At 68.0% G+C, this 56257-nt stretch carries 49 protein-coding genes and 2 pseudogenes (1 of these 51 cut by a window edge); 28 read left to right on the top strand and 23 right to left on the bottom strand.

The genetic code is table 11. The features are described 5' to 3' along the window. The 4 genes from NO889_RS15270 to NO889_RS15255 form a co-directional block, all read right to left on the bottom strand. Nucleotides 1-109: the start of a low molecular weight phosphatase family protein gene (locus NO889_RS15270; RefSeq protein ID WP_256413090.1), read on the bottom strand. 323 nt of this gene lie to the left of the window's left edge; 109 of the gene's 432 nt are visible here — the first part of the coding sequence; it begins with the start codon at nt 107-109; its stop codon lies beyond the left edge, outside the window. 183 nt (nt 110-292) lie between these two features. Then, nucleotides 293-1198, bottom strand: coding sequence for a phosphoribosyltransferase HisG-related protein (locus NO889_RS15265; protein ID WP_256413089.1), 906 nt, complete (start codon nt 1196-1198; stop codon nt 293-295). 48 nt (nt 1199-1246) lie between these two features. Next, nucleotides 1247-2971: a hypothetical protein gene (locus NO889_RS15260; protein ID WP_256413088.1), complete on the bottom strand. Its 1725-nt coding sequence runs from the start codon at nt 2969-2971 to the stop codon at nt 1247-1249. A gap of 91 nt (nt 2972-3062) precedes the next feature. After that, a complete protein-coding gene (locus NO889_RS15255; protein ID WP_256413087.1) occupies nt 3063-3896 on the bottom strand; it encodes an MBL fold metallo-hydrolase in 834 nt (277 codons plus the stop codon). A 455-nt stretch (nt 3897-4351) separates the two neighbouring features. On the opposite strand from NO889_RS15255, the gene NO889_RS15250 reads away from it, so the two are divergent. Beyond that, nucleotides 4352-4660 (top strand): helix-turn-helix domain-containing protein, encoded by a 309-nt coding sequence (locus NO889_RS15250; RefSeq protein ID WP_256413086.1) that lies wholly within the window; start codon nt 4352-4354, stop codon nt 4658-4660. An 88-nt stretch (nt 4661-4748) separates the two neighbouring features. On the opposite strand, the gene NO889_RS15245 is transcribed toward NO889_RS15250, so the two are convergent. Continuing rightward, on the bottom strand, nt 4749-5603 hold the full coding sequence (locus NO889_RS15245) for a universal stress protein (RefSeq protein ID WP_256413085.1): 855 nt from the start codon (nt 5601-5603) through the stop codon (nt 4749-4751). Nucleotides 5604-5800: 197 nt separating this feature from the next. On the opposite strand from NO889_RS15245, the gene NO889_RS15240 reads away from it, so the two are divergent. Beyond that, nucleotides 5801-6184, top strand: coding sequence for a hypothetical protein (locus NO889_RS15240; RefSeq protein WP_256413084.1), 384 nt, complete (start codon nt 5801-5803; stop codon nt 6182-6184). Between the two features lie 56 nt (nt 6185-6240). Here the strand turns inward: NO889_RS15240 and NO889_RS15235 are convergent. After that, a pseudogene (locus tag NO889_RS15235) lies at nt 6241-6624 on the bottom strand (RNA-guided endonuclease InsQ/TnpB family protein); the annotation flags it as partial. A gap of 125 nt (nt 6625-6749) precedes the next feature. On the opposite strand from NO889_RS15235, the gene NO889_RS15230 reads away from it, so the two are divergent. Further along, nucleotides 6750-9419 (top strand): HAD-IC family P-type ATPase, encoded by a 2670-nt coding sequence (locus NO889_RS15230; RefSeq protein WP_256413083.1) that lies wholly within the window; start codon nt 6750-6752, stop codon nt 9417-9419. Nucleotides 9420-9514: 95 nt separating this feature from the next. Here NO889_RS15230 and NO889_RS15225 read toward each other — a convergent pair whose 3' ends face one another. Continuing rightward, the gene (locus NO889_RS15225; protein ID WP_256413106.1) at nt 9515-10147 is read right to left on the bottom strand and encodes an IS6 family transposase; all 633 of its coding nucleotides are present in this window, start codon (nt 10145-10147) and stop codon (nt 9515-9517) included. A 254-nt stretch (nt 10148-10401) separates the two neighbouring features. Then, nucleotides 10402-11226 (bottom strand): IS5 family transposase, encoded by an 825-nt coding sequence (locus NO889_RS15220; protein ID WP_256413082.1) that lies wholly within the window; start codon nt 11224-11226, stop codon nt 10402-10404. Between NO889_RS15220 and NO889_RS15215 the strand changes: the two genes are divergently transcribed. The 5 genes from NO889_RS15215 (at nt 11225) to moaC (ending at nt 15538) form a co-directional block, all read left to right on the top strand. Beyond that, nucleotides 11225-11620, top strand: coding sequence for a hypothetical protein (locus NO889_RS15215; protein WP_256413081.1), 396 nt, complete (start codon nt 11225-11227; stop codon nt 11618-11620). The genes NO889_RS15220 and NO889_RS15215 overlap by 2 nt on opposite strands. A 76-nt stretch (nt 11621-11696) precedes the next feature. Continuing rightward, nucleotides 11697-12353, top strand: coding sequence for a helix-turn-helix domain-containing protein (locus tag NO889_RS15210; protein ID WP_256413080.1), 657 nt, complete (start codon nt 11697-11699; stop codon nt 12351-12353). Nucleotides 12354-12525: 172 nt separating this feature from the next. Further along, nucleotides 12526-13419 (top strand): alpha/beta fold hydrolase, encoded by an 894-nt coding sequence (locus tag NO889_RS15205; RefSeq protein ID WP_256413079.1) that lies wholly within the window; start codon nt 12526-12528, stop codon nt 13417-13419. 72 nt (nt 13420-13491) lie between these two features. Then, nucleotides 13492-15006, top strand: a complete 1515-nt coding sequence (locus NO889_RS15200) for an NAD(P)H-hydrate dehydratase (RefSeq protein WP_256413078.1) — start codon at nt 13492-13494, stop codon at nt 15004-15006. Beyond that, entirely contained in the window at nt 14999-15538 is a 540-nt protein-coding gene (gene moaC, locus NO889_RS15195; RefSeq protein ID WP_256413077.1) for a cyclic pyranopterin monophosphate synthase MoaC, read from the top strand. The genes NO889_RS15200 and moaC overlap by 8 nt, the downstream gene beginning before the upstream one ends. 7 nt (nt 15539-15545) lie before the next feature. On the opposite strand, the gene NO889_RS15190 is transcribed toward moaC, so the two are convergent. The 3 genes from NO889_RS15190 to NO889_RS15180 form a co-directional block, all read right to left on the bottom strand. Beyond that, nucleotides 15546-17258 carry a formate--tetrahydrofolate ligase gene (locus tag NO889_RS15190; RefSeq protein ID WP_256413076.1) on the bottom strand — a complete coding sequence of 571 codons (1713 nt, stop codon included), beginning with the start codon at nt 17256-17258 and terminating at the stop codon, nt 15546-15548. An 87-nt stretch (nt 17259-17345) separates the two neighbouring features. Continuing rightward, nucleotides 17346-19496 (bottom strand): formate dehydrogenase subunit alpha, encoded by a 2151-nt coding sequence (fdhF, locus tag NO889_RS15185; RefSeq protein WP_256413075.1) that lies wholly within the window; start codon nt 19494-19496, stop codon nt 17346-17348. A 634-nt stretch (nt 19497-20130) separates the two neighbouring features. Then, a complete protein-coding gene (locus tag NO889_RS15180) occupies nt 20131-21111 on the bottom strand; it encodes a formyltetrahydrofolate deformylase (RefSeq protein ID WP_256413074.1) in 981 nt (326 codons plus the stop codon). A gap of 180 nt (nt 21112-21291) precedes the next feature. Between NO889_RS15180 and purS the strand changes: the two genes are divergently transcribed. From purS to NO889_RS15165, 3 genes are all read left to right on the top strand, one after another. Beyond that, on the top strand, nt 21292-21543 hold the full coding sequence (purS, locus tag NO889_RS15175) for a phosphoribosylformylglycinamidine synthase subunit PurS (protein WP_066416421.1): 252 nt from the start codon (nt 21292-21294) through the stop codon (nt 21541-21543). After that, a complete protein-coding gene (purQ, locus tag NO889_RS15170; RefSeq protein WP_256413073.1) occupies nt 21540-22217 on the top strand; it encodes a phosphoribosylformylglycinamidine synthase I in 678 nt (225 codons plus the stop codon). Before purS ends, purQ begins: the two co-directional genes overlap by 4 nt. 70 nt (nt 22218-22287) lie before the next feature. Continuing rightward, complete coding sequence (locus tag NO889_RS15165) at nt 22288-22680, top strand: VOC family protein (protein ID WP_256413072.1); 393 nt, start codon at nt 22288-22290, stop codon at nt 22678-22680. A 31-nt stretch (nt 22681-22711) separates the two neighbouring features. Here the strand turns inward: NO889_RS15165 and NO889_RS15160 are convergent, their stop codons facing one another. After that, nucleotides 22712-22990, bottom strand: coding sequence for an acylphosphatase (locus NO889_RS15160; protein WP_256413071.1), 279 nt, complete (start codon nt 22988-22990; stop codon nt 22712-22714). Between the two features lie 84 nt (nt 22991-23074). Between NO889_RS15160 and NO889_RS15155 the strand changes: the two genes are divergently transcribed. Then, the gene (locus NO889_RS15155; RefSeq protein WP_256413070.1) at nt 23075-23425 is read left to right on the top strand and encodes a DUF4870 domain-containing protein; all 351 of its coding nucleotides are present in this window, start codon (nt 23075-23077) and stop codon (nt 23423-23425) included. Nucleotides 23426-23691: 266 nt separating this feature from the next. Here NO889_RS15155 and NO889_RS15150 read toward each other — a convergent pair whose 3' ends face one another. After that, complete coding sequence (locus NO889_RS15150; protein WP_256413069.1) at nt 23692-25209, bottom strand: aldehyde dehydrogenase family protein; 1518 nt, start codon at nt 25207-25209, stop codon at nt 23692-23694. Between the two features lie 86 nt (nt 25210-25295). Between NO889_RS15150 and NO889_RS15145 the strand changes: the two genes are divergently transcribed. The 3 genes from NO889_RS15145 (at nt 25296) to NO889_RS15135 (ending at nt 28832) form a co-directional block, all read left to right on the top strand. Continuing rightward, nucleotides 25296-26033, top strand: a complete 738-nt coding sequence (locus tag NO889_RS15145; protein WP_256413068.1) for a helix-turn-helix domain-containing protein — start codon at nt 25296-25298, stop codon at nt 26031-26033. 94 nt (nt 26034-26127) lie between these two features. After that, on the top strand, nt 26128-27636 hold the full coding sequence (locus tag NO889_RS15140) for a phosphohexomutase domain-containing protein (RefSeq protein WP_256413067.1): 1509 nt from the start codon (nt 26128-26130) through the stop codon (nt 27634-27636). A gap of 104 nt (nt 27637-27740) precedes the next feature. Further along, a complete protein-coding gene (locus NO889_RS15135) occupies nt 27741-28832 on the top strand; it encodes a BMP family lipoprotein (protein WP_256413066.1) in 1092 nt (363 codons plus the stop codon). A 49-nt stretch (nt 28833-28881) separates the two neighbouring features. On the opposite strand, the gene NO889_RS15130 is transcribed toward NO889_RS15135, so the two are convergent. Beyond that, complete coding sequence (locus NO889_RS15130) at nt 28882-30048, bottom strand: MFS transporter (RefSeq protein WP_256413065.1); 1167 nt, start codon at nt 30046-30048, stop codon at nt 28882-28884. Nucleotides 30049-30176: 128 nt separating this feature from the next. Here NO889_RS15130 and NO889_RS15125 point away from each other — a divergent pair, with 128 nt between their 5' ends. From NO889_RS15125 to NO889_RS15110, 4 genes are all read left to right on the top strand, one after another. Beyond that, nucleotides 30177-31811, top strand: coding sequence for an ABC transporter ATP-binding protein (locus NO889_RS15125; protein ID WP_256413064.1), 1635 nt, complete (start codon nt 30177-30179; stop codon nt 31809-31811). Beyond that, nucleotides 31808-33151 (top strand): ABC transporter permease, encoded by a 1344-nt coding sequence (locus NO889_RS15120; RefSeq protein WP_256413063.1) that lies wholly within the window; start codon nt 31808-31810, stop codon nt 33149-33151. The genes NO889_RS15125 and NO889_RS15120 overlap by 4 nt, the downstream gene beginning before the upstream one ends. Continuing rightward, nucleotides 33144-34196 (top strand): ABC transporter permease, encoded by a 1053-nt coding sequence (locus tag NO889_RS15115; protein ID WP_256413062.1) that lies wholly within the window; start codon nt 33144-33146, stop codon nt 34194-34196. The genes NO889_RS15120 and NO889_RS15115 overlap by 8 nt, the downstream gene beginning before the upstream one ends. Nucleotides 34197-34310: 114 nt before the next feature. Beyond that, nucleotides 34311-35681 (top strand): geranylgeranyl reductase family protein, encoded by a 1371-nt coding sequence (locus NO889_RS15110; protein ID WP_256413061.1) that lies wholly within the window; start codon nt 34311-34313, stop codon nt 35679-35681. Nucleotides 35682-35684: 3 nt separating this feature from the next. On the opposite strand, the gene NO889_RS15105 is transcribed toward NO889_RS15110, so the two are convergent. The 3 genes from NO889_RS15105 to NO889_RS15095 form a co-directional block, all read right to left on the bottom strand. Next, the gene (locus tag NO889_RS15105) at nt 35685-35963 is read right to left on the bottom strand and encodes a winged helix-turn-helix domain-containing protein (RefSeq protein ID WP_256413060.1); all 279 of its coding nucleotides are present in this window, start codon (nt 35961-35963) and stop codon (nt 35685-35687) included. Nucleotides 35964-36044: 81 nt separating this feature from the next. Next, nucleotides 36045-37325 (bottom strand): amidohydrolase, encoded by a 1281-nt coding sequence (locus NO889_RS15100; protein ID WP_256413059.1) that lies wholly within the window; start codon nt 37323-37325, stop codon nt 36045-36047. A 521-nt stretch (nt 37326-37846) separates the two neighbouring features. Continuing rightward, entirely contained in the window at nt 37847-38230 is a 384-nt protein-coding gene (locus NO889_RS15095; protein ID WP_256413058.1) for a TlpA family protein disulfide reductase, read from the bottom strand. A gap of 153 nt (nt 38231-38383) precedes the next feature. Here NO889_RS15095 and NO889_RS15090 point away from each other — a divergent pair, with 153 nt between their 5' ends. Next, a complete protein-coding gene (locus NO889_RS15090) occupies nt 38384-40672 on the top strand; it encodes a nitric-oxide reductase large subunit (RefSeq protein WP_256413057.1) in 2289 nt (762 codons plus the stop codon). A 91-nt stretch (nt 40673-40763) separates the two neighbouring features. Beyond that, a complete protein-coding gene (locus tag NO889_RS15085; RefSeq protein WP_256413056.1) occupies nt 40764-41678 on the top strand; it encodes a PLP-dependent cysteine synthase family protein in 915 nt (304 codons plus the stop codon). 40 nt (nt 41679-41718) lie between these two features. Here the strand turns inward: NO889_RS15085 and NO889_RS15080 are convergent, their stop codons facing one another. Continuing rightward, entirely contained in the window at nt 41719-42426 is a 708-nt protein-coding gene (locus tag NO889_RS15080; protein WP_256413055.1) for a hypothetical protein, read from the bottom strand. A gap of 105 nt (nt 42427-42531) precedes the next feature. On the opposite strand from NO889_RS15080, the gene NO889_RS15075 reads away from it, so the two are divergent. The 3 genes from NO889_RS15075 to NO889_RS15065 all read left to right on the top strand — a co-directional run bounded on the left by NO889_RS15075 (nt 42532) and on the right by NO889_RS15065 (nt 45652). After that, nucleotides 42532-43698 (top strand): DUF3179 domain-containing protein, encoded by a 1167-nt coding sequence (locus NO889_RS15075; RefSeq protein WP_256413054.1) that lies wholly within the window; start codon nt 42532-42534, stop codon nt 43696-43698. Then, nucleotides 43688-44338 carry a hypothetical protein gene (locus NO889_RS15070; RefSeq protein WP_256413053.1) on the top strand — a complete coding sequence of 217 codons (651 nt, stop codon included), beginning with the start codon at nt 43688-43690 and terminating at the stop codon, nt 44336-44338. The genes NO889_RS15075 and NO889_RS15070 overlap by 11 nt, the downstream gene beginning before the upstream one ends. Nucleotides 44339-44479: 141 nt before the next feature. After that, nucleotides 44480-45652 (top strand): MFS transporter, encoded by a 1173-nt coding sequence (locus NO889_RS15065; protein ID WP_256413105.1) that lies wholly within the window; start codon nt 44480-44482, stop codon nt 45650-45652. Between the two features lie 25 nt (nt 45653-45677). On the opposite strand, the gene NO889_RS15060 is transcribed toward NO889_RS15065, so the two are convergent. Further along, nucleotides 45678-46673 carry an acetamidase/formamidase family protein gene (locus NO889_RS15060; protein WP_256413052.1) on the bottom strand — a complete coding sequence of 332 codons (996 nt, stop codon included), beginning with the start codon at nt 46671-46673 and terminating at the stop codon, nt 45678-45680. A 141-nt stretch (nt 46674-46814) separates the two neighbouring features. On the opposite strand from NO889_RS15060, the gene NO889_RS15055 reads away from it, so the two are divergent. Beyond that, nucleotides 46815-47588: a PHP domain-containing protein gene (locus tag NO889_RS15055; protein WP_256413051.1), complete on the top strand. Its 774-nt coding sequence runs from the start codon at nt 46815-46817 to the stop codon at nt 47586-47588. Nucleotides 47589-47652: 64 nt separating this feature from the next. On the opposite strand, the gene NO889_RS15050 is transcribed toward NO889_RS15055, so the two are convergent. Continuing rightward, on the bottom strand, nt 47653-48891 hold the full coding sequence (locus NO889_RS15050) for a mandelate racemase/muconate lactonizing enzyme family protein (RefSeq protein WP_256413050.1): 1239 nt from the start codon (nt 48889-48891) through the stop codon (nt 47653-47655). Between the two features lie 179 nt (nt 48892-49070). Here NO889_RS15050 and NO889_RS15045 point away from each other — a divergent pair, with 179 nt between their 5' ends. Then, the gene (locus tag NO889_RS15045; protein WP_256413049.1) at nt 49071-49526 is read left to right on the top strand and encodes a TRAM domain-containing protein; all 456 of its coding nucleotides are present in this window, start codon (nt 49071-49073) and stop codon (nt 49524-49526) included. Between the two features lie 28 nt (nt 49527-49554). Here NO889_RS15045 and NO889_RS15040 read toward each other — a convergent pair whose 3' ends face one another. The 3 genes from NO889_RS15040 to NO889_RS15030 form a co-directional block, all read right to left on the bottom strand. Continuing rightward, nucleotides 49555-50637 carry a geranylgeranyl reductase family protein gene (locus NO889_RS15040; protein WP_256413048.1) on the bottom strand — a complete coding sequence of 361 codons (1083 nt, stop codon included), beginning with the start codon at nt 50635-50637 and terminating at the stop codon, nt 49555-49557. 25 nt (nt 50638-50662) lie between these two features. Further along, nucleotides 50663-52018, bottom strand: coding sequence for an HAD family hydrolase (locus tag NO889_RS15035; RefSeq protein ID WP_256413047.1), 1356 nt, complete (start codon nt 52016-52018; stop codon nt 50663-50665). 82 nt (nt 52019-52100) lie between these two features. Further along, nucleotides 52101-54323 carry a thioredoxin domain-containing protein gene (locus tag NO889_RS15030; protein ID WP_256413046.1) on the bottom strand — a complete coding sequence of 741 codons (2223 nt, stop codon included), beginning with the start codon at nt 54321-54323 and terminating at the stop codon, nt 52101-52103. A gap of 154 nt (nt 54324-54477) precedes the next feature. On the opposite strand from NO889_RS15030, the gene purD reads away from it, so the two are divergent. Together purD and NO889_RS15020 are read left to right on the top strand one after the other, a co-directional pair. Beyond that, the gene (gene purD / locus NO889_RS15025; RefSeq protein WP_256413045.1) at nt 54478-55761 is read left to right on the top strand and encodes a phosphoribosylamine--glycine ligase; all 1284 of its coding nucleotides are present in this window, start codon (nt 54478-54480) and stop codon (nt 55759-55761) included. A 315-nt stretch (nt 55762-56076) separates the two neighbouring features. Further along, a pseudogene (locus tag NO889_RS15020) lies at nt 56077-56257 on the top strand (phosphoadenosine phosphosulfate reductase family protein); the annotation flags it as partial.

Below are 56257 nucleotides of genomic sequence, written 5' to 3'. Positions count from 1 at the left end.
CTAACCCTCGGCGAGTACGTTCTCGCTCAGCGAACGCAGCCGACATCTGACTCCGTCCCGCGTTCTGTACACACACGAATCCGAACGTCGTCGGTACCGCTGTACTCATGGATCATCTCCTCCGTTATACCGTGTTAAGCGCTCCTATGAGGATTACGTCTCCCTCTATATCACTCAGTACCCATCCCGTCGAACGGTGACTATTACCGATCGCCGACAGCTAAGCTGCTCGCAACTTTCACGAGTGCCGGCTCGTGGACGGTCGATCCCGTATCGACCGCCTGAGAGCGGATCAGACCGCGAGTTTCGATTCGGCACTCAGTCCGTCGAACAACGCGAGCGCGCGTTTCAAATGCGGGTGATCCTCGGCGGTGTTACGCATCACGACCGTCTCGCTCGGGAAGAGGTGCTCGCCGAGCACGAGCCCGTGATCCCGCGCCGTCGATCCGGTGACGGTGAGGTACACGCCCATTCCCGCGTCCGCGATGGCCGCCTCCTCGGACGTTTCCGGGTCCGGATAGACGAACTCGACGTCCTCCAGCGTGTCCGTCCCCAACACGGCGGTGACGAGCCGCTCGTACCGCGGGGAGATACACAACGGTCCCTCGTACTCCGCGAGGAACTGCCTGTCCAACTCACGTCCCGGCGCCAGCACCTCGGGCCGACCCATCAGCGTGTGATACACGGTGTCACCGAGCCCGCTCACCACGCGGACGTCCGTGTCGACCGGATCGATCCGGTCGTTGACGTCCGCGAGGCCGGCGAGCCCGGTCGGCCGGATCCCGACCACCTCCTCCAACACGAGGTCCGCCGAGTCGAATCCGAGCGCGAACTCGTGGGTTCGAAGCGCCCGGAACGGCTCCTCGCGCCCCACGAGTTTGAGTTCGACGCCGTCGATCGTCACGGTCGCGGCGTCGAAGACGATCCGTCGCGGCTTCCCCTCCCGGTCGTCACGGAGCAGCGTGAACTCCGGGTTTCCCGGCTCCTCGGGGTCGGAGTACTCCGCGAGCCGCTGGTACGGGCCGTCGTCGGCCTCGATGGAGCCTTTCGTCACCGACTTCTCGTAGCGGAGCGTGTTGCTCACTTGGTCGGCGAGCGCGTCGAGTTCGTCGGTGCGTCCGGCGTCGGCGATCCGCTCGAGGACGGCCTCCAGCGGACGGCCCTTGCGGGGGACGGCCACCGGGAGCGGGTGTGTCATTGTCCGTGATGGGGCACCGCGGCTGAAACGGGTTGCGCTTTCGACCGACTACGGTCCGAACGCCTCGTTGAGTCGCTTCCGGAAGGCCTCGAGCTCCTCGAGGTGGTCGTGTATCGTCTCCAACTCGGCCTCGACGTCCTCGAAGTCGTCCCCGAGCCGCCCCTCGATGTCGGTCAACCGGGAATCGACCTCCGCGAGGTCATCCCACAGGTCGTCGAACTCCTCGTCGAACCGGCCGATCCGCTCTTCCACGTCGTCGATCCGCCCGTCCGTCCGTTCGACTCCCGCTGCGGCGTCGTCGACCTCCTCGTAGAGGGTCTCGACGTCGTCGTCGACGTCGTCGAGCGCGTCGTCGAGCCCGGCGAGGTCGGCCTCGAGCGCGGTCACGTCCCCGGCGATGCCCTCCACGGTCTCCTCGAGCCCGTGGGTCGTCGCCTGAACGGCCGAAACGGTGTCGTCGAGATCCTCGACCGTCGTCTCGACCTCGTCGATATCCCCGCGAACGGTCGTGACGTCGGTTTCGACGTCCTCGACGATCTCCGCGAGGTCGCCAGTCTTCGACTCGACCGTCTCGACGGACGTTTCCACCTCGTCGACCGTCGTCTCGACCGTCCGGACGTCGTCGACCAGCTCGCCGTGTGCCCGTTCGCCCGCCGTGATCCGGGTGTCGACGTCGTCCACCGTGGCTTCGAGGTCCTCGACGCGAGCGTCGAGGCCGTCGAGGATCTCCCTCGCGGTCCCTTCCTCGTCGATGAACTCGGCGAGCGCGTCGGCGTATGCCTCGATGTCGGCGACGCTCGATTGAAGCCTGTTGATCCGGACGTCGACGCTCCTGGGGACGCCCAGGTCGAGCTCCGACCGCAGGACCTCCATGTCGTCCTCGTCGACCGCTCCCGCCCGGATCTCCTCCGCGAGCGCGGCCGCGACCCCTGCCTCGGAGGACGCCGAGACCGCGTCGACGTCGGGTCCCGCGTCCGGATCGATGTCGGCTCCCGAACCCGAACCGTCGGATCCCGTGTCGACTTCGGGCGTGACGCCGTCGTCTTCGTGGTCCTCGTCAGTCTCTCGATCTTCGGCCGATTTCGTCTTCGATGCGTCCTCGCGGCGAGTGACCGCTGCGGTCGTCTCGGCGGCGACGGTCCGTGGTTCCCGACCCGTCTCGATGCCGTCCGCCGCGTCGTCCTGGGTTGATTCCGGGCCGTCTTCGGCGGACGCCACGTCGTCTGCTGCGTCCGTTTCGACCGCCGGATCGCCGAGAAGTGGATCCTCGTCCGCCTCGGCGTCTTCCCCGCTCGTCGGGTGGCTCTCGGCGGGCGCGTCCTCCATTCCCGGCAGCGTCGCGCGGTCCCCGGAAAGCACCTCCCGGACCGCGTCGGTCTCGCCGGTTCCGAGGACGTCACCGATCTCCTCGTCGACGGGGACGTGCTCGATGACGGGGGTTCGGAGGAACCCCTCCAGATCGGGATCGTCGTCGCGGATCCCGAACACCGTCTCGACGGACTCGCCGGGCTCTAAGACCCGCTCGAACTCCACCCGGTGGTCCTTGTAGGCCGTCCAGTTCTCGCTCTCGTAGTCGGGATGGAACCCGACCCGGTCCATCGGGAACTCCTCGGGAATTCGGTCGACGACCCGCACCCGGACCGCGTCCTCGCGGCGGGAGGAGAGATCGAAGGTCACTGCGGGTACCGGAAACGCGTCGTCGGTGAAGGACTTCTCGACGCGAACGCCGTCCTCCTCGACGGTCGTCGTCGCTTCAGCCGTCCGTTCGTTCATACGCTACCCTCCGCAAGCCAGGGCTTAAATTCCACGGGCGACCTCTCAGGCGTGATAACTGATCCCGGCCCGTGGCGGCGACGACGCCCGCCTACAGCTCCATCCGGTCACCGATCTCGACGATCTCCAGCCGCTTCGGGTACTCGAAACTGCGGGCGTGCTCGTGAAGCGCCGTCGGGTCCGCGGTGAGTCCTTTCCACATGTCCCAGTGGGTGGGGACGAGCCGGTCGATCTCCAGCGCGCTCGCGGCCTCGATCACTTCGTTCTCGTCACTGTACCACTTGGTTCGAACCGGTTCGCCGGTCTCCTTGTCGGGGATCGCTCCGATCGATCCGAACGCCAGGATCCCGAGGTCGATGTCGTACTCCTCGGCGAGCGCCGGGAACGTCGACGAGGGTTTGCTGTCGCCGGCGTGGAACACCGTCCCCGTCGGGTGGTCGATCACGTAGCCGACCGGGTGGGTTGCGTCCGCGTCGTACGTTTCGACGACGTGGACGGTGAACTCGCCGATCCGGAACTCGTCGCCCTCGTGTACCTCGGTGAACTGGTCGTCGTCGACGTCCCACTCGTCGGTCCAAGCCTCTTCTTCGCGGGCGACAGACAGCGAGTCGTCCGGGGCGAGGAACTCACACTCCGTGTTCGCGAGGATCGGGGCCTGTGAGGGACCGTGGACGTGGTCGGTGTGCTCGTGGGTGGCGAACACCGCGTCCGCGGTCTCGACGTCCGTGGGGTCGAACGGCACCGGGATCATCCGGACGGTCCGCGGCGGGTCGCCGGTGCCCACGTACGGGTCGATCCAGAGAACCGTGCCGTCACGACCCTTGATCGCGAAGCCGTTACAGCCGAGGTACCACAGCGATACGGTCTCCGGGTCGGCCTCCGCGACCGCGCGCGGCAGCCAGTCGCTCCAGTCGGAACTCGTCATGTGTGGACCTCCGTCGGCGTCCTCCTAACCGTTCCGGAGTCGGCGGCGACCGTCGGGGGGAGAACCCGTGTTCGAGCCCGATCGAGTAAATCATATATCGCAATATAGAATTCGTCCGTCCCGTCTTCCAGAGATTCGCAGTTTTGATTTCTCCAGATCACCACTTCGCTTACGAATCAACACTCGACACGCCCGACGCGGAGGTGTCGGCGAACGGCTGCTCGCTGACCACGAGGGACAGATCCGGAACCGCCCCCGAACAGCCGAAGTTGGTATTTGCTCACAAGGCAATACCGGGGTACACCGGGGGAATACGAATGACGGACAATCACCCCGCGACGTAAATCAACGCGTCCGCGAGGAGTGGAAAGAGGAGGCACTCCCGAGGAGCGCGTTCGCTCCGTGGTGAAAAGGGCCTACGAACCGCACTCGGTCGGAACCGTCGCAGAGAGGCCATGACCACCGAGAGAACCGCCCGCAAGCGACTCGGAGTTCTCGTCGATGCGGGATTCGTCGAGCGAATCACTCCATCGGAAGGGCGAGAAGCGGGCTACAGGCGCACTCCTCGCTCGATCGTTCTCGAACGTGTCGAACAACTCCTAGATTCGACCGACGCCGAGACGCTGGCGACGCGTGTCGCCGAGATGAGCGAAGTCGTACGGAGAAGCAAAGAGAACGCCGGTGAACAGTGCTGGCCCCAGAACCAATCCAACCTGCTGTCAGGTGCCGTGAGTAGAGGCGCGACTGTGAGTGATCATTGCTGAGGCTACGCTCGTTTAGCAGGGGATGAAGGGCGACACGGATCGTGAGGGACCGAGTGACGGTCCATCGGCCTCGGCGTTCCGTGTATCATCAGACGTCTTCGTCCTTCGGGATGCTGCGCGTCAAAATCACCGAACTGGCAGCTGCCCGTCCGACGCCTTCGGCGACCGACCCGACGAGCTTTCGCTTGAGGAACGGATCGCGCGTGGTCCCGAGAATGGTAAGATCGTGGTTTGTCGTTTCGTCCGTAATCGCGCCCGCAACATGTTCATTCTGGATGGTCGATGTCTCGACGCTAACGTCTTTTTCAGCGAGGAAAGACTCGTAGTCCTGAAGAAGCGTTGAGGTGTCAGCCTGCGTTGAATCATCTACTTCGAGATGCGTAACGTGAAACAGACGAACGGACGCGTTGTGCTGTGCCGCGATCGTCCCGGCGAGCTTGACGGCCAACTCACAGTGTGGGCCATCTGCGATTGGAACTAAGATAGAATCAATAGCCCTCGAACGTGTGCGGATGCGTTTGACGAAGACGCTACAGGATGCTTCACCGAGAATGCGGTCGAGGAAACTCCCCAGGATGATGTCACGCCGTCGAGGTCGTCCCCGCCATCCGACGATCATAGCGTCAGCGTCGTGTACATCGACTGCCCCCACGATTCCGGTGGCAACATCCCGCGCATACCGCATTCGTGATTCGACTGGGATGTCAGCGTCTGTGGCTTGTTCGACCGCCTCATTGAGGAGTCGTACCTCTTCACCATCGTCGTCGATGAGACTGTCACCCGAGGAGAGTGGAATCTGAGGGGGAACCTCGACCACGTGTAAGAGGACGATTCGCATCGACTGACCGCGAGCGATATCGATAGCGGTGTCGAGTAATCGTTCTACGGTTTCAGGGTTCGCTACGGGCACCAGGAGCGTCTCATTCTGTTGCGTGATGTCCATTGTTATCTTCCAGCATGGGAGACGCATTAATCCCCCATCTCTGGTCTGTTTGTGCGTCAACTATCCAGTGGAGGGACTTTCGTTCTGTGTCCCATGTAACGATGACAGTTCATGGACACAGGGGATGATCTGTCTGTGTACTGTATAGAGGCGGGGAGAGCCACAGGATTATGTCGTCCGATCACCTAAGAAGAAGAATGGCAGATACGAAAAACGACCGAGAAAAGCAAGCCTCTAGCGAAGAACAACGCCAGCGAGAGATTACCGAAGCGCCTGTCCGTGCCGAAGAAGTTGAACCATCTGACGATACAGAAGACGTGCCCGATGAGACTCGACGCGAAGATAGCGGCAGCCCCGACTCGTCTCGCCGGTGCCACCGTCGCGGTTGCGACAAACCAGCGACGTTCAAAGTTCTCGAACGGTATCAGGAGGAGACAGGTCACGGCGCAGTCGAAGCAACGGCCGTTTTATGTCAAGAGCATACTGACGACGAGAGCCCGACGAATCTGGATCTCGCCTACGAAGACTACGTGTTTCGGGTCACGCCGCTCCCGTCAATGAGTGAGACTGACACAGCTTGACCAACCAGAAGTGGCGGAGCGTCTGTACCCAAGGCTATCAGTATTCGTGAACTACCCTACTCGCTCACGGCTGACGCCGTTCGCTCCTTGAGGGTAGGGCTTCCTGCTTCGACGACGCGCTTTGTAGGCACCGAATCGGTGTCCGCAGGGAGCGCAGTCTCCACAGGCGTTGATTCGGAGTACCCCACTCCTACATCTTGTAGACCGCGAGAACGGATGTTCCACGCCGCGTTCGCGTCCCTGTCCGCCTCAAATCCGCAGGCAGGACAGGAGTGTTCACGGACCCACAACGGCTTGTCGGTCGAAACGCCGCACGACGCGCACTCCTTGGTCGTCCCTCTCGGGTCCACCGTGACGAAGTGCGTCCCCTCGCGCTCACACTTGTATTCGAGCAACGAGAAGAACGTCCGCCATCCCGAAGACGCCGTGTTGCGGCTGTTTAACCCACCTACCCACGGGTTATACAACGATTCAAGCTCGAAGTAGTTCCGTGACGGGAAATCAGGGATCTCACTGAGCCATGGTGCCAGATAGGAGCGGGAGTCAGCCACCGTGGTCACGGTCGGTGAGCGACGTTCTTGGGCAACGCGGGGTATCCAAAGACGAGGGACTGACGGAAGAGGAAGTCGAGCGCAGACGAGAGCGGTTCGGTCCCAACGAGCTGCACGAAGTCGAACAACGACGTTGGCTAGAGGTTCTCATAAGCCAATTTACGGGTGTCATCGTCCTCCTGCTCGCAGTCGCGGCCGTGGCGGCGTTCGTGATGGGGGATGTTATCGAAGGTACCGCGGTTCTCGCTGTTCTGGTCATAAACGGCGCTATCGGCTTCGTCACCGAGATGCGAGCCATCCGCTCGATGGAGAGCCTGCAGGAAATGACGGAAATCGAAACCAGGGTCCGTCGAGCCGGTGACGATCAAGAAATTCCGGCAGAAGATCTGGTTCCGGGAGATATTGTCATTCTCGATGCTGGGGATATTGTCCCGGCCGATCTGCGGGTAATAGATCCGTCCAGACTCCAAGTTGATGAGTCGGCTCTCACTGGCGAATCGGTCCCCGTCGGCAAGACGAGCGACCCTCTTGATGAGGACGTTCCCCTTGCCGAGCGGGAGAACATGCTCTACAAGGGGACGTACCTGACCCGCGGGACCGCGGAAGCAGTCGTTGTCGCCACGGGACCGGACACGGAACTGGGACAGATATCAGCATCGCTCCAAGAGACAGGTGAGAAGAAGACGCCACTCCAGGAGAAGCTAGACGATCTGGGACAGAAACTCGTTCCATTACTCCTCGTGGTGGCGGCTATCGTCCTCGTGTCCGGATGGCTCAGGGGACAGGATCTCTTCCTGATGGTCGAAACGGCCATCGCGCTGGCGGTTGCGACAGTGCCGGAAGGGCTCCCCATTGTCGCTACGCTCGTGTTGGCGAGGGGGATGTGGCGGATGGCCGACCGCAACGCACTCATCAGCAACCTCGCCTCCGTCGAGACGCTCGGCTCCACAACAGTCATCTGTACTGACAAAACGGGGACGTTGACGGAGAACAAGATGACTGTGGCCGCCTACGAGCTGGCGAATGGCTCGGTGGAGGTCACGGGGACTGGACTCGACACCGACGGGACGTTTCAGCACGGCGGTCAAGAGCGAGACGAGCCGCAGGACCCCGCCATGCAAGAGGCACTCAAAGTGGGTGTCCTCTGTAACAACGCCTCCGTGACCGAGGAAGACGGCGAGGTGAACGTGACGGGCGACCCGATGGAAGTCGCCCTCCTGATAGCCGGAATGAAGGGAGGACTCGACCGGGATGACCTTCTCGAATCGCTGCCGGAAACCTGGGAGGTGTCGTTTGATCCGGCCGTCAAGATGATGGCAACGTACCACGACTCCGACGGACGGTACACGGTAGCCGTAAAGGGAGCCCCGGAAGAGGTCATCGACTCGTCTTCTCGGGTAGTGACGGGAGAGGACTCCCGGGAGCTATCGGCGACCGAGAAGGACGAGTGGATCGAACAGAGCGAACGAATGGCCGAGGACGGGTTGCGCGTTCTCGGACTCGCCCGGAAAAACGTGGATCGGACAGCGGGATCGCCGTACGAGGATCTGTCTCTGATCGGGCTCGTTGGGTTGATCGATCCGCCGCGCGAAGAAGTCAGACCGACTATCCAGCGGTGTCAGGACGCGGGGATGCGAGTTGTCATGGTGACCGGTGATCACGCGGGAACAGCCAAAAATATCGCCCGGAGCGTTGGGCTGGTAGACTCGGACGACACCGAGGTCATCGAGGGCCGCGAACTCGACGACGTCGAAAACCTCACCCAGGCGGAGCGGGACCGGTTCGTGAACGCCTCCGTCTTCGCGCGAGTCAATCCCGCCAACAAACTCGATTTGATCGACGTTCACCAGGCAGCAGGCTCTATCGTTGCAATGACTGGCGACGGTGTCAACGACGCGCCGGCACTCAAACGGGCCGACATCGGCGTAGCGATGGGTCAGCGTGGGACGCAAGTTGCTCGGGAAGCGTCGGACATGATTCTGCAGGACGACAACTTCGAGAGCATCTATCACGCCGTCAGAGAGGGACGGATCATTTTCAGCAACATTAGGAAGTTCGTCCTGTATCTCATGTCGTGTAACGTCAGCGAACTGCTCGTCATTCTGATCGCCGCGCTCCTCGGCTTCCCACTCCCGTTGCTCCCCCTACAGATTCTCTTCCTCAACGTCGTGACCGACATCTTTCCAGCGTTCGCGCTCGGTGCCTGCGGTGGAAGCAGTGACATCATGGACCGTCCACCTCGGGATCCCGAGGAACCGATAATGACGCGAACCAACTGGACCGAACTGGGGCTGTTCGGAGTACTGATTTCAGCCGCGGTCATCGGTGCATTCGCGATCGGTGGTGGGATGTACCCCGGCGGTATGGACACCGATGAGGCCGTCACGATCTCGTTCCTCACGCTAGCCTTCGCCCAGCTTTGGCACGTGTTTAACGTCCGGGACGTAACGTCCGGTCTCGTCAGAAACGAAGTCACGGAGAACCTGTACGTGTGGGGTGCGCTGGGACTGTCATCAGTGATCCTCGTCGGCGCAGTCTACCTGCCCGGCATCTCCCTGGCGTTGAGCACTACCCCTATCGGTTTCGAGGGGTGGCTGCTGGTGTTCGGGATGAGTCTCCTCCCCCTCGTGCTCGGGCAGATAGAGCGCGAATTCCGACGGCGCTTCGGGACGTCCGACTCGTGACGACGCACGGAAACGGGATTCTCGATTTTAATTCGGGTTCGACCGAGCCAGGTCCCGAAAGTGAGAGCGTCGATCAAAACGGGCGTCGTGTTAACTTAAGCATGATTCCACCAGACGGTGTGGGCTTGTAACCACGTTTCCGCGGTCGGTGGATCGACGTGGCTGAAACGGTTTGAAAACGAAGAGGTTCGCCGTTGTACTTCTCTAAAAACGTGTTCGACAGAATTTCTGAAGCCGTGTCGTTCGACGCGGTAGCTGTAGTTTTCGCGGCAGAGTCCACCGATCAGATCGTCTGCGTCATCGACGAGAAACAGTGCGTCTTCGACGTCGTGTTTCTCAGCTAGTTCAGTGAGAAATTCTCGTGCGATCGGGATCGTATACGTCGAAAACAGCCGCGAATGAAGGATTCTGTTCGTCTGTGGATCGACAGCAGCGTACAGCCAGTACTGCTCGTCGTTGATCCGGATCGCTTTCTGATCGACCGCAACGCGATCCGGACTCTCACCGTCAGCTGGCTGTAGATCGGCTTTCTGTACCCAGTTGTGAACGGCAACACGACTTCGTTGGACACCCAATTCCCCAAGATGAATAACTGTATTCGAAAGTGATAATTCAGCGAGGTGGTGACGAATACCTTTTCCAATGATCTCGTGGAGTGTCCGCTCTCGCTCCACAAACTCCAAGTCGATCCACTCGGTAGGCCCGGTGAGGCGGACGGTTTTCGGCAGAGGCACTGAATCCTCGTCCCGCCTCGTTCTTAGCTTAACACGGCACCGTCGCGACCACGTGAGGCTATTACGACTTCATCGATCCCATGAGTCTCTATGTACCGTGGGATCTCGTGAATCGGCCGGCCGTAGGCGAGATCCGTCGTAACCGTTCCACCATATTCGACGCCTCCTTCCGCGATTTCGTCCGGCAAGCGCTGCCCTTTTTGGAAGACCTGTTTTATCTGCTGTGTTGAATAGATGCTGAGTCACGGTCACAGCGGTTCACATAGCGATTCTATGTTTGTGATGGCGAACATCAAGACGATCTCACGGAACTGCCGGTACCAGCCGAGCGCTCGCACGGCATCGCCGAGCGAGCGCTTCGTAGCCGAATACGATGTTTCGGCCATCCACCGCTGAGAGTAGCCCTTTGCCCGGTTGAGTGCGTTGTTCGCGGCTGCGTTCGCTGACGAACCGCGGTAATGAACGAGGTAATCGATGTCATGTGCGGCGATCTCGTACTCGGTGTGCCAGTCTTGGAAGCCGTTGTCGGCGGCGACGGACTGCAGGTCGTCCGCGTTTCGGCGGACGACCTGCGGTCCCGTCTTCGTATCGTGCTTCCACCGAGCTGCGATGTGAACGTCAAGAACAGCCAGCGATTCCACATCAGTCAATTTCGTCACTTTCAGCGTCTGTATCGTCCGTCCTGCCCGCTGCCGAAAGTACGAGGACGCGCGTCGCCGATCGAAGAACGTGCTGTCGAGCGCAGCGTGGCCAGACTGTGGGTGCTGCTGCGCGGAAACGCGCAGCAGCGCCCGCCATACCCACATTTTCAGCCGATCGAACGATTTGTAGATCGTGCTGTAGTCTGGGAGATCGTCTTGATCTAAGCCGAGGACGTTACGAATCTCAGCCATGTACTTCAGCCGATTCGGCGTTTCACGATAGCTGTGGCCGTCTTCGAGCCGAAAACAGTGTAGCACAACGTGTTTCCAGCGGGCAAACCCGCCGCTGGCGGGTTCGCCCGCGTGCTTTCCCAACGCTTGTTTGACTAGGCGACGACACTGCTCAACGAAGTCGAGGAGATCGACTTCCATGGACAGAATCGATTTCCTCGGCTTCGTCCTTCTACCCCGTGATAGTAGTCGATTAGGCCGCTATTCAACACAGCAGAAGAACCCGCTTCGTAACGTCGTCGTAGCCGATCACGACCGCGTGATCGCGGTACGTCCGGAGTTCGATGTCGCGCTTGTCAGGACTCTCGAACCGCACGAAGTAGGGCTCGACGCGCAACCAGATCTGGGAGTTATAGTTGATGACGTACGTGGAAAGCCCCATCGTGACGATAGCCATCAGGCTGAGAAATCCGAGGATGTCCGGACTGACGAATCCCCGCGAGACGGCAATCGCTCCGACGACGTGCTGGTCGTCGTCGGGTCGGAAGACGCGTATGGAGCCTTGGAAGAACTGATTACCGCCGGAGGGCCGTAGGCACGCTGCCTCACCACCCGTGGGATATAAAAGGGCCGTCCATGAGAGTTTAGTCCGACACGCGTTACGTCGTCGTATGCGGTATCTCACGATGTCGATCGAGCCGAGCGGGGGCGGTGCGTTCCATCCGCTCGGAGGGAAGCTGACGGACGATCCCGCCATCGAACGGCGGGCCATTCACTACGTCGAGCTTCTCGCCGACGAGACCGTGCTGTTGTTCGCGGAGGCGAGCGGCAGTCAGGAGCGGTACAGGCGGATCATGGAGGAGTCGCCCCACGTCATCAGTTACCTCATCGCCGGCACGGACCGCTGGATGGCGGTGAGCCAGTTCGAGCCGACCGAGCCGGTTCGTCGAGCGCTCGAACTCCAACGGGACTCGTTTCTCGTAGTCGACACGCCGATCCGGTTCACCTCCGAGGACCGGCTGAAGGTGACGTATCTGGGGACCCACGAGACGTTCAAAAGCCTGTACGCGCGCGTCGAGGAGGCGGAGTACGTCTCGGTCGAGATCCTCGAAACCGGAGAGTACGAGGCCGACGGCTCGTCGTTCACCAGACTGATCACGTCGCGCCAGGAGGAGGTGCTCGAGACGGCGGTCGATCTCGGCTACTACAGCGAACCCCGGCGGGCGTCGCTGGAAGACGTCAGCGAGGTCGTCGGGATCACTCCGGGAACGGTCGGCGAGCACCTCCGCAAGGTCGAGGAGCGCGTGTTCGGTGAGATGGTTCGGTGAGTCGGCCGCCGTCCGCGACGTGGGGTACCGTCGTGCGGCCGGTTCACGAATATAAAAGCCACCCCACGGATGTGGCAGTCGTCGTATGCGGCTCCGTCGTCTACGATCGCCCGTCCGGGAGACCGGTTCACGTTCGTGACACGAACGCGGTCGTCACCGGAGGTACCCACCGATGTCATCCACCGAGACGCCCATCGACACCGACGCATCGCTGCTGACCGACCCCGACGTCGAGTCCGCCTACCGCGACGTGAACGGCGTCAGGGTACACGTCGTGACCGCCGGCGACCCCGACGCCCCGCTGGTCGTCCTGTTACACGGTCACCCCGACTTCTGGTACGGGTGGCGCGATCAGATCGGCCCGCTCGTCGAGGCGGGGTTTCGCGTGCTCGTCCCGGACCAGCGGGGGTGTAATCTGAGCGAGGCACCCGAGGGGATCGACGCCTATCGGCTCTCCGAGCTCACGGTCGACGTCCGTGGACTGATCCGTAGCGAGGGTCGAGAGTCGGCTCACGTCGTCGGGCACGACTTCGGCGGGTTCGTCGCCTGGAACGTGGCGCTCCGTCGCCCCTCCGTCGTCGATCGGCTCGGGATACTCAACGTCCCTCACCCGACGGTGTATCGAGAGACCTTGCGATCCAGCCTCCGACAGATCCTCCGGAGCTGGTACGTGTGGTTCTATCAGCTGCCGGCGCTCCCCGAGTGGGCGTTGGGGCGGAACGACATGGCCAACATGGTCGAGTCGCTCGAGGTGACATCGAACCCCGGCACGTTCGACGAGGAGACGATCGAACGCTACCGCGCCGCCTGGCGGCATACGGGCGTCGAGCCCAGAGTCAACTGGTACCGGGGATTCCGTCGGTCCGAGCCTCCGTCGGCGGACGTCGTCGCCCCGCCGACGCTGATCTGCTGGGGAGAAGACGACATCGCGCTCCTCCCCTCGATGGCCGAGGAAAGCCTCGGGTACTGTGATGACGCCCGTCTCCGAACGTTCCCCGACGCCTCACACTGGGTCCACCACGAGCGCGAAGCGGTGACGGACGCGCTCGTCCGCCATCTCTCGTAGCCGCCGACCCGGATCGGCGTCCGGCGGGGCGACGGCCACCACGGTTATACCTCTCACCCGCGGATCGCCGATATGATCTCGAGCGAACGGATGGCGGCCGTCGACGCGAACGCGGCCGCCCTCGGCGTCCCGCGGAAACAGCTGATGGAGTCGTCCGGCAACGCGGTCGCCCGCGAGGTCCGAGCCGCGAGCGCCCCCGGCGACGCGGTCGCGCTCGTGTGCGGCCGCGGAAACAACGGCGGGGACGCGTTCGTCGCGGCCCGCTTCCTCGCCGACCGCGACGTGACGGTCCACCTGCTCGGGCGACCGGAGTCGATCGGGACCGCGATCGCCCGCGAGAACTGGGAGGCGCTCCGCGCGGCCGAGATCCCGACCGAAACCGTCGTCGACTCCGCCGACCTCGATCTCGGGTCGCCGGACGTCGTCGTGGACGCGATGCTCGGTACCGGAGTCTCCGGCACGCTCCGCGAACCGGCCCGGACCGCGGCAGAGACGATCAACGCGCTGGGGGACGGGAACGGCAGCGACGAGAGCGACGGAGATCGCGGAGACGGCGCGACCGTGATCGCCGTCGACGTGCCCTCGGGCGTCGACGCCGACACGGGGGATCCGACCGGCGGGGACGGGGCGGTCGCCGTCGAGGCGGACCGCGTCGTGACCTTCCACGACGCGAAGCCGGGACTCGACCGGCTCGACGCGGGCGTGATCGTCGCGGACATCGGGATCCCGGCGGCCGCGGAGCGGTACACCGGGCCGGGCGACCTCCTCGCGTTCGGGCGCGACCCGGACTCGCACAAGGGGGAGAACGGGGAGGTGCTCGTCGTCGGCGGCGGGCCGTACACCGGCGCGCCGGCGCTGTCGGCGCGGGCCGCGCTCAGGGCCGGCGCCGACCTCGTCAGGGTGGCCTGTCCGGCGAGCGTCGCCGACGAGATCCAGGGCTACTCCGCGGACCTCATCGTCCGCGGGCTTCCCGGCGACGCGCTCTCGCCCGACCACCTCCCGCGGATCGCCGACCTCGCCGCCGGGCAGGACGTCGTCGTGATCGGGCCGGGGACGGGGGACGACGCGCAGACGCTCGAGCTGGTTCGCCGGTTCCTCGCCGACTTCTCCGGCCGGGCGGTCGTCGACGCCGACGCGCTCCAGGTCGTGCCCGAGGTCGACACGGACGCCGAGCTGACCTGTACGCCACACCAGGGGGAACTCCGCGGGATGGGCGGCGAGACCGCCGCGGACCCGACCGAGCGGGCGGACCTCGTCCGGGCGTTCGCCGCCGAGATCGGCCACACGCTCCTCGTGAAGGGTCGGTACGACGTGATCGCGAGCGACGACGGGGAGAGGGTCCGACAGAACCGCACCGGCAATCCGGGGATGACGGTCGGCGGGACCGGCGACGTGCTCGCGGGGACGGTCGGCGCGCTCGCGGCGCAAAAAGCCCCGACCATGGGTCGAACGGACCCGTTCCAGGCGGCGGCCGCGGCCGCGTACGTGAACGGGCTCGCGGGCGACGCGGCCGCGGAGGCGAACGGACACGGCCTCGTGGCGACGGACTTAATCGACCGGCTCCCGGACGCGCTGTACGATGAGTGAGGAGACGGGCCCGGACGACCCGGTCGATCCGACCCCGGAGCTGGAGTCGACCCCGGACGACGAGTTGACCCACACGACCGCCGACGGCGACGTCCAGATGGTCGACGTGGGCGACAAGCCCGACACGGCCCGGCGCGCGGTCGCCCGCGGGGAGATCCGGCTCGCGCCCGCCACGATAGAGGCGGTCCGCGCCGACGGGATCGCCAAGGGTGACGTGCTCGCGACCGCGCGGATCGGCGCGATCCAGGCCGTCAAACACACCTGGGAGACGATCCCGATGTGTCACCAGATCCCGATCACGAACGTCGACACCGAGTTCGCGGTCGACGACGATCGGATCGAGGCGACCGTCGCCGTGGAGACGACCGGTAAGACGGGCTGCGAGATGGAGGCGCTCGAGGGCGTCACGACCGGGCTCAACGTCGTCTGGGATATGGTGAAGGCTGCGGAGAAGGACGCCGACGGCGGGTACCCGGACACGCGGATCGCGGAGGTGGAGGTCGTCTCGAAGGAGAAACGCGAGATCGGCTAACCGGCCGTCAGAACAGCCCGGTGATGTCGCCGTCGGCGTCGACGTCGATCTTCTCGGCGGCCGGCTCGGCGGGCAGTCCCGGCATCGTCATCACGTCGGCGGTCTTGGCCACGAGGAACCCGGCTCCCGCCGAGGGCGTCACCTCCCTGACGGTGAGCGTCCACCCCTCGGGGACGCCCGTCAGCGAGGGGTCGTCGGCGAAGGAGTACGGCGTCTTGGAGAGACACACCGGGAGGTCGCCGTACCCCCACTCCTCGAGGCGGTCGACGTCGTCGTCCGCGCCGTCGACGTACTCCACCCCGTCCGCGCCGTACACCTCGCGGGCGACCGTCTCGATCTTCTCCCGGACCGGCTCGTCGACGTCGTACAGCGGCGCGAACTCGCCGGTTCCGGCCAGTTCCCGGACTCGTTCGGCGAGGTCGACCGCCCCGTCGCCGCCGTCGCGGTACGCCGTCGACCGGGCGACCGCGATCCCCTCCGCCGCGAGCGCCTCCTCGAGCGCCGCGAGCTCCGCCTCCGCGTCGTCGGGAAAGACGTTGATCCCGACGACCGCCGGGATCCCGAACGACTCGACGATCTCGACGTGGCGTCGGACGTTGTCGACGCCGGCGCGCACCGCGTCCGGATCCGGCTCCGCGAGCGCGTCGAAGTCGGTCGGCCACATCTCCAAGCCGTGGCGTTTGGCCCCGCGGACCGTCGCGACGACGACCGCGACGTCCGGGACGATCCCCTCGCGGGCGACGATGTGCGCGAACTTCTCCGCGCCGAGGTCGGCGCCGAAACCGGCCTCCGTGACGAGGAACTCCGAGAGGGACGCACCGACGCGGTCGGCCACGAGCGTGTTGGTGCCGTGCGCGATGTTCGCGAACGGGCCGCCGTGGACGAGCGCCGGGACGCCCTCGACGGTCTGGACGAGGTTCGGGCGGAACGCGTCGCGGAGCAGTGCCGCGACCGCCCCCGTGACACCCAGATCCGACGGGGTCACGGGCTCGCCGTCGGCGTCCGCCGCGAGGACGATCCGACCGATCCGCGCTTTGAGGTCCTCGAGGTCGCTCGCGAGCCCCAGCACGGCCGTCAGCTCCGAGGCCGCGGTGATGACGAACTCGTCCTCGCGCGGGACGCCGCGCGTGGGGCCGCCGAGGCCGACCACCGTCTCGCGGAGCGCGCGGTCGTTGACGTCGAGCGCCCGCGGCCAGTCGATCCGCCGCACGTCGATATCGAGGTCGTTCCCCTGGTGGAGGTGGTTGTCGAGCGCCGCCGCGATCAGGTCGTGGGCGGCCGTCAGCGCGTGGATGTCGCCGGTGAAGTGGAGGTTGATCTCCTCCATCGGCAACACCTGCGAGTAGCCGCCGCCGGCCGCGCCGCCCTTGATCCCGAAGACCGGCCCCAGCGAGGGCTCGCGGACCGCGACCGTCGTCGACTCGCCGAGCGCCGCGAGCGCCTGCCCGAGGCCGACGGTGGTCACCGTCTTCCCCTCGCCCTTCGGCGTCGGCGTCATTCCCGTCACGAGGACGGTCGTTCCGTCGATCCCGTCCGCGGTCGCCGACCGAACCGCGTCCAGGGTGAGCTTCCCGACGCCCGTCCCGCGCGGTTCGATGTCGTCGGGCGTCAGGCCGAGGTCGGCGGCGACCGCCTCGATGGGCCGCGTGTCGGTCGCGCGCGCGACGGCGAGGTCGGATTCGGGCGGTCCGTCGTCGGTGTCGGCGTCGGTGGTGGCCATACTGGGCCTTCTCGGGGACGGGTCAAGAGCGTTGGAGGTCGTTCCGATCGCGTGAGAGCGCGGTCTCGGAGAAAAGTCGGGAGGGACTCAATCGTCGGCGGGCTCGGGGTCGTCGCCGGTCGGCTCGCCACCGTCGGAGACGGTCACCGCGATGTCCGCGGCGGCGGCCTTGTACTCGGGGATCTTCGCGCGGTCGTCTAACACGTCGTTCGTGAGCCGGTTCGCGGAGGCGGCCGCGAAGTGCGGCGTCGTCCAGACGACGCCCTCCTTGATGTCCTCGGTCACCTGCGCTTTCACCTCGATCTCGCCGCGCCGCGAGCGGAGCGTCACCGTGTCGCCGTCCTCGATGTCGTAGCGTTCGGCGTCCTTCGGGTGGACGTCGACGAAGTTCTCCGGGTGCTGTCGCGAGAGCGTGGGCGAGCGCCGGCTCATCGTCCCCGTGTTGTAGTGCTCCTCGAGCCGGGCGGTCGTGAGGATGAGCGGGTACTCCTCGTCGGGCACCTCGGCCGGCGGCTGGTGGCGGACCCCCTCGATCTGCCCGAGGCCGCTCTCGGTGTCGAAGGAGTCCTCGTAGAGGAACTGGTCGCCCTCGTCGCCCTCCTCGTAGCAGGGCCAGTGGAGCCCCTCCTCGCCGAGGCCGTCGTAGGTCATCCCGTGATAGATCGGACACACCTCCCGCAGCTCCTCGAAGACGGCCTCCACGTCGTCGAAGCGGAACTCCTCCTCGCTGAAGAGGCGGCTGCCGACCTCCATCAGGACGTCGAGGTCGTGTTTCGTGTTCTCGTGGACCTTCTCGACGCCGCGCATCCGCTGGACGCGCCGGTCGGTGTTGGTGACCGTGCCGCCGCGTTCGGCCCACGTCGTCGCCGGGAGGACCACGTCGGCGAACTGCGCGGTCTCGGTCATGAAGATGTCCTGTGCCACCATGAACTCGAGCGATTTCAGCCGCTCCTCGACCACGTTGCCGTCGGGCTCGCTCATCACGGGGTTCTCGCCCATCACGTAGAGTCCGTGGACCGACTTCCCTGCCTCGTGGGAGATCTCGACGTTGGTGAGGCCGGGCTCGTCGGGTACCTCGAACCCCCACACCGCCTCGACCGACTCGCGGGCCTCGTCGTCGTCGACGAGCTGGTAGCCGGGCAACACGTTCGGCATCGCGCCCACGTCGCTCGTCCCCTGGACGTTGTTCTGGCCGCGAAGCGGGTTGACGCCGGTGCCGGGCTTGCCGAGGTTGCCCGTGATCAGCGCGAGGTTGATCTCGTTTTGAACGTTGTCGACGCCGCAGGTGTGCTGGCTCATCCCCATCCCGGTGAAGATGGCGGCGTTGTTCGCCATCGCGTACTTCTCGGCGGCGAGTTCGATGTCCTCGAGCGGGACGCCCGCCTCCTCGGCTGCGGCCTCCTTGTCGAAGTCGGCGAGCGTCTCCTTCAGGTGATCGAAGCCCTCGGTCCGCTCCTCGATGAAGTCCTCGTCGATCCATCCCGCGTCGGACTCCGCCTCGTGTCGCTCGAGGATCGTCTTGAGCACGACGTTGAGCAGGGGGATGTCGGCACCCGGATTCAACTGGAGGTGCATGTGTCGGTCGGTCTCCTCGATGTCGAACGACCGCGTGGTCTTGTTGGCGTGGGGGTCGACCTGGATGACGGTCGCCCCCTCCAGGACCGCCTGCCGGAAGTACTGGCTGTTGGCGATCGGGTGCTGCTCGCCGGGGTTCGCGCCCTGGATCCAGAACACGTCGGCGGCCTCCTCCAGGTCCTCCATGCTGTTCGTCATCGCGCCCGCGCCGAGGCTGGTCCGGAGCGCCCAGACGGTCGAGGCGTGACACATCCGGGTACAGTTGTCGACGTTGTTGGTGCCGTACCGGCGCGCGAGCTTCTGGAGGAGGTAGTTCTCCTCGTTCATCGTCTTCGAGGAGCCGTAAAAGCCCATGCCGTCGGGGCCGTGCTCCTCGCGGATCCGCTCCATCTCCGAGACGATCCGGTCGTACGCCTCCTCCCAGGTCGCCTCGCGGAACTCGCCGTCCTCCTTGATCAGCGGCTCCGTGAGCCGGTCCTCGTGGTCGATGACCTGCGTCGCCGCGCCCCCCTTGATACAGATACGGCCCTCGTTGACCGGAGCGTCGCCCCACGGCCTGAAGTTCACGTCGCCGAGGTCTTCGCCTTGCTGGATCTGGATCCCACAGCCCACGCCGCAGTACGGGCAGATCGTCTTGACCGCGTCGTCACCGTTACTGGACATGCCGATCACCCGCTCGATGCGTGTTCATATATCACGATCTATGCCGCGAGTTCTATGAGTGTGTCGGTGGCACTCATGGTCCAAGAGCGCATCCGAATCCGCTTCGGTCAATATAGGCGAAGGAGTAATCGATTGCGGTGGCGCGCCTCCGAGCGGCCGGAGGCCGCGAGGAGCCCGCGAGGGACGCCGCGAGCGCTGAAAGCGCGAGCGGCGAGGCTGGGGAGGCGTGAGGTGCGGGTGCGTTCCCGCGAGTGGAACGAGCGGGAGCATGGAAGTCGCAGCCCGCGCAGCGAACGAAGTGAGCGCAGGACCGTCTTCCGGTGGTGCGGTCGGGTGGGACTCAACGGGGCAGTCGCGATTCCCGCGAGCGTGAGCGAGCGGGAAGTCGAGAGACGAGGCCTCTCGGAAGGGCGACGGCGGCCGACACAAGGACCGCAACGAAGGAGCGCGAGCGACTGAGCGAGGCCCCCAAGTCCTCGCGACTGGGGCTTTGGAGACGTTCAGCGCCAACAGCAACGACGAATCTCGATTCACGGAGTTCGTACCACTAGCACTCGATATAGAACGGCCGATTCGGACGTATTCTATCCGATAAATAGGGTCCCAACGGAGCCGTCGCGGTCGGTCCAGGGGCTCAATCGGATCCGGGCGTCGGCGCGTCGGGCCGCGTCAGCGGCTCGCCGTCGACCGGCTTGTCCGGATTCGCCTCGCTCGCGGCCGCGGGGAGCCCGAGATCGGGATCCGCGTCCGCACCCTCGCGCACGTGGACGGTGCCGCGGTGGACCGCGATCGCGTCCGCCAGATGGAGCCGGACCGCCTCCAGTAACACCTCGGCCTCGAGGGGTTGTCCACGCCGTTTGATCTCCTCGACGGTCGCGCCGTCGGGCACGTCGAAGGCCCGCTGGGCGATGACCGGCCCCTGGTCGAGGTCCGTCGTCACGTAGTGGGACGTCACCCCCGCGATCCGGACGCCGGCGTCCTTCGCCTGCCGGTACGCCTCCGCGCCGGGGAAGGCGGGGAGGAGCGATGGGTGGACGTTGACGATCCGACCCTCGTAGCGGAAGACCACCTCCGGCGAGAGGATGCGCATGTAGCGCGCCAGCGCGATCAGGTCCGCGTCGTACTCGGCCAAGAGATCGAGCAGCCGCCCCTCGTCGGTGTTGCCGCTCCCGTCGCCGACGTCGTAGAAGGGCTTGTCGTAGCGCTCGGCGAGCGAGCGCAGGTCGCCCCGGTTGCCGATCACGACCGGGATCTCGGCCTCGCCGTCCGCCGCGAGTTCGTCGTTCGCCTCCGCCTCCAACATCGCCTCGGGGACGTGCGTCTCCTTCGTGACGAGCAGCGCGACCCGCCGGGCGTCCCGGTCGCTCGGGAACCGCACCTGGATGTCGACGTCGAGGTCGCGGCCGAGCTCGGCGAGCGCACGCCGGAGCTCGCCGCGGGAGGTGGTCATCTCCGCGGTGTCGACCCGCGTCGTCATCCGGAAGACGCCGTCGCGGACCGCCTGGTCGAGCCCCTCGATGTTGATTCCCCGCTCGAACAGCAGGGACGTGACCCGCGCGATGAGTCCCGTCTCGTCTCCTCCGACGACCGTGATCTCGGTCAGTTCGCGGGTCATGCGCCGATCACCTCCGCCGGTTCGAACGGTGGCATACACCCTCACCAGACCCCGGAGGGGTTTGCCCCTTTCGTTCCGTTCCGACCGCTATCCCCGACGATCGACCGAAATAGATCCACACTCGTGTATAGACGAGGCGTTCCAAAACGGTTTTTACACACGACCCCGCACCGTCGAACGATGACCGAATTCACCGCGACCGTGACGGTCCGGCTGAAACGGGGGGTGCTCGACCCGGAGGCCGAGACGACGAAGCGGGCGCTCGAACGCCTCGGATTCGAGCTCTCCGCGCTCCGTTCCGCGGACCGGTTCGAGCTCGATCTCGAGGCCGAGGACGCCGCATCGGCGGAGGCGCGAGCCGACGAGATGGCCGAGCGGCTGCTCGCGAACCCCACGATCCACGACTACGACGTCGCGGTCGCGGAGCGATGACGGTCTCCGTCGTCCAGTTCGGCGGGTCCAACTGCGACCGCGACGCGGTCCGCGCGCTCCGGCACCTGGGGATCGACGCCGAGCGCGTCTGGCACGAGGACGGCCTCCCCGCGGACCCCGACGGGATCGTCCTCCCCGGCGGCTTCTCCTACGGCGACTACCTCCGGGCGGGCGCGATGGCCGCCCGCGCGCCGGTCATGGCGGAGGTCCGCGAGGCGGCCGAGGCCGGCGTCCCCGTCCTCGGCGTCTGTAACGGCGCGCAGATCGGCTCGGAGTCCGGGCTCACGCCCGGCGCGTTCACGACCAACGCCTCCGCGCGCTTCCAGTGTGAACCCGTGCGTCTCCGCGTCGAGCGCGCCGACACCCCCTGGACCGTCGCCTACGACGAGGGCGACGTGATCGAAGTCCCCATCGCCCACGGCGAGGGCCGCTTCGAGATCGAGGCGGACGCCCACGACGAGCTCGTCGACGACGACCGCGTGCTCTTCCGGTACTGCGATACTGACGGAAACGTCACCGACGAGGCGAACCCGAACGGCTCGACCGACAACGTCGCCGGCGTCCTCGGCGAGCGCGAGACGGTCGCGGTGTTGATGCCCCACCCCGAGCGCGCGACGCTGCCCGACGTGGCGACGAGCACCGACGGCGCGGGCGTGCTCCGCGCGTTCGCGTGAGCCGCGGTCGATCCCGGACGCTGGGGTCGACGCCCCACGGTTTTTGCGAGTCCGGGTCGAACTCGTCCCCGTGAAGGCACGCCACATCGACCACGTCAACCTCCGGATACCCGAGGACGGCGTCGAGGCGGCTCGGGAGTTCTACGGCGACCGGCTCGGCTTCGGCATCGAGGACGCGCTCTTCGAGGCGGACGAGAAGCCCTTCCTCGACGTGCGGCTCTCGGCGACCGGGGTGATACACCTCTGGCCGACCGCGGAGTTCGAGCCGCCGGCGGCGACGAACTACGACCACGTCTGCGTCGTCGTCGAGGAGTCGCTCGCGGCGATCGAAGCGGAACTCGACACGGCCGGGATCGAGATCGAGCGGACGCTGGGGTCGCCGCTCGGCGCGACCGGGGAGGCCGCGGCCGCCTACGTTCGCGACCCGTTCGGCTACCGGATCGAACTCAAAGAGCGCGTGTGAGGACCGGACCGGTCAGCGGCGGCACGCTCGGTCAGCGCCGGATCTCGAACCCGTCGAGCCCCTCCGGCTCCTCGTAGGTCGCGTCGACGTCGTCGACGTCGGCCGCCGGGCTTCCCGTCTGACACCACTCGACCATCCCCTCGACGGCGGCTGCCGGTCCCTCGAAGACGGCCTCGACGCGCCCGTCGTCGAGGTTCCGAACCCAGCCGTCGACGTCGCGCTCGCGGGCGGCGTCTCGGGTCGTCGCCCGGTAGAAGACGCCCTGGACGTTCCCGGTGACGTACACGTGTGCTCGCGTTCGCGAGGACATCTCGGTGCCGGGTTCGGCCCCGCGGCGGGTAAAAACGACGGTATCGACGCAATACTTATGAGTCTCGTATATGATCGACGACATATGTCGGTCGAAACTGACGACGACGAGCCGAAGACGGTCGAGGGCGACACGACGCTGGCGGCGCTAGCGCACGCGTCGGCGCTCGTCGCCTCGGTCCTCGGACCGATCCTGTTCTTAGTGCTCGCGGACGACGACGACGAGTTGGTGCGGGAGAACGCGAAGAACTCGCTGAACTTCCAGATCGTGATGTTCGTCGCATTCGTGGTCTCCGGGATCCTGACGGTCGTGCTCATCGGTCTCCTGTTGATCCCGATCTTCGCGATCATCGATCTGGTGTTGGTGCTCATCGCGACGGTCAGAGCCAACAACGGCGAGGTGTACGAGTACCCGTACACGCCGAACATCGTCTAGGATCGCAGTCGGGATCGCCGAGGATCGACGCGCGGAACGCCGGAACGAGTCCGCGGCGAGCTTCTGGGAGCGAGAACCGAAAACGAGTTCCGGCGTTCCGTTGAAACGTTTTCAGATGTGTTCTCGTCTGAAACGACCGGTCGCTGAAGAGTGTTTCTCGACCGGAACCGAGACGACAAACACCGGATTCAGAGGGCCGGAACGGGGCCGGTTTCCAGGGGTTCCGACGCCGTCCACGCTCTCCGGCGACTCCGCGTTTCGGCCGCTCAGTCGTCGGTCTTGATGTCCGCCGAGAGGCCCTGTGCCATCTCGATCTCCTTGGAGTTGTTCAGCGTCCAGGCGGTGCGGTCGGTGACGGCCTCGATGGCCTCGCGGGCGGAGGGATAGCCGTTGCCGGACTTCTTCACGCCGCCGAAGGGGAGCTGGACCTCCGCGCCGATACACGGCAGGTTCCCGTACGCCAAGCCGATCTCGGCGCGGTCGCGGTAGTAGTTGATCTGGCGGTAGTCCTCGGAGATGATCGCGCCGGCGAGCCCGTAGTCGGTGTCGTTCTGGATCTCGACGGCCTCCTCGATGTCGCCGTCGTACTCCATGAGCGCGACGTGGGGCCCGAAGACCTCCTCGTGGGTACACGTCAGGTCGGCGTGGGCGTCGGCCTCGTAGACGAACGGACCGACCCAGTAGCCGTCCTCGTGGCCGTCCGGGATCTCCTCGTCGTCGAGCTCGGTCCGGTCGACGAGCACGTTCACCCCCTCCTCGCGGGCCTGCTCGTTGTTCCGGGTGACCTTCTCGCGGTGTTCCTCCTCGATGAGGGGCCCCATGAACGTGTTCTCGTCGAGCGGGTCGCCGACGGAGACGCTCTCCGCGATCTCGACGAAGCGCTCCTTGAACTCGTCGTACACGTCCGAGTGGACGATCAGGCGTTCGGAGGAGACGCAGCGCTGGCCGGTGGTCTTAAAGGAAGACATGACCGCCGAGTGGACCGCGATGTCGAGGTCCGCCTCCTCGGTGATCACGATGGCGTTCTTGCCGCCCATCTCGCAGGCCGCGCGCTTGCCGGCGACGCCGCCGAGCTTGTCCTGGATCAGGTGGCCGACCTCGGCCGAGCCCGTGAAGATAACGGTGTCGACGTCGTCGTTCTCGACGATCGCGTTGCCGGCGTCGCCGTACCCCTGGACCATGTTGAAGACGCCGTCGGGGATGCCCGCGTCCTCGAACATCTCCGCGATGATCTGCGCACACCACGGGGTCTGCTCGGCGGGCTTGAACACGACCGTGTTCCCCTCGACCAGCGCGATGGCCATGTGCCAGTACGGGATGGCGACCGGGAAGTTCCACGGCGTGATGCAGCCGGTGACGCCGCGGGGCTTCCGTCGCATGTAGGCGTCCTTCGCGGGGATCTCCGAGGGAACGATGTCGCCTTTCGGGTGCCGCGCGTCGCCGGCGGCCCACTCGACCATGTGGGCGGCCTCGACCACGTCGGCTTTCCCCTCGCTTATCTCCTTGCCGCACTCCTTGGTGACGACCTCGCCGAGCTCGTCGGTCCGGTCGCGGAGCTCGTGGTAGACGTCCCAGAGGTACTCCGCCCGGTCGATCCGGGAGAGCTCGCGCCACTCCTCGAACGCCTCGTCGGCGGCCGCGACCGCTCGGTCGACGTCGCCCGGCGTTCCCTTCCGGAACTCCCCGAGCGTCTCGCCGGTCGCGGGGTTCTCGCTCTCGAACGTCTCCGTTCCCTCGCCGTCGACCCACTCGCCGTCGATGTAGTGCTTGTAGGCGTCTGCCATGAACGGTGCTTGCGTCCCCGGACGCCAAATTCCCCACCCTACCATGGTCGGGAGGTTCTTTACCGCGGGGTGCTCTAGGAGGGACCATGTCTGCGCTCGAGGCGAACGACACCGACGGGTGGTCGGGCACCCGACTGACGCTCGATCTGTGGCACCCGAACTGCTGGGCGATCGAGGCGACGGGCCGAACCGACGGCGGCGTGCTGGCTCACGCCATCTACAACTCGCCGAAGGCGGACGGCGAGACGCCGAACACGGTGAAGGGGCTCTTCACCGCGTTCGCGGACACCAACGAGGAGGCGGAGGCGCTGCTCGACGCGATCCGCGCCTCCGACCGCGCGGGGGACCTCCACGAACTCCAGGAGCGCTTCGGGCGCGCTCGGGACGCCCCTGGCAACGTCGTTCGCGAGTTCTTCCTGGAGTACGACCCGACCGACATGATGTGTCCGACCTTACTCGAGAACGGGTTCGTCCACAGCGCCCCGGTCCGGATCGAGGACGGACGCGAGGAGTGGCAGGTGTGTTTCGTCGGCGAACACTCGGGGATCCGGGAGTCGCTCGATGCGGTCCGCGAGGCGACCGGGGCCGAGGTGAACATCGAGTCGATGTCGTCGACGGGGGCCGGCCAGAAGACCGCCCGCGAGCACCGTCTCGACACGCTCACGACGACGCAGCGGGAGGTGTACGAACACGCCCGCGAGCAGGGGTACTACGAGTGGCCCCGCGGGACGTCCACGCGCGAGCTCGCCGACGACCTGGAGGTCTCGAAGACGACGATGCTCGAACACCTCCGGAAGGCCGAATCGAAGCTCCTCGACCCGTAGCACCTCCACCGACCCGCTCCGCCGATCCGGGCCGCGAGCCGATCCGACGCTTCGGACCGACGGGTACTAACGACCGGCGGGCGATCGGGGCGACATGGAACTGTTCGGAACCGCGGGGGTTCGCGGCCGCGTCGAAGAGCGGGTGACGCCGGAGCTCGCGCTCGCGGTCGGTCGCGCGGTGGCGGCGGAGGCGCGGGAACTGGAGGCCGCAACGGACGACGAGGGGGTCCCGGAGGTCGTCCTCGCCCGCGACGGACGGGTGAGCGGCCCGGCGATCGCGGCCGCGGCGGAGGCCGGGCTCGCCTCCGGCGGCGCGAGGGTCTCGCGGGCGGGGCGGCTCCCGACGCCGGCGCTGGCACACGCCTCTCGGGGGCGCTACGGCGTCATGCTCACCGCCTCGCACAACCCGCCGTCGGACAACGGGATCAAGCTCTTCCGCGACGGCGTCGAGTTCGACCGCGACCTGGAGCGAGCGATCGAGGCGCGCGTCGCGGCCGAGGAGCCGCCGGCGACGTGGGACGCGTGGACGGAACCCGACCGGATCGACACCCTCCACGACTACCTCCGCGACGTCCGCGAGTACGCCGCGACGTTCGAGGGCGGCGACGCCGGGACCGACGACCCCCTGGACGGCCTCCGGATCGCGGTCGACTGCGGAAACGGGATGGCCGCCCCCGCGACGCCGACGGTCCTCCGCGAACTCGGCGCGACGGCGGTCACGCTCAACGGGAACGTCGACGGTCACTTCCCCGGCCGCGGAAGCAAACCCACGCCGGAGACGCTGCGCGACCTCCGGGCGTTCGTGGCCGACGCGAACGCGGGCGTCGACGAGCCGGGTCGCGCCGGCGAGGGGTTCGCCTTCGGGATCGGTCACGACGGCGACGCCGACCGGATCGTCGTCGTCGACGCCGACGGCGAGGTCGTCCACGAGGACACGGTGCTCGCGATCCTCGCCGAGCGGTACGTCCGGGCGAGCGACGTCGCCGACCCGGTCGTGGTGACGACGCCGAACGCCTCCGGCCGGATCGACGAGCGCGTCCGCGCGGCCGGCGGCCGCGTCGAGCGCGTCCGGCTCGGAGCGCTCCACGAGGGGATCGCGGCGGTGCGGGCGGAGGCGGAATCGGGGGCAGACGGCGACGTCGAGGACGGCAGTGACGCCGCGGGTCCCGACTCGGCCGGCGAGAGCGAGGTCGTCTTCGCCGCGGAGCCGTGGAAGCACGTCCACACGGCCTTCGGCGGCTGGATCGACGGCGTCTGCTCGGCGGCGGTGATCGCCGAACTCGTCGCGGCCGAGGGGCTCGGGTCGCTCCGGGAGCCGGTCACGGAGCGCCCGTACCGGAAGGTCAGCGTCGACTGTCCGGACGGGAGAAAAGGGCGAGTCATGGAGCGGCTGACGGAGCGGCTCCCGGCAGCCTTCGAGAACGCGAGCGTCGACACCGACCACGGGGTCCGCCTGGAGTTCCCCGACGCGTCGTGGACGCTGGTTCGTCCCTCCGGGACCGAGCCGTACGTCAGGGTGTACGCCGAGAGCGACGACGTCGACGAGCTGGTCGAGGCGGTTCGGGAGGTCGTCGAGGCGGCGGTCACCGAGGCCGGGAACTGATCCGGCGTCGGACGGGACGGCGGCCGCAGCGCGGTGAGCGGAGAGTTCCCGCAGAGAGCGAGAGCGACGCGTTTATGCCGCGTTCGCACGGGTTCATAGACGATATGGCATCCGACCTCGAACGACGGCGGTTCCTGAAGGCGGCGAGCGCGGCGGGGCTCGTCGGTCTCGCGGGCTGTAGCGGCGGGCCGGGCGGCGACGACGGCGACTCCGACGGCGGAGAGGACGTTCCGGCGACCGTGGGCATCGTCTACTCCGACGGCGGGCTCGGGGACAACTCGTTCAACGACGCCGCCCAGCAGGGGCTCATCCAGGCCGAAGAGGAGTTCGGCATCGCGTACGACGAGTCCCAGCCGGAGGGGACCGGCGAGTTCGGCGACTTCCAGCAGCGGTACGCCAGCTCGACGGACCCGGACTACGACCTGGTGTCGTGTATCGGATTCAACCAGACCGACGCGCTCGCCGAGAACGCCCCGGAGTTCCCCGACCAGAACTTCATGCTCGTCGACTCCGTCGTCGAGGAGGACAACGTCGCGAGCTACGTCTTCCGCGAGCACGAGGGCTCGTTCCTGATGGGGGTGCTCGCCGCCCGGCTGACCGAGACCGAGTTCTCGGCCGGGGGCGGCTCGACCGACCCCGACTCGACGGAGCTCGGGTTCGTCGGCGGCGTCGACAGCCCGGTCATCCGCCGGTTCCAGGCCGGCTTCGAGGCCGGCGTGGCCCACGCGGCCGACGGCGTCGAGGTCACCACGAGTTACGTCGGCAGCTACGCCGACCCCTCGGGCGGCCAGGAGGCGGCGCTCTCGATGTACGAGAGCGGCGCGGACGTCGTCTACCACGCCTCCGGCGCGACCGGCGTCGGCGTGTTCCAGGCGGCCCAAGAGGAGGAGCGGTTCGCCCTCGGCGTCGACCTCGACCAGTCGATCACCGAGCCGGAGTTCTCCGACGTGATCCTGGCGTCGATGGTGAAACGCGTCGACACCGCCGTCTACGAGTCCGTCTCGAACGTGATCGACGGCGAGCACCGGGGCGGCGAGTCGATCGCGCTCGGGCTCGAGTCCAACGGCGTCGAGTGCGTTTACGGCGACGAGATCGGCGACGAGGTCCCCGACGAGATCGTGACCGCGGTCTCGGACGCCCGCGACGCGATCATCGCCGGCGACATCGACGTCCCCACCGAGACCGGCGACGCCTGATCCGGTCGCGGCGGCCGGCGATCGGTCGGTGACCGCCGGTGGGAACCGTTCACACGGCGTCGGCGACGACGAGGGACGCGAATCCGGCGCCCGCGAGCGAGAGGACGCCCAGAAACGACCAGGCGGCAGCGTACCCGCTCGTGTCGACGAGGTAGCCGAACGCGGGGGGAGCGAACAGCCCGCTCGCAGTCACCGCGAGCTGCCCGGCCGCGGAGGCCGCGCCGAGCTCCTCGTCGCCGACGAGCGTGGAGAGACAGGAGTAGTAGAGGCCGGTGGACCCGAGGACGAGGACGCCGATCCCGGCGAAGACGACGGCGGCGGCGGACGGGGTCTCGGTGACCGGGAGCACGAAGAAGAGGAGTCCGCCGCCGGCCGCCTGAACGGCGAGGATCCCGCCCGTTCGTGTCCGTTCCGAACCGGGAAGCACGTCCGCGAGCGTCCCCACGGCGACTTTCCCGACGCTGCTCGCGACCTGCGTGGACGCGAGGACCGCGCCGGCGAGCGCCACCGACGTGCCGACGGCGTTCCCGACGAAGAGGGTGAGGTAGCCGGTCGTCGTGTAGAACGCGGCCCCCAGACAGAGTCCCGAGAGCAGCAGGACGAGGTACGTCGGGTTCGACGACAGCGCGCGGAAGTCCGGCGACGTCGCCTCGACCGGACTCGCGCGGCGGTACGTCGAGAAGAAGGCAACGGCGACGGTGAATCCGATCGCCGCGGCGAGCAGAAAGCCGAACCGCGGAAAGCGGACGCCGGCGGTCCCGGTCACGAGGAGCGCGCCGACCGCGCTCCCGACGGTCGGGCCGACCTGTTTGATCCCGATCGCGCGGTGCTGTCTGCCCGGCTCGATCCGGTCGAAGATCGCCTTGTTCGTTCCCGGCGTCGCGCTCCCGTACATCGATCCGAGGAGGAACGCGGCGAGGAGGAACAGCGGATACGTCGGCGCGACGGCGACGCCGAGGGCACCGGCGGAGAGGCCGACGAGCCCGCCGGTCAGCGTGTATCGCTCGCCGAAGCGGTCGGTCGCGACCCCGAACGGCAGAAGCGAGACGGCGTAGCCGAGCGTCAGCGCGGCGATGGCGACGCCGACCTCCAGGCCCGTCAGGTCGAACGCGTTCCGAACGATCGGCGTCCCGGCGTACACCGCGTAGTAGCAGACGCTGGCGGCGACGTGCCAGACCGTCACGGCCGTCACGATCCGCCGGAACCGCGAGACCATACGGTCACCAGAGATGCGGGGGAGATAACGGTACGCGTGGCGGCGACGTGGTCGTTCGACGGCGAACCGACGATCCCTTCGACGACGAACCCGCGGCCTTTTTGCCTCGCACACGGAGATACGGGTGAATGAACCCGGCGGTCCACCTTGACGGTATCACGAAGCGGTTCCCTGGGGTCGTCGCCAACGACGACGTGGACCTCGCGATAGATCGGGGCAGCGTCCACGCCCTCCTCGGCGAGAACGGGGCCGGAAAGACCACGTTGATGAACGTGCTGTACGGGCTCTACCGACCGACCGAGGGCACGGTCGTCGTCGACGGGGAACCCCGTTCGTTCGCGTCCCCGCGCGACGCGATCGACGCCGGGATCGGCATGATCCACCAGCACTTCATGCTCGTCGACCCGATGACCGTGTGGGAGAACGTCGTCCTAGGCAACGAGCCCCGAACCTGGGGCGGGCTCCGCGTCGACGAGGCGGCGGCCCGCGAGGCGGTCGTCGAACTCAGCGAGCGTTACGGCTTCGACGTCGACCCCGACGCCCGGATCGAGGACGTCTCCGTCGGCGTCCAACAGCGCGTCGAGATCCTGAAGGCGCTGTACCGCGGCGCGGAGGTCCTGATCATGGACGAGCCGACCGCGGTTCTCACTCCCCAGGAGGTCGAGGAGCTGTACGACGTCTTCGAGGAGCTGACCGACCAGGGCAAGACGATAATCTTCATCTCACACAAGCTCGGCGAGGCGCTGTCGGCCGCGGACGAGATCACGGTCCTTCGCGACGGCGTCAACGTCGGCACCGTCGCCGCCGAGGACGTGACCCGCGAGGACCTCGCGGAGATGATGGTCGGCCGCGAGGTACTGATGGAGCCGGCGACGACGCCACGGGAACCCGGCGAGCGCGTGCTCGAGGTGACCGACCTCCACGTCGAGGACGACCGCGGCGTCGAGGCCGTCTCGGGGATCTCCTTCGAGCTCCGCGAGGGGGAGGTGTTCGGGATCGCGGGCGTCGACGGCAACGGTCAGCTACAGCTTGTCGAAGCCATCACGGGGATGCGCGAGCCGTCTGCGGGCTCCGTCGAGTACCTCGGCGAATCGATGGCCGGCGCGACCCGCCGTGAACACATCGACCGCGGGATGGCGTTCGTCCCCGAGGACCGTCACGAGCGGGGGCTGGTGATGTCCTACGACCTGGTTCAGAACGGCATCCTGGGGAGCCAACACGATCCGCCGTTCGCCTCGGGCGGCCGGATAGACTGGGACGCGTCGGCGGCACACGCCGAGTCGGTGATCGAGGCGTACGACGTCAGGCCGCCGAACGCCGACGCGGACGCGGAGTCCTTCTCGGGCGGCAACCAGCAGAAGTTCATCGTCGGCCGGGAGTTCGAGCGCGACCCGGACCTCGTCGTCGCGACTCACCCGACCCGCGGCGTCGACATCGGCTCCACTGAGTTCCTCCACGACCGATTGCTCGAGTTGCGCGCCGAGGGGAGGGCGATACTGCTCGTCTCCTCCAAGCTCGACGAGGTCCAAGGGCTCTCGGACCGGCTCGCCGTGATCCACGAGGGCGAGTTCTCCGGCGTCGTCGACCCCGCCACGGTGACCGAAGAGGAGATCGGCCTGTTGATGGCCGGCGAGACGCTCGACGACGGGAGCGTCTCGGGCGCGGCGATCCACGACGCGGTCGACGACGGGCTCGGCGGGGGCGGCCTCGACGGGACTGGCGACGGATCCGTGGAAGCGGGCGAGGAGGGGGTGGACGCGTGAGCCGTCGCGACGGCGGACGGATCCCTGGCCCCGTCCGGCGCGTGCTGGAACCGTTCGTCGACCGCACCGTCGCCGAGCGGGTCCTCATCAGCGTCGCGGCGATCCTGTTGTCGATAGCCGTCGGCTTCGTCATCGTGCTCGTTTCCGGCCGAGTCGCGGAGTGTAGCACCGCCGCCTGGACGATGCCGGTCACGGGGCTCGGGTTCTGTTACGATCCGTTCGAGGTGTACGCCGTGTTGTTCAACGGGGCGCTCGGCTACCCGCTCGCGATCGGCGAGCCGGGACTGTTCAACCCGTCGTGGACGCCGTTCAACCTCTCGTTCGGGCTCACGCTCTCGGAGACGACGCTCCTGATCTTCACCGGGCTCTCGGTCGCGGTCGCGTTCCGCGCCGGGCTCTTCAACATCGGGACGCAGGGGCAGCTCGTCGTCGGCGCGCTCGCGACCGCGCTGACGGTGCTCGCGCTTACCTCGGTCCTCCCGACCGGACCGGTCTCCGGGGTCCTCGTCGTCGTCGTCGGCACCCTCGCCGGCGCGGTGGGCGGCGGCCTCTGGGGTGCGATACCCGGCGCGCTGAAGGCGTACGCCGACGCCAACGAGGTGATCACGACGATCATGCTCAACTTCGTCGCCGCGAACGTCGCGTACGTGCTGGTGTTGGAGGTGTTCCGCGCCGAGGGCTCCTCCGTCGTCGCGACGCGATACGTCCCCGAATACGCGCAGTTCCGCCCCTGGCTGTTCCCGAACTCCAGCGACTTCGCGCTGCTCGCGTTGGCCGTCGGAGTCGCGTTCATCGGCGCGCTCTACTACCTCGTCGAGCACACGCCGTTCGGCTACGACCTACGCACGAGCGGGGTTCAGGCGGCCGCCGCGGAGTACGGCGGCGTGAACGCGAAGCTGACGACCGTGCGGGCGATGACGCTCTCGGGCGCCCTGGGCGGCGTCGGCGGCGCGGTGTGGGTGCTGATGTCGGAGGGGCGGTGGATCGAGTCGGTTCCCGACCTCGGATTCGACGGGATCACGGTCTCCATTCTGGCCGGGAACAACCCGCTCGGGGTGCTCCCCGCCGCGTTCCTGTTCGGGATCCTGAAGGGCGGCGCGCTCGAGATCGGGTTCCGGACCGACGTGCCGACGGAGCTCGTCGGCGTGTTGCGCGGGCTCATCATCCTCTTCGTGGCCATGCCGGAGTTCTTCCGGATGGCGGGGCGATACGCCGGGCTGCGTTCGGGCGGACCCGGCGAGTCGGGCGGGTCGGGGGGGACCGCGGACGACCTCGACGGGGACGACGGGCCGACCGGCGGTGCCGCCGCGCCGACCGAGAGGGGTGAGGCCGATGCGTAACCCGCTCGCGGACGTCACCGCGCCGGTGCTCGACGACCTGATCGAGGACGACTACGTACGGTCGCTCGTCGTGGGCGTCGTCGGAACCCTGGGGGCACTGGGGCTGCTCGGCCTGCTTTTTCCCGAATCGATCGCCGGCGACCTCGCGGGCATCGTCTTCTCGACGGGCACCGCCGCGTCGACGGCACGGCTCGCCGCGCCCATCGTCCTCGCCGGGCTCGGCGGGATCTTCGCCGAGAAGTCGGGCGTGATCAACATCGGTCTCGAGGGGCTGCTCATCATCTCGGCGTTCGCCTCCGTCTACATCGCGTCGGTGGTGGGGATCGGGAACGCGATCCTGGGTGTCCCCGCGATCTGGGCCGGGTTTCTCGCCGGGATCGTCGCCTCGACGCTGCTCGCCGGAGTGTTCGCGGTCGTCTGTATCGAGTTCAAAGCGGACCAGATCATCGCCGGGCTGGCGGTGTGGCTGATCGCGTTGGGGCTCGCGCCGTTCATGTCGACCGTCTTCTTCGGCGGCGTCAACACGCCGAACCTCGGCGCGAGCGTGGGGTGGCGCTACTCCGCCGTCATGGTCGTCGTCGCGACGGCCGGCTCCTGGTGGACGCTGAACCACACCGCGTTCGGGAAGCACCTCCGGGCGTCCGGCGAGAACCCGAAGGCGCTCGACACCGTGGGCGTCTCGGTCTCGCGGGTCCGGTACGCGGGCGTGTTGCTGTCGGGCGTCCTCTCGGGCGTCGGCGGCTCGGCGCTCGCGCTCTCGATCGGCCAGTTCGTCGGCTCGGGTGAGACGATGGTCCAGGGGAAGGGGTTCATCGCCATCGTGGCGTACCTCTTCGGCAACTACAACCCGCTCGGGACGCTCGGGGCCGGCGTGCTGTTCGCGGCCCTCGACGCGACCCAGATCCGGCTCCAGCAGCTCGGGTACGCGGTCCCCGACACGCTGGTCCAGACGATCCCCTACGTCGTCGTGATCGTGGTGCTCGCGCTGGTCGGACGGACCCGGATCCCCGCGGCCGCGGGCGAGCACTACGAGACCGAGGAGTAACGAGACCGAGGAGTAGCCGGGGCGCCCGTTCCGCCGGCCCCGCCCATTCCGTCGGCCCTCGCGGGACCGAAACGGGAACAAAGAGTTTTGCCGGCGGCGGGTAACGACACGGTAATGAGCATCGACGAGTACGACGTCGTCGTGGCGGGCGCGGGCACCGCCGGCTGTTACGCCGCCACGACGATCGCGAACGAGGGGCTCGACGTCGTCATCGTCGAGCGAAAGGACGAGGAGGAGGCGGGCCACATCGCCTGCGGCGACGCCCTGAAGGGAGCCGACGCCTTCCCGGAAGCGATCCCCAAAGCGCGGCTCGAACCCGCGTTCACCAACACTGGGGTCGACCACGGGCGCTTCGAGATCCCGAAGGAGGACACCGTCCTCGAGATCCCCGTCCCCGGCGAACTCGCCGTCATCGACCGCTGGGAGTACGGTCGACGGATCATCGAGGCGGCCGGCGACGCGGGCGTGGACTTCCACTACGACACGGTCGTAAACGACGTGGTACAGACCGACGACGGACGCGTCACGGGGCTCGAGGCGTCCCGCCGGGGCGACCGAGCCACCTACGAGGCCGACCTCGTCATCGACGGGGCGGGGTCACTCTCGCTGCTTCAGGACAAGGCCGACTTCGAGGGAACCACCTTCGACACGAACGTCCGCTACTCGCAGTTCTGTTCGGCCTACCGCGAGATAGTCGAGGTGCCGGAGCCCGTCGAGTGGGACGACGCGCTCGTGTTCAAACCGACCGACCGCGCCGCGGGATACCTCTGGTACTTCCCGCGGACGGCGACGGAGATCAACGCCGGGCTCGGCTTCCAGATGAACGAGGAGCCGATGAAGCTCGTCGAGGCGCTGAAACGCGACCTCCGGAACCGTCCGGAGTTCGAGGGCGCGGAGGTGCGCGACAAGCTCGGCGCGGCGCTGCCCACGCGCCGGCCGTACGACTCCGCGGTCGCGCCCGGTTACTTGGCCGTCGGCGACGCGGCAGGCCACGTGAACCCGACGACGGGCGGCGGGATCGCGGGCGCGGCCTACGCCGGGAAGTACGCGGGCGAACAGGCGGTCAAGGCCGTCTCCGACGGCGACGTGAGCGAGGAGAACCTCTGGCGGTACAACACGCGCGTGATGGACCACTTCGGCGGGCGGTACGCCGGGCTCGACGTGTACAACGTCCTCTCGACCGCGATCGACGTCGACGACCTGATGGGACTTCTCGCGTCGCTTCCGGGCGAGAAGCTCGCGGAGGCGCTGTACGAGGGCTCCACCTCGATGTCGTTCGGCCTGAAGCTGAAGGCCGCGATCAAGAGCTTCGGCTACTGGGGGACGATTCGGAACTTCTATCAGACCAAGTCGCTGGCGGACGAGCTGCTCGCCCACTACGAGTCGTACCCGACGAGCCCCGCCGCGATGGCCAACTGGACCCACGAGCGGGACGCGATCATGGACCGGATCTACGAGACGACCGGCGCGGACGCGAAGTACTGACTGTCACACGGGGGAGGCGTCCGCGATCTCCTCGACGACCTCCCAGTGGTTTCTGGTTCCCTCCGTCGGGTAGTACACCGTTCCGTAGCCGTCGCCGGTGCGCTCGATCACGTCGTGATCGCGCAACACGTCGAGGTGATGTCGGACCGTCGTGTAGTCGAGTTCGAGTCGCTCGGCCAGCTGATTGGCGTTTCGCGGACGGTCGTCTATCGCCCGCAGGATCCGGACCCGATTCGGGCCGCCTCGGGTGCCGGTGAGAACGTACCAGAGGACGGCCTCCATGCCTCATATCACGGGCTGCGGCCGCCTAAACCTACCGTCGTGCGAGGATCCTGCCGGCGTAAGACGTCGATTCGGTCGACCTCAGGGCCGAGTCTCGGCGACGTGTCGGATCGCCCGCGAGAGCACGTCGATCCCGAGATCGATGTCGCCCTCGACGACGTCGAACGTGGAGGTGTGGTGGCCGCCGGGGTGGTCGGTGCCGACGCCGACGTAGCAGGCGAGTCCGCCGCGATCCTGGACGCGATCCATCATGAACGTGGCGTCCTCGCTGCCGCCGAGGTCGGCGCTCTCGACCACGCTCGTCACGCCCTCGACCTCGCGGGCGACCTCGCCGACGACGTCCGACAGCGCCGCGTCGCTCGTCGCGCTCGGCGCGGCCCCCATCGTGGTGACGTCGACGGAGCAGTCGTGCATCTCCGCCGCAGAGTGGAGAACTCGCTCCGCGTGATCGAACATGTAGTCGGCGAGTTCGGTGCTCTCGCCGCGGACTTCACCCTCGATGTGGGACTCCTCGGGGATGATGTTCGTCGCCGTCCCGCCGCCGACGAGCCCCGCGTTCACGCGGGTCGCGCCGTCGGCGTGCCGCGGGATCGCGTAGAGGTTCTGGATCGCCGCCGCCATCGCCTGGACCGTGTTTCTCCCCTGCTCGGGACGCGCGCCCGCGTGGGAGGGTTCGCCCTCGAACTCCGCCAGGAAGTGGTTCACCGCGAGGAAGCCGTCGATGCCGCTCACGATCTCGCCGGAGGGGTGGTCGAGCCCGATGTGGACCGCGTAGAAGTAGTCGACGTCGTCGAGGAGCCCGGATTCGGCCATCGGTTTCCCCCCGACGATCTTCTCCTCGCCGGGCTGGAAGAACACCTTGAGGGTGCCGGAGAAGTCGGAGTCGAGGACGGCGTCGATCACGCCGAGCCCGATGGTCGCGTGCGAGTCGTGCCCGCAGGCGTGCATGTACCCCTCGTTCTCCGAGCGGAACCCTCCGGCGACCGGCGCGTGGTCGCCCTCCTCGGACTCGAGGATCGGGAGCCCGTCGATGTCGACGCGGAGGCCGACGACCGGCCCCTCGCCGCGTTCGATCACCGCGACGCAGCCGGTGTACCCCCCCTCGAGCCTGTCGAGGATCTCGGGATCCGCGCCGGCCTCGCGGGCGCGGTCGGCCCACGTCTCGAGCTCGTCGTCGTCCGGGACGTTCCGTCGCGCCTCCTCGGCGAGGGCGTCGGGCCCGACGTGGAGCGCGTCGAGGTCGCGCTCGCGCAGCGCCTCGACGATCCGGGCGGTGGTGTAGAACTCACACCACGCCGGCTCGGGGTGTCGGTGGAGGTCGCGTCGGAACTCGCTGTACTCGTCGTCGGTTTGGACGCTCATACGCTCCGATGGCCGCCGGATACCTTAAAAGGTCGAGTGGCGGTGGACGAAGGGTGTCGACCTGCGGGTGACGGAAGCGGCCGAGCAAGGGTACGTCGGTGGGTCGAGGATACTCGACCGCATGGTCGAGAGGGCTCGCCGGCGGAAGTGTGTCCCCGTGAGGACACACCGACGCAGCGGCGTGTCCTCGCGGCGTTTTTGTCCCATGCCGGCCACTCATACTGGCGGATCGAACGGTCGTCGACCGATCGTGTGAGGCGAGCAGACAGTGGTTTCGTCGGCCGAAACACGTCTTCGAACCCGACTGCCGGGCCCCTCGGGAAGTCGCCGACGATGAGACGAAACCCGAGATCGACGGCACCAGCGGCGTCCACGAGGATGCGAACGGAGCCTCGCGGAACTGGGGCGGTGGACGTTTCAGGTTCGCGACCGTGACTCCGTCACGTCACGGGCGTTCGCATCCAACCGATCGGCTCGGTCGTGCCCGTCGACGGACGGGTCGATGACACGGGACCCGTCGACTACGCCGTCGCCTCGACGTCCGCGAGGTCGCGGGCGAGCGCCTCGGCGATCGAGACGTCGGCGTCCTCGACGAATCGCGCGAGCTCCTCGCCGTCGGCGTCCTCGACGACGACCGTCGGGATGAACTCGATCCCGTACTCCTCGACGCCGGGGCCCTCCTTGCCGTTCGGGCCCTTCGTCACCGGGAACGCCTCGATCCGGTCGTCGGGCACGCCGGCGGCCGCGAGCGCGGCCCCGAACGCCGGAAGCTGCCGCTGACAGTCGCCACACCAGTCGCCGCCCCACACCTTGAACCGGTGGCCGTCGGCCGCGAGCGCGTCCAGTATCGCCTCGTCGAGCCCCTCCGCGTCCGCGTCGCCGGGTGAGAGCGTTTCGAGCGTCATGTCCCGGCGTACGTCGCGGAGGCTTGTAAACGGCGCGTCGGTGGCAACGGTCCTCTCCCCGCCCACCCGTTCCCTCGGTCTCCCACCGAACGGGAACTCGGGCGAACATGTTGGCGGCAAGGCGATTGTCGGAGTGACCACAACCCCCGTGCGATGCGACTCACACGCGAGACCATCGCGAAAGTCATCGTCGCGGCGTTCCTGTTGAACCTCGTCGTCATGGGTGCCGGGGCGTGGTTCGCCTACCAGGAGGCCCCGCCGATCCCCGAGGAGGTGGTCGGTCCCGACGGCGAGACGGTCGTCACCGACGAGGGGATACGGGACGGCAAGGCCGCGTTCCAGCAGTACGGACTGATGAACCACGGCTCGATCCTCGGAAACGGGGCCTACTACGGCGAGGACTACACCGCCGAGACGCTGGAGCTCAAGACCGAGCACATGCGTGAGTACTACGCCGAAGACGAGTACGGTTCCTCGTACGAGGCGCTCGACTCCGGGGACCGGGCTCGCGTCGACGCGCTCGTCCGCGAGGAACTCGACGCGGCCCACGACGGCGGCGAGGTCGTCGAGTACTCCGCGGCGGAGATGTACGCTCACGAGCGGGTCCGCGAGACGTACGTGGCCCGGTACCACGACGGCGACCACGCCCGCGGCGTTCCCGAGGAGATGATCGGCTCGGCCGAGGAGGCGGAGTCGTTCGCCGACTTCGCGCTCTGGACCGCGTGGTTCTCGCACACGGACCGGCCCGACGCGGACCACTCGTACACCAACGAGTGGCCCTACTCGCCCGCCGCCGGCAACGATGCCACCGGCTCGGCGATGATCTGGAGCGTGATCGCCATGGTGCTGCTCGTCGGGGCCGCGGGCGCGGCGATCCTGCTGTACAAGTCGGTGAAACTGCCCGAGCCCTCCTCGGAGGGGATCTCGGTGCCGGAGCCGGGGGACGTGAGCGTGTTCCCGAGTCAGCGCGCTGCCCTACGGTTCGTCCCGATCGCGGCCGGGCTGTTCTTAGCACAGGTGCTCTTGGGGGGGTTGCTGGCGCACTTCTACATCGAACGGGCCGGCTTCTTCGGGATCGATCGGATCTTCGGCGTTCACATCCTCCAACTCCTCCCCTTCTCCATCGCGAAGACGTGGCACATCGACCTCGGCATCCTCTGGATCGCCTCGACGTGGCTCGGCGCCGGGCTCTTCCTCCCCCCGCTTCTCACCGGTCACGAGCCGAAGCGGCAGGGAACGTTCGTGAACGTCCTGCTCGGGGCGCTCGTCGTCGTCGTCGGTGGCGGCATGGGCGGCATCTGGCTCGGCGCGAACGGCTACCTTCCCGGAAGGCTCTGGTGGCTGCTCGGCAACGAGGGGCTCGAGTACCTCGAGGTCGGAAAGGTGTGGCAGGGCGGGCTGCTCGCCGGCTTCCTGCTGTGGGCGGCGTTGGCGATCCGTGGGCTGAAGCCGCTTCTCGACCGCGAGCCGATCTATGGACTCGCGCACATGATCCTCTACGCCGGCGGTTCCATCACCCTGCTTTTCGTCGCCGGGTTCATGTTCACGCCCACGACGAACATCGCGGTCACCGAGTTCTGGCGGTGGTGGGTCGTCCACATGTGGGTCGAGGGCGCCTTCGAGTTCTTCATCGTCGCGATCATCGGGCTCACCTTGGTGTCGATGAACCTCCTCACGCGCCGCAGCGCCGAGAAGGCGGTCATGCTCCAGGCGCTCTTAGTGATGGGAACCGGCGTCATCGGGGTCTCACACCACTACTGGTGGATCGGAATGGCCGACTACTGGGTGCCGATCGGCAGCGTCTTCTCGACGCTCGAACTGCTGCCGTTGATCTTCATCCTCTACGAGGCCATCGGCCAGTACCGGGCGATGGGCGAGGCCGGGTTCCCGTACACGCTCCCCTTCATGTTCATCGTCGCCAGCGGGATCTGGAACTTCGTCGGGGCCGGCGTGCTCGGCTTCTTCATCAACCTCCCGCTCGTCAACTACTACGAGCACGGCACCTACCTCACGGTCGGCCACGCCCACGCCGCGATGTTCGGCGCGTTCGGGTTCCTCGCGCTCGGGATGGTCGCGTACATGCTCCAGCTGTCGATCGATCCCGACCGCTGGGACCCCTCGTGGCTCCGCGCGTCCTTCTGGTGTTGGAACGCCGGGCTCGCGCTCATGGTGTTCGTCTCCGTGCTCCCGGTCGGCTTCCTCCAGCTCGACGTCGCGTTCACGGAAGGGTACGCGGCCGCCCGGAGCCTCGCGTTCTACGAGCGGCCGCTGGTCCAGACGCTGTTCTGGGCCAGACTGCCGGGCGACACGCTGATCATCGCCGGCACCGCCATCTACGCCGCCGACCTGGTCCGCAAACGGTTCGTCCTCCGCCGATCCGAGGACGACCCCGCGATCGACGACATGGCCGTCGCCGAGGGGATCGTCGGAGACGACGACTGAGCCCCCCGCCCTCGGCCGCCGGACCGATCTCGACCCCGCCGTTTGCCGCAGTCCGTCGGGCATTTGAGTCGCCGGCGTCTCCGTCGATCCGATGGACGAGGACATCCTGGAGGGGCTCGGGTCGCCGCTGGTCAGCGTGAGTTCGCCGCCGGGAACGACGGTCGCCGCGAAGGTCGAGTCGCGAAATCCGGGCGGTTCCGCGAAGGACCGCCCGGCGCTGTACATGATCGAGGCCGCGGAGCGGGACGGAGAACTCGAGCCCGGAGACGGCGTCGTCGAGCCAACCTCGGGCAACACGGGCATCGGCCTGGCGATGGTCGGCGCGGTGAAGGGGTACGACGTGACGCTCGTGATCCCGGAGGGGAAGTCGGTCGAGCGACGCCGGCTGATGCGGGCGTACGGCGCGACCGTCGAAACCGTGGAGAGCGACATCTCCGCGGCGAAGGCGCGCGCGGACGAGCTCGAACGCGAGGAGGGGATGGTCCAGCTCCGCCAGTTCGAGAACCCCGCGAACCCGCGGGCCCACTACGAGACGACCGGTCCGGAGGTGGTAGAACAGGTCGGCGACCGCACCGTCGACGCGCTCGTCGCCGGCGTCGGCACCGGCGGGACGCTCTCGGGGATCGGCCGCCGCCTGCGGGAGGCCTTCCCCGAGGTGCGGATCGACGCGGTCGAGCCGGCCGGCAGCGCCGTGCTCTCCGGCGAGGCGGTGACCGGCGACGAGTTCCAGGGGATGGGTCCCGGATTCGTCGCGGAGAACCTCGACCGCGAACTGATCGACGACGTCCACGTCGTCGACCTCGAGGAGGCCGAAGCCGAGTGTCGCCGGCTGGCGCGGGAGGAGGGGATCCTCGTCGGACAGTCCTCGGGCGGGTCGAACCTCGCGGCGAAGGACGTCGCCGAGGAACTCCGCGAGTCCGGGGCCTACGCGGGCGAGGAGCCGCTCGTGATCACCGTCTTCTGGGACAGCGGCGAGCGGTACCTCACCGCCGGGACGTTCGACTAAGTCGCGATCGGGACGCTTCACGCTCCCGCGAGAGCACGCCTCACTCCAGCAGGACCGAGAACCCCCACCGCGCCGACTCCTCCGGCTCGGCGCCGTCGGAGACGACCGAGAGGGTGGTCTCGAACCGGTACTCGCCGACCGGGAGACAGCCGTCCGCCTCGGGCGTGGCGTAGAGGTCGACCGCCCTGTCGCTCGACTCGCCGGCTCCGATCTCGAACGTCCGGTACTCCTCGGTCGTGGCGATCCCCTCCTCGAGCCGCCAGCAGTCCGGCTCCGCGGGGTAGTCGCCGTCGGCCGGGAGCAGCACCAGTAGTCCGGAGTCGTCGGCGACGTACTCGAAGTGGACCGCCCGCCCCTCGCCGACCCTGACGGGCTCCCCGCCCGCGTTCGACAGCGTCGTCCGGAGGCGGGGCGGGTGGTCCTCGGTGGCCGCCTCGCGGACGACCTCGACGGACGGCTCGATCGGGAGGCCCACGTCGGCGTCGTCGACGGAGACGAGCGTGACGCCCGGACCGCCCGTCCCCGAGGGGCGTGTCCCGCCGGAGTCGTCGTCGCTTCCATCGTCGCCGTCACCGTCGTCGGCGTCACCGCCGTCGGCGTCGCTGCCATCGTCGGCGTCGTCGCTCGGCCGACCGACGCAGCCGGCGAGCCCGCCGACCGCGACGCAGCCGAGCCCCCCGATCCCGCCGACGCCGCGAAGGTAGCGCCGTCGCGTCGGGATCGCGTGCCGCGCCATGTGCCGAAACATACCGTCGTATGGCTCGGACGGGAGATATCCCTGTCGGCGGATCGGGTGTGTGAGTCGCCCGCATAGCCGCTTCGCGTTTTACTCGGTCGGGAGCGGAGGAAGGGTATGAAACGCACGCGTCGCTCGACGATCGGGTCACTCGCCGCCCTCGGGGTCGCCGGATTCGCGGGCTGTCTGGACGAGGGGATCGTCGGCTCCGTCCGGGAGGGAGACGCCACCGAGGACGACGGGGCCAGCGGGGACGACGGGGCCGAGGATCCGGCCGAAGGGCGTGGGCCGCCGACCGCGGACGGCTCCCGCCGCCTGGCGTACGATCTCGACGCCCTGCGCGAGGAGTCGCTGAGCGGGGGGGTCGGTCAGGACGGGATCCCCGCGATCGACGACCCCGCGTTCGCCCCGATCGGCGGGACGAGCCTCGTCGACGACGCGCCCGTCTTCGGCGTCGTCCGCGGCGGCGAGGCGAAGGCGTACCCCCAACACGTGCTCGTCCACCACGAGATCGTCAACGACGCCGTCGGCGGCGACCGCGTCGCCGTGACGTACTGCCCGCTGACCGGCACCGCACAGGGGTTCGAGCGCGGCGAGACCACTTTCGGCGTCTCCGGGCAGTTGGTCAACTCGAACCTGATCATGTACGACCGGGCGACGGAGAGCTGGTGGTCCCAGATGCTCGCCACGTCGATCGACGGGTCGATGCGCGGCGAGACCCTCCGCGAGTTCCGGGTCGTCTGGACGACCGTCGGCGAGTGGCGCGCGGCGCACCCGGACTCGCGGATCTTGACCGACGACACCGGATACGCCCGACGATACGAGAACGATCCGTACGGGGTCTACGCGCCGCTCGGCGGGTACTACGCCAGCAAGGGGACGATGTTTCCCGCGCTCTCGGAGCCCGAGGAGGGACACCCGAAATCGGTCGTCATCGGCGCGCGGACCGCCGACGGCGCGGTCGCCTTCGACAAGGCGACGCTGCTCGCGGAGCGGGTCCTCTCGGGGACGCTCCGGCCGAGCGGCGAGGCCGCGGTCGCCGTCGCGGACCCGGCGCTGTCGACGGGATACGTGTACCTGAACCCGGACGGGGCGACCGTGGAACCCGACGGGAGCGCCTACCGCGTCGAGGGGGGTAGCACGGACGACGGGGAGAGGTTCGACGCCGGCGACCTGCCGCTCGATCGGGTGCTCGCGTTCGACGCCATGTGGTTCGCGTGGGCCGGGTTCTACCCGGAGACCGGATTCGCCGGCGACCACACCGGGGCGGGGTATGGTCGCTGAGATCACGTCGCCGACGCGGGCCCCGGTCGCGTGGCTCTCCGGGCTCGTCCGTCGTACCGCGTTCGCGGTCCGCGCCTCGCTCGCGCGCCGCGACGGGCGGGTCACGCTCGGGATCGTCGGGCCCCTCTACTTCGTCCTCTACGGCGTCGGCCTCGGCCACCTCGGTCGTCGCGGCGGCGGCGCGGTCCGGCGGCGCGCCGGCGGCGGATCGACCCCTCTCGTCGACGTCTTCGTCGTGAGCGACCCGCTGGCGACCGCGACCCGGCGGGTCGCGCCGTTCCAGTACGAGCCGGTCGCGCTGGTCTCCGTGGGCCCCGTGGAGTTCCTGTTCGCGCCGGTCAACGTCGCGATCGGGGTCGGGCTCGCGCTCCTCGTGGGCGTCACCCTCGCGGTCTCGGTGGTCGCCTGGCGCGGTCCCTCGGCGTGTCGGATCGGAGCCGGCGCCGGCGCGGCCGCGGGGCTGCCCGGACTCGTCTCCGGGTTCGTCTGTTGCGGCCCGACGATACTGCTCGTGGTCGGCGTTCAGGCGTCTGCGGGGCTGCTCGCGGCGCTCCAGTGGTTCCTCCCGCTGGCGGTGGCGAGCCTGCTCGTCACGCTGCTGTGGGTCGGGAGCCGGGTCGATCCGGAGGCGATCCGGTAGACGACGGCCGATTCGACCGGGAGACGACGGTCGGTTCGGCCGCTAGACGACCGTTTATTACCCCGTCTCGGTACCACCAACGTGAAGCGTGAACCGCACACTCGATCGGTCGGATCGACGGACTCGACGGCGGTGGTCGGCGTGAACTGGCGGTACCGCCACACCGTCCTGACGCTGTGTATGCTCGCCTTCTTCGTGACGTACTTCGCGCGGCTGGCGATCAGCCCGGTGGTCCCGTTCGTCACCGCCGACTTCGACGTCTCGAACACCGCGGTGGGCGTGGCGCTCTCGGGGATGTGGCTCGCGTACGGCCTCTCGCAGTTCCCGAGCGGCATCCTCGCCGACCGGTTCGGCGAGCGCCGGGTGATCCTCGTCGCGGTCGGCGGCACGACGGCCGCCAGCCTCCTGCTCGCGCTCGCGCCGGTGTTCCCCGCGTTCGTCCTGATCGCGTTCCTCCTCGGACTCGTCGCCGGGCTCCACTACGCGGTGGCGACGACGCTTTTGTCGCGGACGTTCGACGACCTCGGCACCGCGGTGGGGCTCCACTCGATCGGCGGCCCGCTCGCCGGGCTCGTCGCGCCGGTCGCCGCCGCGTGGGTCGGCGTTCGATACGGCTGGCGGCCGGGCGTGGCGCTCGCCGCGGTCGTCGGCGTCCCCATCTTCGTGATCTTCGCCTGGCGGGTCCGACCGACCGAGCCGCGTCGCCCCGACCAGCCGATGCGCGATCGGCTGCGGCTCGGTCCGCTCGTCGAACTCCTCTCGCGCCCGAGCGTCCTCCTGCCGCTCGCGATCGCGACGATCGGCACCTACGTCGCGCAGGGCGTCATCTCGTTTCTTCCGACGTTCCTCGTCGACTTCCGGGGATACTCGCCGTCGTTCGCGGGCGGCGTCTTCTCCGCGTTCTTCGTCGTCCGCGCGGGCGCGCAGGTCGGCATCGGGCGGCTCTCGGACCGGACCGGTCGCGACGGCGCGATCGGGACGGCGATGCTCTCCGGGGCGCTCGGGGCCGCCGGCTTCGTTGCGCTGCCCGGCTACGCCGGCCTCGCGGTCGCCGTGCTGTTTGCGGGGTTCGGATCGAGCTTCTTCTCGGCGATCGACCCGCGGTTCATGGACGCGATGAGCGAGGCCGAGCGCGGGGCCGGCTTCGGGCTCGTCCGAACCGTCTACACCGTCGTCGGGTCGGCCGGCTCGGTCGGCGTCGGCCTCACCGCCGACCTGTTCGGCTGGGCGGTCTCCTTCGGCGTGCTCGCCGGGCTCTTCGGCGTCGCGTTCCTCGTGATCGCCGGCAACACGCTCCTCGGGACCGGCTACTGAGCCCGCCGGCCCGCTCCCGACGATCCTACTCCTCGGGGAAGATGCTCTCCGGAATGTACGCCGAGACGGTCCAGTTCGGCGCGTCGACGACCTCGCTCACCTTCAGGTCCATCGCGGCCGAACAGAGGATGTACGCCTCCCCGCGCGTGAGCCCGCGGTTCTCGGCGAGGTGGTCGATCATGTGGCGGGTCGCCTTCTTCGTCGCCTCCATCAGGTCGTCCGCGATCCCGGTCGTGCCGTACATCGGCTCGTCGCGGCCGGTGGGCGTGAACGGGCCGGTCGTCTCGAACTGCGGCTGCTCGATCGACATGTCCGTCCGGAGCGTGAAGCGCGCGGTGACGAACATCGGGGCCTCGATCCCGGTGACGCACACCTCGCCGTCGCCCTGCGCGGCGTGACAGTCCGCCGTCGAGAAGAGCCCGCCGGCGACCTCGACCGGGAGGTACACCGTCGACCCCGCGGTCATGTGTTTCACGTCCATGTTCCCGCCCACCGATCGGGGCGGGAGCGTGTCGTGTTCGCCGTCCTCGCCGGGCGCGAGCCCGATGACGCCGGGGAAGGGATCGAGCGGCACCTCGATGCCGTTCACGAAGTGACCTACATCGCCCTGGAGGTCCCAGACGTGGACGTCGGCGTCGGGGAAGTCCTCGGGGAGCAGCCCGAGGCCCATCTCGCCCGGCATGAAGCCGGTGTAGCCCCACCCCTTGTGCTGGAAATCGAGAAGGTCGACCTGGACGGTGTCGCCCGGCTCCGCGCCCTCGACGGCGACGGGACCCGTGAGCGGGTGGACCGGGTCGAAGCTCACGTTCGCGAAGTCCTCGGCGGTCGACTCCGTGTCGAGCTGGCGGTCGACCGCGTCGCGGCACTCGAACCGCACCACGTCGCCGTCGGAGACGGTCAGTATCGGGTCCAGCGAGTTGTCCCAGACCCGGTGGACGTTGCGCTCGGCGTCCGAGAGGTGGTGGTCGATCGTGTAGTCGCGTTTCTCGCTCCCGCTGTCGCCGCCGTCCGTGTGTGTCATACGCTATCGGAATGGTCGGCGACCGACTTAAAATCGACCGGGCAGGCCGGTTCCGCTCTCGTCCGACGCTTCTCCCCTCCGGTCCGCGCGCGACGACGCAGCCACCGCAAGGTACGTGTTCCCGGCAGCCTCACCTCCGGCATGTACGACTACCACGTCCACTCGACGTACTCGGACGGGTCGTTCCTCGAAGCGATGGTCTCGTCGGCGGAGGCGGCCGGGGTGGACGGGGTCGGGATCGCCGACCACTGCTCGGTGATCCCCGACGAGAGCGCGGAACGGCGGAAGCGGCTGCTCGGGTTCAACCTCGACGCGACCTACGAGCGACGCCGGGAGGCGATCGACGTCGCCCGCGAGCGCGCCGGGATCCCCGTCTTCGACGCCGTCGAGATGGACTACCACCCCGACCACGAGGACGCCATCGAGGCGTTCCTCGCGGAGGCGGAGTTCGACTACGCGGTCGGGAGCGTCCACGACCTCGACGGCGTCAACGTCCACGCCAGGTCGTACTTCGCGGACCGGCCGGCGACGGAGCGTCGCGACCTCGTCGACCGCTACTTCGAGAAGTTGGTCGCGCTGATCGACGCCGAGCTGTTCGCGATCGCCGCGCATCCGGACCTGATCGAGCGGAACCCCCACCTCCGCGGGTTCGCGACGGCCGACCACTACGAGCGGGTCGCGGCCGCGTTCGAGCGATCGCGGACGATCCCGGAGATCAACGCGGGGCGTCTGCTCGACGACTACGGCGAGTTCCATCCCGCGCCCGCGTTCCTCGACGCGCTCGTCGAGCGCGGGGTGGGCGTGACGGTCGGGACGGACAGCCACGATCCCGCGGAGATCGAGCCGCGGGCGGCCGGGATCCGCGAGGAACTCGACGAGCGGGGCCTCGAACCGGTCGAGATCGACGTTCGGTGATCGTCCTGAGCGAAGCTACGCTTCGGCGAACACCGGAAATCGAAGATTTCCGAGCACGATCCGGCTACGCCGGATCGAACAACTCCTCGCCCTCGACCATGTGCGACTCGACGGCGTCCATGTCCAGAGTGACGCCGAGGCCGGGCTCCTCGGGCACCTCGATGTAGCCGTCCTCGATGACGTCCTCCTCGACGAGGTCCTCCCACCAGCCGAGTTCGTAGGAGTGGTACTCGACTGCGAGCGAGTTCGGGATCGACGCGCCGACGTGGGCGGCCGCCATCGTCGCGACCGGCGAGGCGACGTTGTGCATCGCGACCGGCACGTAGTACTGGTTCGCCACGTCCGCGATCTTCCGCGTCTCGCGCATCCCGCCGACCTTCGGCAGGTCGGGCGCGACGATGTCGACCGCCTGGTTCTCGATGAGCCGGCGGAGCTCGGTGACGCGGTAGCGGTTCTCGCCGACCGCGATCGGCGTCGTCGTGTTCTTCGTGACCTCCTCCTGGACCTCCAGGTTCTCCGGCGGCACGGGGTCCTCGAGCCACCAGACGTCGTACTCCTCGATCGCGTCCGCGAGTCGCTTCGCGGAACCACCGGAGAACGTCCAGTGACAGTCGAAGGAGACGTCCGCCTCGTCTTTCACCCGTTCCGTGACCTTCTCGACGATCTCCGCCTTGTGGCGGATCTCGCCGGGGCGGAGGTGTCGGTTCGCGCGATCCTTCTCGAGCCCCGACGGAACGTCGAGGTCGAACTTCAACGCGTCGTAGCCGAGCTCGTCGACGACGCGTTCGGCCTCGTCGGCGCACGCCTCGGGGTCGGCCTCCTCCTCGGTGTGACAGTCGCAGTAGACGCGCATCCGGTCGCGGTACTTCCCGCCGAGCAGCTGGTAGGCGGGCACCTCGAGGACCTTTCCCGCGAGGTCGTGAAGCGCCACCTCGATCCCGGAGATGGCCGTAACGGTGACGCCCTCGACGGAGCCCTCACCGGACATCTTCTGTATCAGGTGCTCGTAGAGGCGGTCGATGTCGAGCGGGTTCTCGCCGACGACGAACGGTTTCATCCGCTCGATCAGTTCGGGAACGCCCGCGCCCCAGTACGCCTCGCCGGTTCCGACCACGCCCGCGTCGGTGTAGACGCGCACGAGCGTCCACGGGAAGTTCCCGTCGACCATCGTCGTCTGAACGTCCGTGATCTCGAGGTCCCGGCCGCCGCCCCGCGAGCGGGTTGCGTTCATCGTCTCGGCGGAGAGCTCCCGCATCGTGTACTCCGCGTTCGGGTCGTGAAGGGACTCGTAGTTCCTGGCCATGCCGAGACGTTAATTCGGATCACAGTAAGCGTTTATGCTCCGGATCTGCCGCGAGCGCTCGGCCGCGGGTCGAACGCGAGACGGAAGGGCGAAGACGAGGGACAGGGACGAGATCGACGTGGAAGGGAGGGGGAGTCGAAAGGGGGAGCGTTTTCCTTACTCCCCCGCGAACGGGTCGTATGGTCGACGTAACCGAGTCGCTCACCTGCCTGTTCACCGCGGAACTTGAACCCGACGGAAAGGGGGGCTACGTGGTGTCGGTGCCGAAACGCGAGATCGAACACGGAACCGTGGTCGCCGGGGAGACGTACCGAGTCGCGGTTATCGACCCGGACGGGCGTGACGCGGCCGACGGGGATCGACCCCGGACCTCGACGGGGTCGAACGGGACCGCTCGATCGAGCGGCGGAGACGCCGGGTCCGGTTCGAGCCGCGCCATCTCCGGGCCACCGGTCGAGGAGGGCGAGGTCCGCGACGTGACCATCGAGACCCTCGGCGACAAGGGCGACGGGATCGCGAAGATCGAGCGCGGCTACGTCGTCATCGTCCCCGACGCCGAACTCGGCGACGAGGTCACCGTGGAGATAACGAGCGTCCGCGAGAACGTCTCGTTCGCGTCCGTCCTCGCCGAGTAGCTCGCTTCCCTCCCGAACCGCCGACGGATCAGAAGAACAGCCGCCGGAGGTGTTCACGGGAGAAGAACGACGACGGTCGATCCATGTGGACGCCGATCTCGCCGGAGAGCGCCCGCAGTCCGAGGTGCTGGACCGGTTCCGGTAGCGAGTAACACGCCCGAACGAGCTTTCCGAGCCGGATCTCGGTCGCGAGTTCGTCGCGCCAGCCCGACTCGTAGTCGGCGAGCGTTCCCGGATCCGCGGGATCGACGGTCGCCGCGGCGACGTCCGCGGCGGTCATTCCGTAGAGGATGCCGCCGCCCGTGAACGGCTTCGTCTGGGCGGCGGCGTCGCCGATCAGGAAGACTCGATCGGTGGTCACCGACGTCGGCGGGCCGATCGGGATCGCCCCCGAACAGAAGCGCTCGGTGTCGGCCCCGTAGGCGTCGGTCAGCCGCTCGAACCGCGCCGACACGTCCTCGCCGGGCGGGGCGGCGAGCCCGTACTCGACGCCGGCGTCGCCGCGCGGGATCCGCCACGCGAAGAAGCGCGGCGCGGTGAGGTGGACGTCGACGTAGTCACGGTCGTCAGGTTCGGGGTCGAACGCGAGCACGCCGTGGAGGAGCTCCTCGGGCTCGTCGATCCCGACCTCGCGGCGCACGCGCGAGGTCGGCCCGTCACAGCCCGCGACCATCCGCGCCTCGACCGTCTCGGTGCCGCCGCCGGCGACGCTGACCTCAACGACGACGCGGTCCGCGCGCTCGTCGATCCCGGTGACCGTGTGGCCCTCTCGAACGTCCGCGCCGGCGTCGCGAGCGCACTCGGCGAGCGTCCGGTCGAGCCCGACGCGATCGATGACGTTCGAGATCTCCTCGCGCTTGTAGAATCGGTACGGCGTCGACCCCGGCCCGCCGACGTGGAAGCGCGCGCCGAAGATCCGATTCTGGAACAGCCCGTCCCGCGCCTCGTCGGGCACGTACCCCCAGATATCGGTCGAGACGTGTCCGGAGCAGGCCAGCGGCTCGCCGACCTCGCCCTTCTCGAAGGCGACCACGTCGTATCCCTCCTCGGCCGCCCGGCGCGCGAACCGCGATCCGGGCGGGCCAGCGCCGACGACGACGAAGTCGTACATATGCGCGAGAACGCCGCCCGCGTATTTAATTGGGCCGTCGTCGATCGAGCGTCGCCGACTCCCCCCGCCGCTCGGCTCGGCGCCGATCGTGCCGGGCTCCCCCGTCCGGTCGGTCGCCGAGGGTCGCGAGACGGTTCAGCGCGTGGACGGTCCGGAGGACCTCCGTCGACTGCCCGCGTCCGAAGACGAGGTCGTCGCCGGCGCGGACGTGGTCGAGGACGTCCGCGGACGCGTGCTCGGGCGCGGCGGCGATCCCGGCGTCGTGCTCCGCCGCCCACTCCATCACCCGCAGGTCCGACTTGCTGTCGCCCATCACGAGCACGAACGGGTCCTCGACGCCGAGTACGTCGAGCGCCGCCTCCACCCCGGCGACCTTGTCCAGCTCCAGCGATCCGATCTCGGCCGCGTCGGCGCGGTAGTACCCGACGTCGACCCCGTCGAACAGCGTCCGGACCGCGTCCGGAACCGCCTCCACCTCGACGCTCGGTTCGGCGTCGTTCGCCGCCAACACCCCGCGGATCTCCGGGTCGGCGGCCGCGTAGTGGGCGCGTGCCCACGTCGGTCCGTCCCCGCAGAACCCGCCGCCTTCCTCGATGGCACGGCCCCCGACCGTCTCGACGACGGCCTCGCCGAGGAGGTCGATCAGGTGGATCAGCCCGTCGTCGATCACTCTCTCGGCGGCGTCGCTCCCGGTCTCGAAGTTGGGCTTCACGGTGACGTTGAACTCGTTGCCCTGAAGGTGACAGCCGCGTCGAACGTTCCGCGGGGCCGTCGGCAGCACGCGCGTCCGCACCTCGTCGAACACCGTCCGGACGTCCTCGCCGAGGCCCTCGTAGAGCAACCGCTTCGTGCGCGAGCCGTGGCCGGGGGTGAACACGCCGTTTCCGGTCTCGTAGACTACGGACAGCGTTCCGGAGTGGACGAGCTCGTTGCCGAGCCCCTGGATCGTGAACCCCTTGACGTTCTCGAGGGTCTGCCCGGTACAGACGACGATCGGGACGCCCGACTCGTGGATCTTTCCCAGCATGTGAAGGGTATCCCGCGGTATCTCGTTGTCCGTACCGCCGGTCGACCGCAGCGTCTCGTCGACGTCGAGCACGAGCGCGTCCACAGCGCGGCCGTAGCGGTTCAACAGGTCGAGCGCGGTGAACGCGGTCTCGCGGTCGGCGTACGCCGCCACCGCGGCGAACGTCTCGCCGTGCGGCATCGCGTCGGCGATCGCCGCCTTCCGCCGCGTCAGCTCCTCGTTCGCGTCCTCCCAGTGGTCGAGCGCGACGCGGGAGTCAACCGGCGGGAACAGGTCGACGAACGACTGGTGTTCCCGGAGCGTCCCCGCGTCGAACTCGTCGTACAGTCGATAGAGGAGGTCGTACCGCTTCATGCCTCTACCTGTCGCTCGACCCGCTAAGGACGTTCGATCGGCGGACGGCGTGGGTCCCGGCGCGCCGACCCGTCGGCGGTCGTCACTCGCGGTTCGCGAGCCACGAAAGCGCCGCGTCGAGGTCGGTCTCGGGCGGCGAGCAGGCGAACCCCTCACAGACGTAGACGGTCGGCTCGTCGCCGTCGGCGTCGCGGCCCTTCCAGATCGGCGGCGCGTCGTCGAGGCCGAGCCGATCGAGCCACTCGTCGAGTCCCGAGTCGGTCGGCGGACGGCGCGCGACGACCGCTCCGGGGAGGTACCGCTCCGCGAGCGCCTCGCGCCACGCCGCCGGAACCTCCTCGGCCGCGACCGTCACCTCGATCCCCCCGGTCTCGACGCGCTCGGCCGCGCGGGCCAGCGAGACGTGTTCGAGCGGGCTCGCGCGGATCCGGTCGGCGTGGGTCCCCACGACCGTCTCGGCGATCTCGCGGAGCCGGTCGTCGGTCCGGAACCCGTCGAGGACCGCGAGCGTCTCCGCGGCGATACCCAGACTCGAGGGCGTCGAGCGGTCCGCGAACTCCTGTGGTCGAGCGAAGAGCGTCCCGTCGCCGCCCGAGTCCGCTCCGCTCGTCGCGCCGGGTCCGTCCGTTCCGTCCGACTCACCCGTCTCGCCGACGGCGGGATCGCGAGTGAAGTAGATGGTCCCCGCGCCCGGATCGTAGAAGTCGTCGACGAGCGCCTCCGCAAGCTCCAGCGCGAATGCGAGCGCGTCGACGTCGCCCGTCGCCGAGTACACGTCGAACGCGCCCCGTGCGAGGAAAGCGTAGTCGTCGAGGTAGCCCGGCCCGGCGACGTCGCCGTCGAGCCACCGGCGGTCGAGCCGGCGCTCCTCGGCGTCGTACAGCCGGTCCCGACAGAACGCGAGCGCCGCCGCGGCCAGGTCGGCGTACGACTCGCCCAGCACGGATCCCGCGGCCGCGAACGCCGAGATCGCCCGACCGTTCCACGACGCCAGCACCTTCTCGTCGCGGGCGGGGCGGGGGCGCTCCTCGCGGGCCTCGAAGAGAGCGGTCCGGGCCTCGAGGAGGATCTCCCGGATCTCCGCCTCGGATCGCTCGTACTCCGCGGCCACCTCCGCGACCGAGGCCGACAGCGTCGGGACCGTCGTCCCGCGCTCGAAGTTCCCGCCGGACTCGATCCCGTACCGGGCCCGCGCGATCGACGCCGCGGGCTCCTCGAGGACGGCGTCGACCTCCTCGGGAGTCCACGCGTAGAACGCCCCCTCGACCCGCTCGTCCGGATCGTCGCCGGCGCGGCCCGCGGGCTGACGGCTGCGGGCGTCGAGCGTGCTGAAGAATCCCCCGTCGGGGTGGCGGAGTTCGCGCTCGAGGAACGCCAACGACTCGGCTGCGACGCGGGCGTAGCCGGCGTCACCGACCAGCCGGTACCCGTCGAGGTAGACCATCGGGAGCTCAGCGTTGTCGTACAGCATCTTCTCGAAGTGGGGGATCGTCCACTCGCGGTCGACCGCGTAGCGGTGGAACCCCCCGCCGATCTGGTCGTACATCCCGCCCGCAGCCATCCCGTCGAGCGTTCGCGTGGCCGCCCGCAGGAGTTCCTCACGGCCGCTCCGCGCGGCGGCCCGCATCAGGAGGTCCACGCGTCCCGGCATCGGGAACTTCGGGCCGCTCGAGCCGAAGCCGCCGTGGTCCTCGTCGACGCTCCGCATCGCCGTCGCGGCCGCCTCGTCGAGAAGGCCCGAACCAGGCGGGTCGCTCGCGCCCGAGGATCCGGGAACGGACTCGAGTTCGTCGCGTGCGCTCGAGGCCCACTGCTCGGCGCGCCGTGTCATCTCCTCGCGCTGTTCCGGATCGCTCCAGGAATCGGCGATCCGACGACACAGCTCCGGGAACGAGGGATGGTTTCCCCGCGGCTCCGGCGGGAAGTACGTCCCGACGTAGAAGGGCTTGCCGTCGGGGGTACACCACGCCGACAGCGGCCACCCGCCGCCGCCCGTGACGAGCTGTGAGACCGTCATGAAGGTGCTGTCGACGTCGGGACGTTCCTCGCGGTCCACCTTGATCGGGACGAACGACTCGTTGAGCAGCGCCGCCGTCTCCTCGTCGGCGAAGCTCTCCTCCTCCATGACGTGACACCAGTGACAGGCGGAGTAGCCGATGGAGACGAACACGGGCACGTCGTGCTCGCGAGCGCGCTCGAACGCCTCCTCGCCCCACGGCTGCCAGTTCACCGGGTTGTCGGCGTGCTGCTGGAGGTACGGGCTCGGCTCCTCGTCGAGCCGGTTCCGTTCGGTCGGCTGTGACATGGGCCGGATTGGCCCGCGCGTCGGAAAAACCCCGCTACACGGAGCGCGGTCCGGCGTCGTGACTCCGGGATCGAACCAAATAGATCCACAGACGTGGATCGATAGGGCGACCGAGAGGGCAAGACTTACACTACGATGCGGATATCCGTCGCGCATGACGGAGACCGTGCTCTTAGTCGGCGGCGGCGGGCGCGAACACGCGATCGCCCGAGCGCTCGCCGACGACTGTTCGCTGTACGCCTGCGCGAGCAACCGAAACCCCGGCATCCGCCGGCTCGCCGACGGGTTCGAGACGGTCGAGGAGACCGACGCCGACGGGATCGTCGCGTTCGCGAGGGAGGTGGACGCGGACCTCGCGGTCATCGGTCCGGAGTCGGCGCTCGAGGCCGGCGTCGCGGACGCGCTCGACGACGCCGGCGTGTACGCGTTCGGCCCGCGGGAGGCGGAAGCGCGGCTGGAGACCGACAAGGCGTACCAGCGCCGGTTCATGCGCGAGGCGAACGTGCCCGGCTGCCCGGACTTCGAGGTGTTCGGCGACATGGACGCCGCATGCGCGTACATCGACGAGTACGAGGGCGACCTCGCGGTGAAGCCCGCCGGCCTCACCGGGGGAAAGGGCGTGAAGGTGATCGGCGACCAGGTCACCGCCGAGGAGGCGAAGGCGTACCTCCGCGAGTCCGGATACGACCGGGTGGTCCTCGAGGAGCGGCTGGTCGGCGAGGAGTTCACGGTTCAGGCGTTCGTCGCCAACGGCGAGTTCCGCGCGACGCCGGCGGTACAGGACCACAAGCGCGCCTACGAGGGGGACGAGGGTCCCAACACGGGCGGTATGGGATCGTACTCGGACACCGGCTCCGCGCTCCCGTTCATGGAACCGGGCGACTACGAGGCGGCGCTCGACGTGCTCGACGCCGTCGTCGACGCGCTCCCCGACTACAAGGGCGTCCTCTACGGCCAGTTCATGCTGACCGCGGCGGGATCGAAGGTGGTCGAGTTCAACGCGCGCTTCGGCGATCCGGAGGCGATGAACACGCTTCCGGTCCTCGAGACGCCCTTCATCGACGTGCTGACCGCCGCCCGAGACGGCGACTCGCTGCCGGCACTCGAGTTCTCGGGCGAGGCGACGGTGTGTAAGTACGCGGTGCCGGACGGGTACCCCACGGACCCGGACGGCGGCGCGCGGATCACGGTCGACGAGGAGAGCGTCGGCGACGCGCTGCTCTACTACGCCAGCGTCGACGAGCGCGAGGACGGCCTCTACACGACCACGTCGCGGTCGTTCGCGGTCGTCGGCCGCGGCAACTCCATCGCGGCCGCGGAGGCGGAGGCGGACGCGGCGCTGTCGGCGGCAGGTGACCGCGTCCGGATCCGCCACGACATCGGGACGCCGGAACTGCTCGAGAAGCGGACCGAACACATGGCCGAACTCCGGGAGTAGTTCGGGATGGCGACGACGGGCCGTTGCCGTGGCGGGCGATGGGACGGTAGTGGCGGGCAGGCGGTCTCCTCTCCTCACGGCGGTCGACCGCGCACCCGCACAGGCCTGCCGTGAGTCGTCGACGTGTCGTAGATTCCCTGGTACCGGGATCGGGTTTAACCTCTCGTGCCCGGCGTCGGCGACGGACCGGGTAGATCCCCGCCGGCGACTCGACCTCACATCGCCCTGCCGACGATCCGTCTCGAGCGGAAGTCGGACGCTCGGAACGGGTAGTGTGGACCTAACTTTGTTCGTCGTCGCGAATCGCCGATACGCATGCCAGCAGATCTTCCGAACTCGGTAACGGTCGATTACACCGACGGCGAGGGTGAGGGTCCGGGCGATTACCCGTCGCTCCAGCACAAGATCGAGAAGGCGGTCGAGGTCACGCGGCGGGGTCTCGAGCAGTACGACAACCCCGCGGTGATGTGGACGGGCGGGAAGGACTCGACGCTGA

The sequence above is a fragment of the Halorubrum rubrum genome, from assembly GCF_024494685.1.
Classification (GTDB): Archaea; Halobacteriota; Halobacteria; order Halobacteriales; family Haloferacaceae; genus Halorubrum; species Halorubrum rubrum.
This window is presented reverse-complemented; position numbering and strand designations above follow the sequence as displayed.

Excerpts from the sequence above, each read along its gene's own strand:
- NO889_RS15265 (WP_256413089.1), bottom strand. The coding sequence starts at position 1,198 with ATGACACACCCGCTCCCGGTGGCCGTCCCCCGCAAGGGCCGTCCGCTG.
- NO889_RS15260 (WP_256413088.1), bottom strand. The coding sequence starts at position 2,971 with ATGAACGAACGGACGGCTGAAGCGACGACGACCGTCGAGGAGGACGGC.
- NO889_RS15255 (WP_256413087.1), bottom strand. The coding sequence starts at position 3,896 with ATGACGAGTTCCGACTGGAGCGACTGGCTGCCGCGCGCGGTCGCGGAG.
- NO889_RS15250 (WP_256413086.1), top strand. The coding sequence starts at position 4,352 with ATGACCACCGAGAGAACCGCCCGCAAGCGACTCGGAGTTCTCGTCGAT.
- NO889_RS15245 (WP_256413085.1), bottom strand. The coding sequence starts at position 5,603 with ATGGACATCACGCAACAGAATGAGACGCTCCTGGTGCCCGTAGCGAAC.
- NO889_RS15240 (WP_256413084.1), top strand. The coding sequence starts at position 5,801 with ATGGCAGATACGAAAAACGACCGAGAAAAGCAAGCCTCTAGCGAAGAA.
- NO889_RS15215 (WP_256413081.1), top strand. The coding sequence starts at position 11,225 with ATGGACAGAATCGATTTCCTCGGCTTCGTCCTTCTACCCCGTGATAGT.
- NO889_RS15220 (WP_256413082.1), bottom strand. The coding sequence starts at position 11,226 with ATGGAAGTCGATCTCCTCGACTTCGTTGAGCAGTGTCGTCGCCTAGTC.
- NO889_RS15210 (WP_256413080.1), top strand. The coding sequence starts at position 11,697 with ATGCGGTATCTCACGATGTCGATCGAGCCGAGCGGGGGCGGTGCGTTC.
- NO889_RS15205 (WP_256413079.1), top strand. The coding sequence starts at position 12,526 with ATGTCATCCACCGAGACGCCCATCGACACCGACGCATCGCTGCTGACC.
- NO889_RS15200 (WP_256413078.1), top strand. The coding sequence starts at position 13,492 with ATGATCTCGAGCGAACGGATGGCGGCCGTCGACGCGAACGCGGCCGCC.
- moaC (WP_256413077.1), top strand. The coding sequence starts at position 14,999 with ATGAGTGAGGAGACGGGCCCGGACGACCCGGTCGATCCGACCCCGGAG.
- NO889_RS15190 (WP_256413076.1), bottom strand. The coding sequence starts at position 17,258 with ATGGCCACCACCGACGCCGACACCGACGACGGACCGCCCGAATCCGAC.
- fdhF (WP_256413075.1), bottom strand. The coding sequence starts at position 19,496 with ATGTCCAGTAACGGTGACGACGCGGTCAAGACGATCTGCCCGTACTGC.
- NO889_RS15180 (WP_256413074.1), bottom strand. The coding sequence starts at position 21,111 with ATGACCCGCGAACTGACCGAGATCACGGTCGTCGGAGGAGACGAGACG.
- purS (WP_066416421.1), top strand. The coding sequence starts at position 21,292 with ATGACCGAATTCACCGCGACCGTGACGGTCCGGCTGAAACGGGGGGTG.
- purQ (WP_256413073.1), top strand. The coding sequence starts at position 21,540 with ATGACGGTCTCCGTCGTCCAGTTCGGCGGGTCCAACTGCGACCGCGAC.
- NO889_RS15160 (WP_256413071.1), bottom strand. The coding sequence starts at position 22,990 with ATGTCCTCGCGAACGCGAGCACACGTGTACGTCACCGGGAACGTCCAG.
- NO889_RS15155 (WP_256413070.1), top strand. The coding sequence starts at position 23,075 with ATGTCGGTCGAAACTGACGACGACGAGCCGAAGACGGTCGAGGGCGAC.
- NO889_RS15150 (WP_256413069.1), bottom strand. The coding sequence starts at position 25,209 with ATGGCAGACGCCTACAAGCACTACATCGACGGCGAGTGGGTCGACGGC.
- NO889_RS15145 (WP_256413068.1), top strand. The coding sequence starts at position 25,296 with ATGTCTGCGCTCGAGGCGAACGACACCGACGGGTGGTCGGGCACCCGA.
- NO889_RS15140 (WP_256413067.1), top strand. The coding sequence starts at position 26,128 with ATGGAACTGTTCGGAACCGCGGGGGTTCGCGGCCGCGTCGAAGAGCGG.
- NO889_RS15135 (WP_256413066.1), top strand. The coding sequence starts at position 27,741 with ATGGCATCCGACCTCGAACGACGGCGGTTCCTGAAGGCGGCGAGCGCG.
- NO889_RS15130 (WP_256413065.1), bottom strand. The coding sequence starts at position 30,048 with ATGGTCTCGCGGTTCCGGCGGATCGTGACGGCCGTGACGGTCTGGCAC.
- NO889_RS15125 (WP_256413064.1), top strand. The coding sequence starts at position 30,177 with ATGAACCCGGCGGTCCACCTTGACGGTATCACGAAGCGGTTCCCTGGG.
- NO889_RS15115 (WP_256413062.1), top strand. The coding sequence starts at position 33,144 with ATGCGTAACCCGCTCGCGGACGTCACCGCGCCGGTGCTCGACGACCTG.
- NO889_RS15110 (WP_256413061.1), top strand. The coding sequence starts at position 34,311 with ATGAGCATCGACGAGTACGACGTCGTCGTGGCGGGCGCGGGCACCGCC.
- NO889_RS15105 (WP_256413060.1), bottom strand. The coding sequence starts at position 35,963 with ATGGAGGCCGTCCTCTGGTACGTTCTCACCGGCACCCGAGGCGGCCCG.
- NO889_RS15100 (WP_256413059.1), bottom strand. The coding sequence starts at position 37,325 with ATGAGCGTCCAAACCGACGACGAGTACAGCGAGTTCCGACGCGACCTC.
- NO889_RS15095 (WP_256413058.1), bottom strand. The coding sequence starts at position 38,230 with ATGACGCTCGAAACGCTCTCACCCGGCGACGCGGACGCGGAGGGGCTC.
- NO889_RS15090 (WP_256413057.1), top strand. The coding sequence starts at position 38,384 with ATGCGACTCACACGCGAGACCATCGCGAAAGTCATCGTCGCGGCGTTC.
- NO889_RS15085 (WP_256413056.1), top strand. The coding sequence starts at position 40,764 with ATGGACGAGGACATCCTGGAGGGGCTCGGGTCGCCGCTGGTCAGCGTG.
- NO889_RS15080 (WP_256413055.1), bottom strand. The coding sequence starts at position 42,426 with ATGTTTCGGCACATGGCGCGGCACGCGATCCCGACGCGACGGCGCTAC.
- NO889_RS15075 (WP_256413054.1), top strand. The coding sequence starts at position 42,532 with ATGAAACGCACGCGTCGCTCGACGATCGGGTCACTCGCCGCCCTCGGG.
- NO889_RS15070 (WP_256413053.1), top strand. The coding sequence starts at position 43,688 with ATGGTCGCTGAGATCACGTCGCCGACGCGGGCCCCGGTCGCGTGGCTC.
- NO889_RS15060 (WP_256413052.1), bottom strand. The coding sequence starts at position 46,673 with ATGACACACACGGACGGCGGCGACAGCGGGAGCGAGAAACGCGACTAC.
- NO889_RS15055 (WP_256413051.1), top strand. The coding sequence starts at position 46,815 with ATGTACGACTACCACGTCCACTCGACGTACTCGGACGGGTCGTTCCTC.
- NO889_RS15050 (WP_256413050.1), bottom strand. The coding sequence starts at position 48,891 with ATGGCCAGGAACTACGAGTCCCTTCACGACCCGAACGCGGAGTACACG.
- NO889_RS15045 (WP_256413049.1), top strand. The coding sequence starts at position 49,071 with ATGGTCGACGTAACCGAGTCGCTCACCTGCCTGTTCACCGCGGAACTT.
- NO889_RS15040 (WP_256413048.1), bottom strand. The coding sequence starts at position 50,637 with ATGTACGACTTCGTCGTCGTCGGCGCTGGCCCGCCCGGATCGCGGTTC.
- NO889_RS15035 (WP_256413047.1), bottom strand. The coding sequence starts at position 52,018 with ATGAAGCGGTACGACCTCCTCTATCGACTGTACGACGAGTTCGACGCG.
- NO889_RS15030 (WP_256413046.1), bottom strand. The coding sequence starts at position 54,323 with ATGTCACAGCCGACCGAACGGAACCGGCTCGACGAGGAGCCGAGCCCG.
- purD (WP_256413045.1), top strand. The coding sequence starts at position 54,478 with ATGACGGAGACCGTGCTCTTAGTCGGCGGCGGCGGGCGCGAACACGCG.